At 66.1% G+C, this 41,308-nt stretch carries 42 protein-coding genes; 17 read left to right on the top strand and 25 right to left on the bottom strand.

Annotated features, from left to right (window positions below; translation table 11 throughout):
• From HWN72_RS07475 to HWN72_RS07460, 4 genes are all read right to left on the bottom strand, one after another.
• A partial coding sequence (locus HWN72_RS07475) for an FAD-dependent oxidoreductase (protein WP_211150000.1) occupies positions 1-470 on the bottom strand: 470 nt, incomplete at its 3' end.
• Positions 471-472: 2 nt separating this feature from the next.
• Entirely contained in the window at positions 473-853 is a 381-nt protein-coding gene (locus HWN72_RS07470; RefSeq protein WP_008832724.1) for an acyl-CoA thioesterase, read from the bottom strand.
• A gap of 1 nt (position 854) precedes the next feature.
• Positions 855-1,244, bottom strand: coding sequence for an acyl-CoA thioesterase (locus HWN72_RS07465; RefSeq protein ID WP_008832725.1), 390 nt, complete (start codon positions 1,242-1,244; stop codon positions 855-857).
• Between the two features lies 1 nt (position 1,245).
• Complete coding sequence (locus HWN72_RS07460) at positions 1,246-2,562, bottom strand: pyruvate dehydrogenase complex dihydrolipoamide acetyltransferase (RefSeq protein ID WP_008832726.1); 1,317 nt, start codon at positions 2,560-2,562, stop codon at positions 1,246-1,248.
• Positions 2,563-2,734: 172 nt separating this feature from the next.
• Here HWN72_RS07460 and HWN72_RS07455 point away from each other — a divergent pair, with 172 nt between their 5' ends.
• On the top strand, positions 2,735-3,190 hold the full coding sequence (locus HWN72_RS07455; RefSeq protein WP_008832727.1) for a universal stress protein: 456 nt from the start codon (positions 2,735-2,737) through the stop codon (positions 3,188-3,190).
• Positions 3,191-3,359: 169 nt separating this feature from the next.
• On the opposite strand, the gene rnr is transcribed toward HWN72_RS07455, so the two are convergent.
• The 9 genes from rnr to radA all read right to left on the bottom strand — a co-directional run bounded on the left by rnr (position 3,360) and on the right by radA (position 12,720).
• Positions 3,360-5,690, bottom strand: coding sequence for a ribonuclease R (gene rnr, locus HWN72_RS07450; protein WP_051586689.1), 2,331 nt, complete (start codon positions 5,688-5,690; stop codon positions 3,360-3,362).
• A 145-nt stretch (positions 5,691-5,835) separates the two neighbouring features.
• A complete protein-coding gene (locus tag HWN72_RS07445; protein WP_036523161.1) occupies positions 5,836-6,420 on the bottom strand; it encodes a DUF805 domain-containing protein in 585 nt (194 codons plus the stop codon).
• A 34-nt stretch (positions 6,421-6,454) separates the two neighbouring features.
• Positions 6,455-8,002: a proline--tRNA ligase gene (gene proS, locus HWN72_RS07440; protein WP_008832730.1), complete on the bottom strand. Its 1,548-nt coding sequence runs from the start codon at positions 8,000-8,002 to the stop codon at positions 6,455-6,457.
• Between the two features lie 155 nt (positions 8,003-8,157).
• Positions 8,158-8,595 carry an NUDIX hydrolase gene (locus HWN72_RS07435; protein WP_008832731.1) on the bottom strand — a complete coding sequence of 146 codons (438 nt, stop codon included), beginning with the start codon at positions 8,593-8,595 and terminating at the stop codon, positions 8,158-8,160.
• A 21-nt stretch (positions 8,596-8,616) separates the two neighbouring features.
• Complete coding sequence (gene phaR / locus HWN72_RS07430) at positions 8,617-9,177, bottom strand: polyhydroxyalkanoate synthesis repressor PhaR (RefSeq protein WP_008832732.1); 561 nt, start codon at positions 9,175-9,177, stop codon at positions 8,617-8,619.
• A 106-nt stretch (positions 9,178-9,283) separates the two neighbouring features.
• Entirely contained in the window at positions 9,284-10,333 is a 1,050-nt protein-coding gene (alr, locus tag HWN72_RS07425; protein WP_268957455.1) for an alanine racemase, read from the bottom strand.
• A gap of 52 nt (positions 10,334-10,385) precedes the next feature.
• Positions 10,386-10,805 (bottom strand): iron-sulfur cluster assembly scaffold protein, encoded by a 420-nt coding sequence (locus HWN72_RS07420; protein WP_069709142.1) that lies wholly within the window; start codon positions 10,803-10,805, stop codon positions 10,386-10,388.
• A gap of 7 nt (positions 10,806-10,812) precedes the next feature.
• Positions 10,813-11,340: a CvpA family protein gene (locus HWN72_RS07415; protein WP_008832735.1), complete on the bottom strand. Its 528-nt coding sequence runs from the start codon at positions 11,338-11,340 to the stop codon at positions 10,813-10,815.
• A gap of 12 nt (positions 11,341-11,352) precedes the next feature.
• Positions 11,353-12,720 (bottom strand): DNA repair protein RadA, encoded by a 1,368-nt coding sequence (gene radA, locus HWN72_RS07410; RefSeq protein ID WP_036523154.1) that lies wholly within the window; start codon positions 12,718-12,720, stop codon positions 11,353-11,355.
• Positions 12,721-12,790: 70 nt separating this feature from the next.
• Between radA and HWN72_RS07405 the strand changes: the two genes are divergently transcribed.
• The gene (locus HWN72_RS07405) at positions 12,791-15,115 is read left to right on the top strand and encodes a patatin-like protein (RefSeq protein ID WP_069707715.1); all 2,325 of its coding nucleotides are present in this window, start codon (positions 12,791-12,793) and stop codon (positions 15,113-15,115) included.
• 92 nt (positions 15,116-15,207) lie between these two features.
• On the opposite strand, the gene dnaJ is transcribed toward HWN72_RS07405, so the two are convergent.
• The gene (gene dnaJ, locus HWN72_RS07400; RefSeq protein WP_036523149.1) at positions 15,208-16,332 is read right to left on the bottom strand and encodes a molecular chaperone DnaJ; all 1,125 of its coding nucleotides are present in this window, start codon (positions 16,330-16,332) and stop codon (positions 15,208-15,210) included.
• Positions 16,333-16,413: 81 nt separating this feature from the next.
• Positions 16,414-18,318 (bottom strand): molecular chaperone DnaK, encoded by a 1,905-nt coding sequence (gene dnaK / locus HWN72_RS07395; RefSeq protein ID WP_036523147.1) that lies wholly within the window; start codon positions 18,316-18,318, stop codon positions 16,414-16,416.
• A gap of 188 nt (positions 18,319-18,506) precedes the next feature.
• Between dnaK and HWN72_RS07390 the strand changes: the two genes are divergently transcribed.
• Both HWN72_RS07390 and HWN72_RS07385 read left to right on the top strand, forming a co-directional pair.
• Positions 18,507-19,079, top strand: a complete 573-nt coding sequence (locus HWN72_RS07390; RefSeq protein ID WP_036523145.1) for a copper chaperone PCu(A)C — start codon at positions 18,507-18,509, stop codon at positions 19,077-19,079.
• 14 nt (positions 19,080-19,093) lie between these two features.
• Complete coding sequence (locus HWN72_RS07385) at positions 19,094-19,561, top strand: hypothetical protein (protein WP_036523142.1); 468 nt, start codon at positions 19,094-19,096, stop codon at positions 19,559-19,561.
• 58 nt (positions 19,562-19,619) lie between these two features.
• Here HWN72_RS07385 and HWN72_RS07380 read toward each other — a convergent pair whose 3' ends face one another.
• From HWN72_RS07380 to hrcA, 3 genes are all read right to left on the bottom strand, one after another.
• Positions 19,620-19,880: a hypothetical protein gene (locus HWN72_RS07380; protein WP_008832743.1), complete on the bottom strand. Its 261-nt coding sequence runs from the start codon at positions 19,878-19,880 to the stop codon at positions 19,620-19,622.
• 139 nt (positions 19,881-20,019) lie between these two features.
• Positions 20,020-20,586 carry a nucleotide exchange factor GrpE gene (grpE, locus tag HWN72_RS07375; RefSeq protein WP_036523140.1) on the bottom strand — a complete coding sequence of 189 codons (567 nt, stop codon included), beginning with the start codon at positions 20,584-20,586 and terminating at the stop codon, positions 20,020-20,022.
• Between the two features lie 17 nt (positions 20,587-20,603).
• Positions 20,604-21,647, bottom strand: a complete 1,044-nt coding sequence (gene hrcA / locus HWN72_RS07370) for a heat-inducible transcriptional repressor HrcA (RefSeq protein WP_036523137.1) — start codon at positions 21,645-21,647, stop codon at positions 20,604-20,606.
• 89 nt (positions 21,648-21,736) lie between these two features.
• Between hrcA and rph the strand changes: the two genes are divergently transcribed.
• Genes rph through HWN72_RS07345 form a run of 5 tightly spaced genes read left to right on the top strand, consistent with a single transcriptional unit; the run spans position 21,737 to position 26,668 of the window.
• Positions 21,737-22,453, top strand: coding sequence for a ribonuclease PH (gene rph / locus HWN72_RS07365; protein ID WP_008832746.1), 717 nt, complete (start codon positions 21,737-21,739; stop codon positions 22,451-22,453).
• A complete protein-coding gene (gene rdgB, locus HWN72_RS07360) occupies positions 22,453-23,094 on the top strand; it encodes an RdgB/HAM1 family non-canonical purine NTP pyrophosphatase (protein ID WP_008832747.1) in 642 nt (213 codons plus the stop codon). Before rph ends, rdgB begins: the two co-directional genes overlap by 1 nt.
• Positions 23,078-24,586, top strand: coding sequence for a sulfotransferase (locus HWN72_RS07355; protein WP_036523134.1), 1,509 nt, complete (start codon positions 23,078-23,080; stop codon positions 24,584-24,586). The genes rdgB and HWN72_RS07355 overlap by 17 nt, the downstream gene beginning before the upstream one ends.
• A gap of 31 nt (positions 24,587-24,617) precedes the next feature.
• Complete coding sequence (gene hemW / locus HWN72_RS07350) at positions 24,618-25,769, top strand: radical SAM family heme chaperone HemW (RefSeq protein ID WP_069707713.1); 1,152 nt, start codon at positions 24,618-24,620, stop codon at positions 25,767-25,769.
• Positions 25,769-26,668: a tyrosine recombinase XerC gene (locus tag HWN72_RS07345; RefSeq protein ID WP_036523129.1), complete on the top strand. Its 900-nt coding sequence runs from the start codon at positions 25,769-25,771 to the stop codon at positions 26,666-26,668. The genes hemW and HWN72_RS07345 overlap by 1 nt, the downstream gene beginning before the upstream one ends.
• On the opposite strand, the gene HWN72_RS07340 is transcribed toward HWN72_RS07345, so the two are convergent.
• From HWN72_RS07340 to rsmI, 4 genes are all read right to left on the bottom strand, one after another.
• Entirely contained in the window at positions 26,669-27,271 is a 603-nt protein-coding gene (locus HWN72_RS07340) for a DedA family protein (RefSeq protein WP_069709141.1), read from the bottom strand.
• Positions 27,272-27,421: 150 nt separating this feature from the next.
• Complete coding sequence (gshB, locus tag HWN72_RS07335; RefSeq protein ID WP_036523126.1) at positions 27,422-28,393, bottom strand: glutathione synthase; 972 nt, start codon at positions 28,391-28,393, stop codon at positions 27,422-27,424.
• A 100-nt stretch (positions 28,394-28,493) separates the two neighbouring features.
• Positions 28,494-28,856 (bottom strand): YraN family protein, encoded by a 363-nt coding sequence (locus HWN72_RS07330; protein ID WP_008833167.1) that lies wholly within the window; start codon positions 28,854-28,856, stop codon positions 28,494-28,496.
• Positions 28,853-29,680: a 16S rRNA (cytidine(1402)-2'-O)-methyltransferase gene (rsmI, locus tag HWN72_RS07325; protein ID WP_036523123.1), complete on the bottom strand. Its 828-nt coding sequence runs from the start codon at positions 29,678-29,680 to the stop codon at positions 28,853-28,855. The genes HWN72_RS07330 and rsmI overlap by 4 nt, the downstream gene beginning before the upstream one ends.
• Positions 29,681-29,721: 41 nt before the next feature.
• Here rsmI and HWN72_RS07320 point away from each other — a divergent pair, with 41 nt between their 5' ends.
• The 3 genes from HWN72_RS07320 to HWN72_RS07310 all read left to right on the top strand — a co-directional run bounded on the left by HWN72_RS07320 (position 29,722) and on the right by HWN72_RS07310 (position 34,495).
• Positions 29,722-30,909, top strand: coding sequence for a penicillin-binding protein activator (locus tag HWN72_RS07320; protein ID WP_051586688.1), 1,188 nt, complete (start codon positions 29,722-29,724; stop codon positions 30,907-30,909).
• Positions 30,910-31,116: 207 nt separating this feature from the next.
• Positions 31,117-33,126 carry a DNA topoisomerase IV subunit B gene (gene parE, locus HWN72_RS07315; RefSeq protein WP_036523120.1) on the top strand — a complete coding sequence of 670 codons (2,010 nt, stop codon included), beginning with the start codon at positions 31,117-31,119 and terminating at the stop codon, positions 33,124-33,126.
• Between the two features lie 82 nt (positions 33,127-33,208).
• Complete coding sequence (locus HWN72_RS07310) at positions 33,209-34,495, top strand: serine hydrolase (protein ID WP_051586687.1); 1,287 nt, start codon at positions 33,209-33,211, stop codon at positions 34,493-34,495.
• Here the strand turns inward: HWN72_RS07310 and HWN72_RS07305 are convergent.
• Positions 34,464-35,663: a glycosyltransferase family 87 protein gene (locus HWN72_RS07305; RefSeq protein WP_036523117.1), complete on the bottom strand. Its 1,200-nt coding sequence runs from the start codon at positions 35,661-35,663 to the stop codon at positions 34,464-34,466. The two genes, HWN72_RS07310 and HWN72_RS07305, sit on opposite strands and share 32 nt — an antisense overlap.
• Positions 35,664-35,789: 126 nt before the next feature.
• Between HWN72_RS07305 and HWN72_RS07300 the strand changes: the two genes are divergently transcribed.
• From HWN72_RS07300 to HWN72_RS07280, 5 genes are read left to right on the top strand one after another with little or no spacing between them, the layout of a single operon-like run.
• On the top strand, positions 35,790-36,635 hold the full coding sequence (locus HWN72_RS07300) for a MoxR family ATPase (RefSeq protein WP_008833173.1): 846 nt from the start codon (positions 35,790-35,792) through the stop codon (positions 36,633-36,635).
• Between the two features lies 1 nt (position 36,636).
• Positions 36,637-37,071, top strand: a complete 435-nt coding sequence (locus HWN72_RS07295) for a GFA family protein (RefSeq protein WP_036523115.1) — start codon at positions 36,637-36,639, stop codon at positions 37,069-37,071.
• Positions 37,072-37,087: 16 nt separating this feature from the next.
• Positions 37,088-37,966 carry a DUF817 domain-containing protein gene (locus tag HWN72_RS07290; RefSeq protein ID WP_008833175.1) on the top strand — a complete coding sequence of 293 codons (879 nt, stop codon included), beginning with the start codon at positions 37,088-37,090 and terminating at the stop codon, positions 37,964-37,966.
• Positions 37,957-39,138 (top strand): VWA domain-containing protein, encoded by a 1,182-nt coding sequence (locus tag HWN72_RS07285; RefSeq protein WP_069707712.1) that lies wholly within the window; start codon positions 37,957-37,959, stop codon positions 39,136-39,138. Before HWN72_RS07290 ends, HWN72_RS07285 begins: the two co-directional genes overlap by 10 nt.
• 46 nt (positions 39,139-39,184) lie before the next feature.
• Positions 39,185-39,457: a hypothetical protein gene (locus HWN72_RS07280; RefSeq protein WP_036523112.1), complete on the top strand. Its 273-nt coding sequence runs from the start codon at positions 39,185-39,187 to the stop codon at positions 39,455-39,457.
• On the opposite strand, the gene HWN72_RS07275 is transcribed toward HWN72_RS07280, so the two are convergent.
• Complete coding sequence (locus HWN72_RS07275; protein ID WP_211149999.1) at positions 39,451-40,650, bottom strand: exo-beta-N-acetylmuramidase NamZ domain-containing protein; 1,200 nt, start codon at positions 40,648-40,650, stop codon at positions 39,451-39,453. The genes HWN72_RS07280 and HWN72_RS07275 overlap by 7 nt on opposite strands.
• Complete coding sequence (locus tag HWN72_RS07270) at positions 40,647-41,183, bottom strand: DOMON-like domain-containing protein (RefSeq protein WP_036523106.1); 537 nt, start codon at positions 41,181-41,183, stop codon at positions 40,647-40,649. Before HWN72_RS07270 ends, HWN72_RS07275 begins: the two co-directional genes overlap by 4 nt.
• Positions 41,184-41,308: the final 125 nt, after the last annotated feature.

Below are 41,308 nucleotides of genomic sequence, written 5' to 3'. Positions count from 1 at the left end.
TTGCCGTCCGACTTGGCGCCGGGCAGTTCCCGCGCACGGGCGCCGGTGGCGATGATGATGTGCTTGGCCGAGAGGGTTTCCGAACCCTTCTCGCCGGTCACTTCCAGCTTGCCCGGAGCGACGAGCTTGCCGGTGCCCATGTGGACGGTGATCTTGTTCTTCTTCATCAGGTGCGTGACGCCCTGATTGAGCTGCTTGGCCACGCCGCGCGAACGCTTGACGATGGCGTCGAGGTCGGCGGTGATGTTCTCCGCCGCGAGGCCATAGTCCTTGGCGTGCTTCATGTGGTGCAGGATCTCGGCCGAGCGCAGCAGCGCCTTGGTCGGGATGCAGCCCCAGTTGAGGCAGATGCCGCCGAGCAGTTCGCGCTCGACGATGGCGGTCTTGAGGCCAAGCTGCGCGCTGCGGATCGCCGCGACATAGCCGCCGGGGCCGGAACCGAGAACGATGACGTCGTAAGAATCAGCCACTCTTAACTCTCCTGTTCGATCGCGCGGGGGCGGCCCGCGTCGTCGATTGCGACGAAGGTGAAGACCGCTTCGGTCACCTTCACCTGTTCTTCTTCATGCCGGTGGCGCCGCCAGGCCTCGATGCCGATGGTCATCGAGGAGCGGCCCACTTTCCTGAGTTCACCGTAGACGCTGACTTCGTCGCCCACCTTGACCGGCTTGTGGAACTGCATGCCGTCCATCGCGATGGTGACGGCGCGGCCATGCGAGTGGCGCGCGGCGATCAGCCCTGCGCCCATGTCCATCAGGCTCATCAGCCAGCCACCGAAGATGTCGCCATAAGCATTGGCATCGGCGGGCATCGCGGTGATGCGGATGACGGGTTCGCGATATTCTTCCGCCATTTCAGACGATCTCCGAAGTCGCGGCAATGGCCCTGGGGCGGTCGTTCTCGTCGAGCGTCACGAACGTGAACAGCCCGGTGGCGACTTCGACCTGATGCTCGCTCGCCCGCGCCCGGCCAAAGCCGCGCGTGGCGATCGTCATCGAAGTGCGCCCCGTCCGCTGCACGCTTGCATAGACGTTGAGTTCGTCGCCCACGAGCATGACGCCGGGAAAGGTGAAGTCGGTCGCTCCCACCACCACGGCCTTGTGGCCGGTGCGGCGGGTGACCAGCGAGGCGGCGCCAAGAGCAAGCTGGCTCATCAGCCAGCCCCCGAAAACGCCGCCATAGGGGTTGAGGTCGGTGGGCATCGCTGTGACGCGGATGACCAGCTCTCCGGCCTCGTGCTCCATATCAGGCGATCATGCTCAGCGGGTTCTCGACGAACTCGCGGAACGCGGCCATCAGGCGCGCGCCGTCGGCGCCATCGATGGCGCGGTGATCGAAGCTGCCAGTTGCCGTCATGATCGTTGCCACTCCCAGCGATCCGTCTGGCATCACCCACGGACGCTTGTCACCTGCACCAATGGCGAGGATGGTCGACTGCGGCGGGTTGATGACGGCAGTGAACTGCTTGATGCCCATCATGCCCATGTTGGAGATCGAAGCGGTGCCACCCTGATATTCCTCGGGCTTGAGCTTGCCTTCCTTGGCGCGGGTGGCAAGGTCCTTGCTCGCCTTGGCGATCGCCGAGAACGACTTCTCGTTGGCACCCTGGACGATCGGGGTGATGAGCCCGCCGGGGATCGAGACCGCCACCGAAACGTCGGCGCGCTCGTACTTGATCAGCTCGTTGCCGGCGAAAGTCACGTTGCATTCCGGCACCGCGATCAGTGCGGCGCCCAGCGCCTTGACCAGCATGTCGTTGACCGAAACCTTGACGCCCTGCTTTTCCAGCGTGGCGTTGATCTGCGAACGCAGCGCCATCAGCTTGTCGAGCTGCACGTCCACAGTCAGGTAGATGTGCGGCGCTTCCTGCATCGACTGCGTAAGGCGGCGCGCGATCGTCTTGCGCATGCCCGAAAGCTTCTCGACCGTATGCGGGACGCGGGCATCGAGCAGGGCGCGGGTCTCGTCGGCCATCTCGACCGAAGACGTCGCGGCGGCGGCGGGAGCAGCGGCCGGGGCCGGGGCCGCGGGTGCCGGAGCGGCCTTCTTGGCGGTGCCACCCTGCGCGGCCTCGACGTCGGCCTTGACGATGCGGCCGTTCGGGCCGGAGCCAGCGACGCCCGAGAGGTCCACGCCCTTGGCATCGGCGATGCGCTTGGCGAGCGGGGTGGCGACGACGCGATCACCCGAAGCTGCGGCCTTCGGGGCGGCTGCGGGAGCAGGCTTGGTTTCAGCCTTTGCTTCGGCCTTCGGAGCCTCTTCCTTGGCGGCGGCCTCCGGGGCTTCAGCCTTGGGCGCTTCGATCGCAGAGGCGTCCTCGCCCTCTTCGACCAGCACGGCGATGACGGTGCCGACCTTGACGCCTTCGGTGCCCTCGGCGACGCTGATCTTGCCGATCACGCCTTCATCGACGGCTTCGAATTCCATGGTCGCCTTGTCGGTCTCGATCTCGGCCATGATGTCGCCGGAGGAGACGGTGTCGCCTTCCTTGACCAGCCATTTGGCCAGTTTGCCCTCTTCCATGGTGGGGGACAGGGCGGGCATCTTGATCTCGATGGGCATGGAAACTGTACGTTCCTTATTGTCCGTAGGGAGGCCGCTTTCGGGCGCTGGCCCCCTCCTTGGACGGCTTGAGCGTTGCGTTCAAGAACCTTGCAGTTTCTTTTTTCGCAACAGTGGTGGCTTGTCTTGCAGGCTTCGCGTATCGATAAGCCGGTTGGAGAGGGAACCACCCATGCGCATCTACCTGGTGATCGTCGACGAGAGCGAGGAAGCGCTCGTCGCCCTGCAGTTCGCGGCCCGCCGCGCGGCCAAGACCGACGGTGCGCTGCACCTTCTGGCGCTCGTTCCGCCGCAGCCCTTCAACGCCTTCGCCGGGGTCCAGGCGACCATCGAGGAAGAGGCCCGCGCCCGCGCCGAGACGCTGGTGACGGCGGCGGCCGGAAACCTTTTGTCGCAAGGCGCAAAGATGCCGGTCATCTCCGTTCACATGGGAGAAGACATCAAGATTGTGCGGAAATATCTGGAGGAGCATCCCGAGGTTTCGGCGCTGGTGCTGGGCGCGGCGAAAGAAGGCGGCCCCGGCGCTCTGGTCGCGCACTTCACCGGGCCGGGCATGGCGCATATGACCTGTCCGGTGTTCGTGGTCCCCGGCGGGCTCGATGCCGAGGCGATCGAACGGTTGAGCTGAGCGGCACGGGGCGGCACCTAACGGCACTCAAGGGTGCCACAATCGGTCCATTGCCCCACATAACCTCGTCATTGCGAGCGTAGCGAAGCAATCCAGGGCGGTTTGCTCTGCCCTGGATTGCTTCGCTACGCTCGCAATGACGATAAGGGGGGGGATCGAGTGAGGGGCGTTACCGCTTGCCCCGCCCCTGATGCCGGATGTTCTTCGGCCGCCCGCGCTGGCCGACGAAGTGCTTGCCCTTGTGCTTGAGCGCCGGAGCATTCCCGCGCGGCTCGATCCGGCCGCCGCCGTCGGGAAGCTCGTACTTGAGAGCGCCGGTCAGCGCATTGGCCTCCGCCAGTCGCAGCTTGAGGATCTGGCCGATCGAGAAGACCGTGCCCGTCTCGTCGCCGACCAGCACTTTGGCTTTCTCATCGAACGTGAATCGCTCGTCCCCCAGCGTCGAGACCGGGACCAGACCGTCACCGCCGAGGCCGACGATGGTGGCGAAGAAGCCGAACTTCTGGACGCCGGTGATGCGCGTGTCGAACACTTCGCCCACACGGCTCGCCAGCCAGGCGGCGACGTAGCGGTCGATCGTCTCGCGCTCGGCCTCCATGGCGCGGCGCTCGGCCTGGCTGATCGCGTCGCTGACGCGGCCGAGGTCTTCGCGGTCACGCTCCGACAGGCCTGACAGCGCCGGAATGTCGGCTTTTGGCTTCGGCTGCTCCAGCCCATAGGCATCGACCAGCGCGCGGTGCACCAGAAGGTCCGCATAGCGCCGGATCGGCGAGGTGAAGTGCGCGTAGGACGCCAGCGCCAGCCCAAAGTGGCCGGCATTGGCGGGGCCGTAATAGGCCTGCGTCTGGCTGCGCAGGACCGCTTCCATGATGAGCGCTTTCTCGGTCTCGTCGGTCACGTCCTTGAGCATGCGGTTGAACAGGCTGGGCGTGATGACCTGTCCCATCGCCAACTTCTTGCCGAACGTCGCGAGATAGTCCTTGAGCGCCATCAGCTTCTCGCGGCTCGGCGTCTCGTGAATGCGGTAGACGACGGGCGCGGTCTTCGCCTCCAGCGCCTTGGCGGCGGCGACGTTGGCGGCGATCATAAAGTCCTCGACGACGCGGTGCGCGTCGAGCCGTTCGCGGATCGCGATCTCGGTGATGCGGCCCTTCTCGTCCAGCTTCACGCGGCGCTCGGGCAGTTCGAGTTCGAGCGGATCGCGATTGCTGCGCGCGGTAGCGAGCGCCTTCCACGCGGCCCAAAGATTAGTCAGATGATCCTGCGCGCGGCCCTCGTCGATGCGCGCCTGCGCTTCTTCATAGGCGATGACCTCGTCGATGCGCACGATCGCGCGGGTGAAGCGCCAGTCGGTGATCTTGCCCTCGGCGTCGATCTTCATGTGGCAGGCCATCGCCGCGCGGTCTTCTCCGGAGCGGAGCGAACACACGTCGGCGCTGAGCACTTCGGGCAGCATCGGCACGACGCGGTCGGGGAAATAGACCGAGTTGCCGCGCCGACGCGCCTCGCGGTCGATCTGGCCGCCGGGGCGGACGTAGAACGAGACGTCGGCGATGGCGACGAGCGCGTCGAAGCCGCCCTCCCCGTCCGGCGCCGCCCAGATCGCGTCGTCATGGTCGCGCGCGTCGGAGGGATCGATGGCGACGATCGGCAGGTGCCGCAGGTCTTCGCGGTGCTCGGCGCTGAGCGGCAGCTTGGCGGAAACCTGCGCCTCTTCCAGCACTTCCTCGATGAAGTGGTTGGGAATGCCGTGCTTGTGGATGGCGATCAGGCTGAACGACTTGGGCGCCAGCGGTTCGCCGAGCACTTCGGTCACCTTCACCGAAGGCCGCGCCGAACGGCCGATCGGCACGCCCAGCACCAGTTCGCCCGCTTTCGCCTCGCCAAGGTCCGAGATCGGCGAGGAATTGCGGATGCGCTTGTCAACCGGGGCCAGCCAGGGCTTGCCGCCGCCGTCGATCTCGACGACGCCGAGGATCTGGTCGGCGCGCAGTTCCAGCTTCTTCATCGGGAAGGCGCGCCAGCCGGTAGCGCTTTCCTCGGTGCGCGACAGCACGCGGTCGCCCTTGCGCAGCGCCGAGTTGCGCCCCTTCTCGATCAGGCGGATGCGCGGCGGCGGGGTGGCGTCATCGGGCTGCCAGGTATCGGGGACGGCGATCGCCTCTCCCTCGTCGATGTCGATCACGCGCAGGACGGTGACCTTAGGCAACCCGCCCATCTTGTGGAAGGCGGTGCGCTTGCCGTCGATCAGGCCCTCTTCGGCCATGTCCTTGAGCAGCGCCTTGAGCTGGATCTTCTCATTGCCCTTGAGGCCGAAGTGGCGCGAGATCTCGCGCTTGCCCGCAGGCTCCGTCGCGTTCTGGATGAAGTCGAGGATCTGCTTGCGGGTGGGCAATCCCGGAGCGGGGCGATCCTTCGCCGAACGATCCTTGACCGGACGGTTGACGGTGAGCCGATTGCCTGAGGTTCGGTTATTGGCGGGGCGGTTGTTTGCGGGCATCCCACGCAGATGCCCCCTGCAGCCGTGCAATGCAATCTCGCAGGCGCGAATTGCCCCCGGAAGCCAGGCCGCCTTGTGTGATCGCTCGTCTCATCCCCCTATTTCGTCATTGCTTCGCTTCGCTCGCAATGACGAAAAGTGGGCCTTAGATGTGATCGGGCTCCGCACCATAACGGTTGGCGCCGTCGCTTGAGGGCCAGACGCCGAACACGATGATGAGCAGCAGGGGCACATAGCCGAGCATGCCGTTCATCATCACGCTGGCCTGCGCCTCCTGCAGCTTCACCATGTCGCCGCTCTGGGCGATGATCATCATCTCGGCGACCTTGTCAACCGAAGCGACCGCCATGCCTAGCGCCGCGAACTGGATCAGCGCCGTCAGCCCGGCGATCCAGCCCGGCTTGTCGGAATCGTGCAGCCGCCGTGTGAACGAGGCAACCAGCAGACCGGTCAGTACGAGTGTGCTGGCGACGGAAGCCCAGACCGAAGTGCGCATCATCCCCGAAAGGCGGCTGAACATGCGCTTCTGCATCTCGGCTTCGCTCAGCCCCTGCTTCGCAGCCTCGAACACGTCTGCCATCATCGGTGCCGTCATCACCATCGAGATCACGATGGAAATCACGATCTGGATGATCGCCAGGAACAGGAAATAGAACCAGAAGGCCGAGCGACCCTCGCGTCCCTTGAAGTTGGTCAGGTTCGCGAGGTTGTATTTAATCGCTGCGATCATCCGGAGCCCCCGTGTGAAATCAGTAAGACCCCATTCAGTAGGATCGGGCGACGTATATCTTCTCCACGGCGCCACGTCCCGTGAAAATGCAGTTACCGGTCGCGGGTTCGGCGCCCAGCGGCGTATTGCGCATGGTGAGCTTAAGGCCCTTGAGCTTCTGCACCACCGCTTCGAGTTCATCACCGGTCGGGCGCGCCCACTCGACTTCGACCCAGCCCGGATAGCGCTTGTCCTCGGCGAAGAACGCCGCGAGTTCCTCGAAGCTGGATGCCTTCGAGATGTTCGCGTCGCGCCTGGCCTTGGCTTCGGCGTGGAGCGAGGCCTGGATGTCCTCGATCTCGGCCGAAGCGCGGGCCAAGAATTCGTCCTTGGCGAGGCCGACGAAGTTCGCCTTGCCCGCCTCGGTCCACAGCTTGTCGCGGCGCAGCATCGAGACCTGACCGCCCGCCGCATCGCGCCCACCGATCTCGAGGATCAGCGGCACGCCCTTCTTGACCCAGGCCCAGCGCTTCTGCGTGGCCTTGCCGGGGCGCTTGTCGAGCAGCACGCGCACGCTTTCGCCAAGGGCCGACTGGCCGACGAGGGCCTTGCGCAGTTCCTCGCAGTAGGCGAGCAGCGCGTCGTCCTCGGGCGTGTCGCGCAGCATCGGCAGGATGACGATCTGGTGCGGCGCCACGGCGGGCGGCACGCGCAGGCCGTCGTCGTCGCCGTGCGTCATGATGAGGCCGCCGATCATGCGGGTCGAGGTGCCCCAACTGGTCGTGTGGGCATACTGCTGCGTGCCCTCGCGATCCTGGAAGGTGATCCCCGCCGCATGGGCGAAGCCGGTGCCGAGGTAGTGCGAAGTGCCCGCCTGCAGCGCCTTGCCGTCCTGCATCATCGCCTCGATCGAATAGGTGGCGACGGCGCCAGGGAAGCGCTCGTTCTCTGGCTTTTCACCGGCGATGACGGGCATCGCCAGCTCGGTCTCGGCGAAGTCGCGGTACATTTCGAGCGCGCGCAGCGTCTCGGCCATCGCATCGTCCCGGTCGGCGTGAGCGGTGTGGCCTTCCTGCCAGAGGAATTCGCTGGTGCGCAGGAACATGCGGGTGCGCATTTCCCAGCGCACCACGTTGGCCCACTGGTTGACCATCAGCGGCAGGTCGCGCCACGACTGCACCCAGCGCGCCATCGCCTGGCCGATCACGGTTTCGGAGGTGGGGCGCACGATCAGCGGCTCTTCCAGCTTCGCCTCGGGATCGGGCACGAGGCCGCCCTTGCCGTCACCGACGAGGCGGTGATGGGTGACGACCGCCATCTCCTTGGCGAAGCCCTCGACGTGCTCGGCTTCCTTGGCGAAGTAGGAGAGCGGGATGAACAGCGGGAAGTAGCAGTTCTGCACGCCCGCCGCCTTGATGCGGTCGTCCATCAGGCGCTGGATGCGTTCCCACACGCCGTAGCCCCATGGCTTGATGACCATGCAGCCGCGCACGCCCGATTCCTCGGCCATTTCGGCTTCGGAGATGACTTCCTGATACCACTGGGCGAAATCATCTTCGCGCTTGGTGGAGAGGGCGTGGCGGATCGCGGTCTTCTGATTCATGGCGCGCCTGTTAGCGAGACTTGGCGCAAGGTTCAAATGAATGGCGACGCGCTCTGCACGACCCTTCGACAAGGTCAGGGTGAGCGGGGGGTAGTGCAAACCTCCCAAACCCGCTCAGGCTGAGCTTGTCGAAGCCCCCGAAAGCCCGCGCGACCTTAGAACATCTCGGCCAGATCTTCCGGAAAATACGGTTCCTCCAGCGCGGCCAATGCCGCGCGGTCGAACCAGCGCCAACTGCGCATCACCGAGCGTTCCAGTTCGGTGTGGCCGCCGGTGTCGATCGCCTCGGGATCGGTGCCCGCAGGAGTGCGTATGCGGAAATAGCGCTCGTCGGCCGTCACCGGCACGCCTTCGATGGTGATGAAATCGGCGATCCGCTGCGCCATTTGCGGTCCCGGCTCGGCAACGAAGCCGGTTTCCTCCAGCAGTTCGCGCCTTGCCGCGTCCTCGTAGCTTTCGCCGGGATCGACCGCCCCGCCCGGCGTACACCAGAACGGCGGACGGTCGGGCGGGTCGAACCGGAACAGCAGTACGCGCTCAGCCGGATCGAGCAGAATGATGCGCGCGGCAGGGCGAGCGACGCGGGAGGTCATCACTTCGCCCCTTCGGCTTGCTTACTTGCCCAGCGCGTCGAGGCGCTTCTGGATTTCAGCCATCTGGTCGCGCAACGCGGAGAGATCGCCTGCGTCCTCGGCGGGCGGCGCCTTGGTTTCGGGCTGCTTTTCCGCACCGGGCATGAAGGCGGAGGACGCAGCGCGGAACATCGCCATGTTTTGCTCGGCCAGCTTGGCGAGCGGGTTGTTGCCCAGGCTGTCCTCGAACGCCTTGGCGAGCTTCGCCTGGTTGGCGCGAAAGTTCTCCATCGAGGCTTCCAGGTAGTGCGGAATCAGCGACTGCATCTGGTTGCCGTACATGCTGATGAGTTCGCGCAGGAAGTTGACGGGAAGCATCTGCTCACCGTTCGATTCCTCTTCCATGATGATCTGGGTGAGGATCGTGTGGGTGATGTCGGCGCCGGTCTTGGCGTCGAGAACCTTGTAGTCCACCCCTTCGCGCGTCATCTTCGAGAGATGATCGAGCGTGATGTAGCTTGACGAACGGGTATTGTAGAGCCGCCGGTTAGCGTACTTTTTGATGATTACGGTGTTGTCTTCGCCAGACGCCGTTTCAGTCATTTCCAGTCCCCATTTGCCGGATAGTTAAGTTACCATTCCGGGATATCGCATTGCAACACAAATTGCTGCGCAGCAAAAGAGGAAATCGGCGGAAATTCCGCGATTTTCAGCGCCCGAACCGCCTGCCGAGCAACGTCAGCAGCTCATATTGCGACAGCCCCGTGGTTACCGCAGCCTGAGGCAGCGCATAGTCCGCCGTGATCCAGTCGCCCTCCGCAACGTCGGGAGCGTGGGTGAGGTCGACGACGGTGAGGTCCATGCTCACCCGGCCGAGTACCGGCAGAATCGTTCCTGCGGCGCAAAAGCGTCCCTTGCCAGACCAGCACCGCAAATAGCCGTCGGCATAGCCGAGGGCGATCGTCCCTACCCGCATTGCGGCAGGCGCGGTGAACGTCGCGTTGTAGCCGATGGTCTCGCCCGCTTCGACATGACGGACCTGCAGGATCGCGGTCTGCGGGCGAACGACCTGGCGCAGCATGGGCGCCATCTCCGGCCGGGGCACTCCGCCGTAAAGGGCAATGCCGGGGCGGGTCAGATCGCCGTGATAGGCCTCGCCCAGCGCGATGCCGCCGCTGTTGGCGAGGCTTGCCCGCTTGTGGCGAACCCGCGTGCGGGCATCGTTCCAGCGTTCGCACTGGATGACGTTGAGTGGCGTATCTTCCTCGGCGGCCACGAGATGCGAGAGCAGGACGTCGATCTCGAGCTGTGCCAGCATCGGCTCGCCCAGTTGGTCCAGCGTCACGCCCAGACGGTTCATCCCGGTATCGACCATCAGGTCGCAGCGCCCGCCTCCGGCGTCGATCCAGCGCCGCGCCTGTTCGAGCGAGTTGATGACCGGCTTCACGTCCGTCGCCTGCGCATAAGCGGCGTCCGGCGGCGTCAGCGGTCCGTGGAGAACAGACAGCGAGCCGGGGCTCGCCACTTCAAGCACCGCACGGACTTCCGACCAGTGCGCCACGAAGAAATCGTCACATCCAGCAGCTTGCAGCACAGGTACGACCTTGTGCACGCCGAGGCCGTAGGCATCCGCCTTGACCGCTGCCCCTGCCCGCGCGCCGCCGGACATGCGGTCGAGCGCGCGCCAGTTGGATTGCAGCGCGTCTTGGTCGAGATCCAGGCGGAGCGCCGGAGCGGGCAGGTCGGAATACGAAGTCACGTGATGGCCCATAGACCCAGCTGTCGTGCCGGGGCAACTCGGCTGCAGTCGCTCAGATGTGGGAGATCGCCTCGACCGCCGCATTCCATGGCAGCAGGACCGCACCGTGCCGCGCAGGATAGTCCCGCGCGGCGGAGATCGCGGCGAATCCGGGCCATTGCGGCAATGCGCCCTCGCCTGCCAGCCACGCTACCACGGCGGCGCGCGTCGCAAGGATGTCCTTGACGGACGCGCCCGGTGCATTGCGGGCGAAGATAGCGGCGGAGGCCTGCCCGATCGCGCAGGCGTGGCTGCGCAGCCCGACGCGCGCGATCGCACCGGCATCGTCGAAGGCGAGGCCCAGCGCTATCGTGCTGCCGCAACTGCGCGAACGGGCTTCGCCGCGCAGGGGCAAGTCGTCGGTCAGCGGATGACGGGCCAGTTCGATCGCGAGTGCGAGAACGTCCGGCGTATAAAGTACGGCCGTGGACACGCCGGTCTTACTGCGCTTCGTGCGCTGCTTCGGCCGCACGGGCCTCGGCACGGCGTTCGGCGATGAGCTGGACCAGCGCTTCGCTGCTGGCGTTGATGAAGGGGTAGGTACGGGCCTGCGTGATCCATTCGGGACGGCCGCCGATGCCCCAGATCGTATCGTAGCCCAAGACCAGCACCGAGAAGCCCAGCACGATCACGATGACGCCCTTCACCGCGCCGAACCCGAAGCCCAGCACCCGGTCGATCGGGCCGAGCACGGAGGCGCGGCTCTTGGCACCGGCCCACTTGGCGACCAGCTTGACCGCCAGAAACGGAATGCCCAGCAGCAGCGCGAAGGCCAGCACCGCCGCCCCCGAATCCGAACTGATGTAATCGCCCAGTGCCGCTGTCAGCGGCGTATGGAACAGCCGGATGGCGAAAATGGCGAAAATCCACGCGGCAAGTGCAAGGATTTCCTGCACGAAGCCGCGAATGAAGCCGGTAATGGCGCCAATTCCCACGAAGAGGAGGACGGCGATGTCGAAGCCAGTCATAGACTCGCTGAATTAGGCATCGGACAGGATGCGGTCAACGAGGTTGGGCAGCATCGTCAGCCCGGAAAACGTCAGGCCCTTTTCCGGCACCGGACCGTTCGCAGGACCGAACGCTTTCGAGAACCCCAGCTTGGCCGATTCGCGCTGCCGGATCGAGGCATGGGCCACCGGCCTGATCTCTCCGGCCAGCGAGACTTCGCCGAACCATACGGCATCCGTGGACAAGGGCTTGTCGCCGAGCGCCGAGACCAGCGCCGCCGCCACGGCAAGGTCTGCGGCCGGATCACCTAGCCGGTATCCGCCCGCAACGTTGAGGTAGACTTCGGCATTCGAGAAACTGAGCCCGCAGCGCGCCTCCAGCACCGCCAGCAGCATCGCCATGCGGCCCGAATCCCAGCCCACCACCGCGCGGCGCGGCGTGGCGCCGCTCTGCAGCCGGACGATAAGCGCCTGGATTTCCACCAGTACGGGGCGGGTGCCTTCCATCGCCGGGAACACGGCGCTGCCCGCCATCGGTTCCTCACGACCCGAGAGGAAAAGCATCGAGGGATTGCCGACTTCAGCCAGCCCCGAGCCTTCCATCGAGAACACGCCGATTTCGTCCACCGGGCCGAAACGGTTCTTGATCGAACGCAGGATGCGGTACTGGTGGCTGCGCTCTCCCTCGAAGCTCATCACCACGTCGACCATGTGTTCCAGCACGCGGGGACCGGCGATGCTGCCGTCCTTGGTGACGTGGCCGACGAGGACAAGGGTGACGCCGTTTTCCTTGGCATAGCGGATCAGTTCGAAGGCACAGCCGCGCACCTGACTGACCGTGCCCGGCGCGCCTTCGATCTGGTCGGAATGCATCGTCTGGATCGAATCGATCACCAGCAACGATGGCTTGTCCATCATCCCCAGCGTGGTGAGAATATCCCGTACCGACGTTGCCGCCGCGAGCTGGATCGGCGCCCTGGACAGCCCGAGGCGCTCGGCCCGAAGGCGCACTTGCCCTGCCGCTTCCTCACCGCTGACGTAGACCGACAGCCCTCCTGCTTGGGCGACGTTGGCGGAAACCTGCAGCAGCAGCGTGGACTTGCCGATACCGGGATCGCCGCCCATCAGAATGGCGGAGCCGGGCACGAGCCCTCCTCCGAGCGCGCGGTCGAATTCCGATATGCCGCTCGTCTGCCGCCTGGGCACTTCGCCAGGCTGGTCGAGCGGGGTAAACTGGATCGGACGTCCGCCCGAGGACAAATCATGCTTCGCCGAGAACACCGTCTGCGGCGCGTCCTCCGCAAGCGTGTTCCACTCCCCGCAATCCGGGCATTGGCCCTGCCATCGGGTGGAGACGCCCCCGCAGGCCTGGCAGACATATCGACGTTTGGGTTTCGCCATGCCGCCCGCGTAAACGGAACGGAATGAGAACGCAATTGCCAATCCTGTAACCCTGCGTAAGATAACCCGCATGCAGCAAAAAGAACTGCGGATCGCTCTGGTCTGTTATGGGGGTGTCAGCCTCGCCGTTTACATGCATGGCGTCACCAAGGAGCTGTGGAAGGCCCTGCAGGCGAGCCGCGCCGCGTGGGCGAACGCGGCTGACGAGGAGGCGCCGCAAGGCAGCGCTGCGGTTTATCTCGACCTGCTCAGACGGCTCGAGACTGCCGGCAACTTGCGCCTCCGGATACTCACCGACATCGTCGCGGGAGCGAGCGCGGGCGGAATCAACTCCATCTTCCTGGCGCAGGCGATCAATTCCGGCCAGTCGCTGGAGCCGCTGACCGACTTGTGGCTCGATACCGCCGACGTGGACGTACTGCTCGATCCCGAGGCGAAGCCCTGGTCGAAAGCCGCGAAGTTCTGGGCGACCCCGCTCGTCACTTATCTGCTGCACCGCCCGGGCAACGCCGTCAGCGAAAGCGTAGCACCCGAGACACGGGCGGAAGTGCGCGAGAAGCTGTCACGCCTCGTGCGCTCGCGCTGGTTCGAGCCGCCGTTCGGAGGGATCGGCTTTTCGCGGCTCCTGCACCGTGCACTGACGGCGATGAGCAAGGTTCCGGCAGGCCGGCCTTTGCTGCCGGCCGGGCACCCGCTGGACCTCTTCGTGACGGCGACCGACTTCAAGGGCCATCTGGAGACGCTGCGCCTCCATTCCCCTCAGATGGTACTGGAAAGCGAACATCGCCTGACCTTCAGCTTCCGCGCGAAAGTCGGCACGCAAGGTGCTGCGCTGGCGCCGATTCCCGAGCTGGTGATGGCGGCGCGCGCCTCGGCGAGCTTCCCGGGCGCCTTCCCGCCTCTGCAGATCAGCGAGATCGATCGCCTTGTCGACGAACAGGGCGAGGCCTGGCCGACGCGCGATGCGTTCCTCGCCCGGATCATGCCCGAGCATGCCCGGCGCGGCGATCTCGGCTGCGTTTCGCTCATCGACGGCTCGGTGCTGGTGAACGCGCCGTTCGCCGATGCCATGGAAGCCCTGCGCGACCGTCCCGCCGCGCGGGAAGTGGACCGGCGCTTCGTCTACATCGACCCCACTCCCGACCATCTCGGGGCGGAGATGCGCCGGGACGATCAGTTGCCGGGGTTCTTCCCGGTGATCTTCGGTTCGCTTTCCGCCATCCCGCGCGAGCAACCGATCCGCGACAACCTCGAGGCGCTGGAGCAACGCTCGCGCGAGATGGCGGCGCTGCGCGAGATCGTGGTGGCGCTGCGCCCGGAGATCGAGGAGACGGTGGAGAAGCTGTTCGGGGGAACCTTCTTCCTCGACCGACCGACACCGAAGCGCCTTTCGGCATGGCGCACCAAGGCGCAGTTCGCGGCGTTCGAGCAGGCGGGCTTCGCCTATCACGGCTATGCGCAAGTCAAGTTCAGCGGCATCACCGCGATGCTGGCGCGCATGGTCTTCGAAGCGGCGCCCGAGTTCGAACTGCATTCACCCGAGCCGGTGCGTGACCGGCTGATCGCGCATCTTGCCGCGAACGGCCTCGACCGGGCGCAAGGGCTGCGAGATGCACATTCGCCGGCGATGATCGAATTCTTCCGTACGCACGACCTGCCCTTCCGGGTGCGGCGTCTGCGGTTGCTCGCCCGCCGCGTGACGCAGGAGTGGGAGGCCGAACCCGGCGTTACCGATCAGGACCGCGACGCAGCCCGCACGGCCATCTATCGTGCGCTGGCGCTTTACATCGACCGGGAACCGCTGGTTGCGCTTGGCGAGGATTTTCCGGCGCTGGCGCGCATGTTCTTCGAAGATCCTCAGTCCGTCGTCGATCACATGGCGCAGGCAAGGAGCCTGCTGGAAACCGACGCCGCAGTGGACGAACTGCTGGCCGAGGCACTGTCCGCCATGCCGCAGGCGCTGCGGCGGCGAGTGCTGCTGGCCTACCTGGGCTTCCCGTTCTACGACACCGTCACTCTTCCTCTGCTGCGCGGCGAGGGGCTGACCGAGTTCGATCCCGTGCTGGTCGATCGCATCTCGCCGGAGGACTGCCACGCGATCCGCGACGGACTTCGCGAGGAAACGCTGCGCGGCAAGGAGTTCTTCAACTTCGGCGCGTTCTTCAGCCGCAGCTACCGGGAGAACGACTATCTCTGGGGACGGCTCCACGGCGCCGAGCGGATGATGGACCTCATGGCCTCGACGCTGTCGGCGGAGCATGCGATTTCCGCGCCGGAACTGCTGGGGTTCAAACGACGCGCCTTCCTGGCGATTCTCGACGAGGAGAAGCAGCGACTGCGCGCCGACCCGGGGCTGGTGCAGCGGATCAGGCGCGAGGTCCTGGCAGGGAAATAGGAAGCCGCAGTTCGTCATTGCGAGCGTAGCGAAGCAATGCGAGGTTGGAATGGGAAGCGGGTGAGCCAAAATCGGCTCTACCCGCTCGCCACTTACTCCGTCAGGTCGGTCCAGGCGTCCTTGATGCGGTCGAAGAAGCCCTTCGACTGCGGGCATTCATCGCCGGTCTCGGTCGACTGCAGCTCGCGCAGGATTTCCTTCTGGCGCGCCGACAGCTTGGTCGGGGTTTCCACCGCGATCTCGATCACGAGGTCGCCGCGGCCCCGGCCCTGCAGCACCGGCATGCCTTCACCGCGCTTGCGCAGTTGCTTGCCGGACTGGATGCCTGCCGGAATGTCGAGCTGGATCGCCTCGCCATCGATGCCGGGGATCTCGATCGAGCCGCCCAGCGCCGCCGTGGTGAAGGTGATCGGCACCTTGGTCACCAGCGTCGTCCCGTCACGCTCGAACACGCGGTGGCGCTTGACGTGGAGGAAGATGTAGAGATCGCCCGGAGGCGAGCCGAACGGCCCGGCCTCGCCCTTGCCGGAGAGGCGGATGCGGGTGCCCGAATCGACGCCCGGCGGAATGTCCACCTGCAGCGTCTGTGGCTTGTCCACCCGGCCCTCGCCGCCGCACGAACGGCAGGGCTTCTCGATCACCTCGCCCCGGCCATGGCAGGTGGGGCAGGTGCGCTCGACCACGAAGAAACCCTGCTGCGCCCGGACCTTGCCGTGGCCGCCGCACATCGAGCAGCCTCGCTTGCCGGTGCCGGGCTGTGCGCCCGAACCGTTGCAGGGTTCGCACGATTGCGAGACTTCGATGGTGATCTCGGTGCTCTTGCCCCGGAACGCTTCGTCGAGGCTGACTTCCATGTCGTAGCGCAAGTCGGCGCCGCGCCGCTGCTGCTGACGAGCACCGCCACCGAAAGCGCTGCCGAAGATGGATTCGAAGATGTCGCCGATATCGCCGAAGTCTCCGCTGGCCTGACCGCCGCCTGCGCCCTGCTGGAACGCGGCATGGCCATAGCGATCGTAGGCCGCGCGCTTCTGCGGGTCCTTGAGGCAGTCGTAAGCCTCGCTGATCTGCTTGAAGCGTGCCTCGGAATCGGCGCAGCCCGGGTTCTTGTCCGGGTGGAAGCGCATGGCGAGCTTGCGGTAGGCCGACTTGAGGACCTTGTCGTCCGCAGTGCGCTCTACCTCGAGCAATTCGTAATAGTCGATTTCAGTCGCTGACACGTGATATTTCCCCGTCGGAATACCTTAACCGCCACCGGCGCGGTTTGCACAGGTGGCGGCCAGGGTTTTCATCAGGACTTGTCAGCCCTTGTTTTCGTCGACTTCCGAGAACTCGGCGTCGACCACGTCGTCGTCAGCCTTGGCGGCTTCCGGCGAAGCAGCGGAAGCCTGCTCCTTCTCGTAGATGGCCTGACCGACCTTCATCGCCACCTGGGTCAGTTCCTGAGCCTTAGCGTTGATTTCGGTCGCATCGTTGCCTTCCAGAGCGGTCTTGGTCGCGGCGATCGCGGCCTCGACTTCAGCCTTGAGCGAAGCGTCGATCTTGTCGGCGTGCTCGGTCAGCTGCTGCTCGGTCGCGTGGACGAGGCTGTCGGCCTGGTTGCGGGCCTCGGCCGATTCGCGGCGCTTCTTGTCCTCTTCGGCGAACTTCTCGGCGTCACGGACCATCTGGTCGATGTCGCTGTCCGAAAGGCCGCCTGAGGCCTGGATGCGGATCTGCTGTTCCTTGCCGGTGCCCTTGTCCTTGGCGGACACGTTGACGAGGCCGTTGGCGTCGATGTCGAAGGTCACCTCGATCTGCGGGACGCCGCGACGCGCGGCCGGGATGCCGACGAGGTCGAACTGGCCGAGCAGCTTGTTGTCCTGCGCCATCTCGCGCTCGCCCTGGAACACGCGGATCGTCACCGCCTGCTGGTTGTCCTCGGCGGTCGAGTAGACTTGGCTCTTCTTAGTCGGGATCGTCGTGTTGCGGTCGATCATCTTGGTCATGATACCGCCCAGCGTCTCGATGCCCAGCGACAGCGGGGTCACGTCGAGAAGCAGCACGTCCTTGACGTCGCCCTGCAGAACGCCCGCCTGGATCGCCGCGCCCATGGCGACGACTTCGTCCGGGTTCACGCCGGTGTGCGGTTCCTTGCCGAAGAAGTCCTTCACGACTTCACGCACCTTGGGCATGCGGGTCATGCCGCCCACGAGCACGACTTCGTCGATGTCCTTGGCCGAAAGGCCGGCATCGGCGATGGCCTTGCGGCAGGGTTCCAGCGTGCGCTGGATCAGGTCGGCAACCATGCGCTCCAGGTCGGAACGGGTGATCGTCTCGACGAGGTGCAGCGGAGTGGTGGCGCCGCCTTCCATGCGTGCGGTGATGAAGGGCAGGTTCACTTCGGTCGTCGCGGTGGACGACAGTTCGATCTTCGCCTTTTCAGCCGCTTCCTTCAGGCGCTGCAGAGCCAGCTTGTCGGTCTTGAGATCGAGGCCTTCCTTGGCCTTGAACTTGTCCGCCAGCCATTCCACGACCTTCGAGTCGAAGTCTTCACCGCCGAGGAAGGTATCACCGTTGGTCGACTTCACCTCGAACACGCCGTCGCCGATTTCCAGAACCGAGACGTCGAAGGTGCCGCCGCCGAGGTCGTAGACCGCGATCGTCTTGCCGTCCTGCTTGTCGAGGCCGTAGGCCAGCGCCGCAGCGGTCGGCTCGTTGATGATGCGCAGGACTTCGAGACCGGCGATCTGGCCGGCATCCTTGGTCGCCTGGCGCTGGGCGTCGTTGAAGTACGCAGGCACGGTGATGACCGCCTGCGTGACCGTCTCGCCTAGATACGATTCGGCGGTTTCCTTCATCTTCTGGAGCGTGAAGGCGCTGATCTGCGAGGGCGAGTAATCCTCGCCACCGGCCTGGACCCATGCATCGCCGTTCTTGCCCTTGACGATGTGGTACGGAACCAGCTCGGTGTCCTTCTTGGTCACCGGGTCGTCGAAGCGGCGGCCGATGAGGCGCTTCACCGCGAAGATCGTATTGTTGCCGTTGGTCACGGCCTGGCGCTTTGCAGGCTGCCCGATCAGGCGCTCACCATCCTTGGTGAAAGCGACGATCGAGGGCGTGGTGCGCGCGCCTTCTGAATTCTCGATGACCTTGGGCTTGCCGCCGTCCATGACGGCGACGCAGCTGTTGGTGGTGCCAAGGTCGATACCAATTACTTTAGCCATTATCCCCATTCCTCACGTCAGTGGGTGACACCGTGCGGATCGCCTCCCTTACACAAGGCAAGGCAGCTTGCACGGCTCGGTGACGTTCCAAGTCGTCGAGGCCGGATATAGGTGACGTTTCGCTTGGAACAAGCCTGTGTGAATGGCATTAGGCGCAACGATTCAGAAACGGGGCATAACAAAGGGAAATGCCTGTGACCAAACGTAACCTGCCCCCCCGTGCCTCGCTGGCCCTGATCTGCTCCGTGGCGCTGATTTCCATGGTCGCCGGTTGCGGCAAGACGCCCGACAGCCCGACCGAATCGAATGAGGCCACCCTTTCCGGCCCCGACGCCAAGCCCGGCATGGTGGCGAGCGACGGCAAGCTGGTGCTTCCGATCGTGGCTGGACGCCCGGGCGCAGTCTACTTTACGGTGCGCAACGACGGCGCCGAGCCGGTTACGCTGGCAGGTGTCCATGTCTCCGGCGCGGCTAAGGCGGAGATGCACCAGAGCAACGGCGGCAGCATGGCCAAGGTCGACAGCCTGCCGATCGACCCGGGCGCCTCGATGGTCTTCGCGCCGGGCGGGCTGCACGTGATGGTCTTCGACGTCTCGCCCGGCCTCAAGCCCGGCGGCAAGGCGGAGCTGACCCTGACGTTCTCGGACGGCGACAAGTTGTCGATGCCGCTGCAGGTCGAGGCCCTGGGGAGCGATACGGGGGGCGGTGGCATGAGCCATGAGGGTATGGATCACGGCAGCATGGAAGGAATGCAGCACTGATCGTCGGTGCGGCTGTGGATCAAGGGAACGAGCGGGCGCTGACGGCGGGCGAGGTCGATCTCGTCCGCTCGATCTTCGGGAATGCGGTGGACTGCGCGCCGGTGCGTGTCCGTCGCCGCCGATGGTTCCCATTCCAGCCCGTCAACACGGTCATGGCGCCTTGCGGGCACCTGCACTTCCATCCCCGTAGCGATCTCTATCTGGATGATTTCTCGCGCGCTGCGCCGGGACTGCAGGGGTTGTTCATCCACGAGATGACCCATGTGTGGCAAACCCAGCGCAAGGGACGCTGGTATCTGCCCCTGATGCGTCATCCGCTATGCCGTTACGACTACGTGCTGAGACCAGGCTGGACACTCGATCGCTATGGCATCGAGCAGCAGGCGGAGATCGTGCGGCACGTCTTTCTGCTGCGTGAGGGGCTGCACTTTCCCGGAGCGCCGGAACTGGCAGCCTATCGCGGGATTCTGCCGTTCCGCTGAAAGAAAGGAGCGAACACCGCCGTGTCCGCGCCTTTCTTAGTTCTATTCCCTGAGAGGATCAGCAATCGCGATCCCAGTAACGGTCGCCGCGACGATCGTAACGATAGCAGCCACGGTCGTTCTTCTTGGCCTGCGAACCCGCCACCGCGCCCGCTGCAGCGCCGATCGCCGCGCCCGTGCCGACGTCACCGCCAGCGATCGCGCCGACGCCCGCGCCGAGCGCGCCGCCTGCAAGGGCGCCCTCGCCCGCATAGTTACTCGCGCAGCCACCGATGCTCAGCGCACCGGCGGCCAGAATAGGAAGGATGAGCTTGCGCATCGATGTTCTCCGAAATTCTGTAGCCTATACACGAGTGAACGGAGGCGCGCGCGTGAGGTTCCCCGGCAACAATACGATACGGCCCACCTCCGGTATTTGCGGAGGCGGGCCGAATGTTCAGCTTAATAGAGAAACCCGATCAGTCCGGCTTCTTGGCTACGGCAACCATGGCCGGACGCAGGAGGCGGTCCTTGATCATGTAACCGGCCTGCATTTCCTGCAGGACCGTACCCGGCTCGGCGTCCGCCGAGGGAAGCTCGATCATCGCCTGGTGCTGATTGGGGTCGAGCGGCAGGCCCATCGCGGCGATGCGGGTGATGCCGTGGCTGGCGAAGACCTTGTCGATCTCACGACCGGTGGCCTCGATACCTGCAACGAGGCCCTTGAGCTTGTCGTCTTCGCGCAGTTCCGCGGGGATCGCGGTCAAGGCGCGGGCGAGGTTGTCGGACACCGAGAGAATATCGCGCGCGAAACCGGTCGCCGCATAAGCGCGGGTGTCAGCGATGTCCTTTTCGAGGCGGCGGCGCACGTTCTGCGTTTCGGCGCGTGCGTAAAGCACGTCCTGCTCGGCCGTAGCCAGCTTCTCGCGCAGCTTCGCGATTTCCTCGTTCTCGCCCTTGGTGTCCACGAAGTCCTCCGGCACGCCCTGAAGTTCCTCTGCCACTGCGGGATCTATGGCGGGCGACTGCGTCTTGTCGTCGGTCATTTGTTCTTTGGTTCCAGCTATCCGATGAGCTTGCCCAGGCTCTGGGCAGTGAAGTCCACCATGGGGACGACGCGCGCATAATTCAACCGAGTCGGGCCGATTACCCCCACCACGCCGACCACCCTGCCCTCGCGGTCACGATAGGGTGAAGCGATGACCGAGGACCCGGAAAGCGCGAAAAGCCGGTTCTCCGAACCGATGAATATGCGCGTCGACTGCGCTTCGCGCGCGGTGTCGAGCAGGTCGGCGACCGACTGCTTGTTCTCAAGGTCGTCGAGCAGCGAGCGGACGCGTTCGAGGTCGGTCAGCGCCGCCTCGTCGAGCAGGTTGGCCTGCCCCCGCACGATCAGCACCGGCCTTGCAGTGGCATCCTCGCTCCACACGGCGAGACCACGCTCCACGAGATCGCTGCTCGCGGCATCGAGGGCGGACTTGCCCGAAGCGATTTCGGCGCGCATCGCTCGCGCAGCCTGCGCCAGCGTGCGACCGCCCAGATGCGCGGAGATGTAGTTGGAGGCTTCCTCCAGCGCGCCGGAGGGAAGGCCCATTGGCAGTTCCAGCACGCGGTTCTCGATCCCGCCATCTTCGCCCACCAGCACCGCCAGCGCCCGGCCCGGTGCCAGCGGCACGAGTTGCAGGTGCATGAGTCGCGGCTCCCGGCGCGGCACCATGACCACGCCTGCACCCGACGAGAGGTTCGAAAGCAGGGCGCTGGTAGCCTCCAGCGCCGCTTCGATCGGCCCGGGCGCGGCGATGCGGCGCTCGATGGCCTGCCGTTCCTCGGCTGTGGGTTCGGCCACCTGCATGATGCCGTCCACGAACAGGCGAAGCCCCGCCTCGGTCGGCAGGCGCCCCGCGCTGGTATGCGGTGCGGCGAGCAGCCCCAGCCCTTCGAGGTCTGCCAGCACCGACCGGATCGAGGCAGACGACAGGCTCACCCCGCCCGGCCCGGCGAGCGTCTTCGAGCCCACCGGCACGCCGGTCGCCAGATACCCCTCCACTACAAGGCGGAAGATGTCGCGGGCGCGGGTGGTCAGTTCGGTGATCGGGGGCGTGGGCATATCGCGTGTCAATTTAGCCATCGCTCTTGAACCCTCAAGCCCAATGCGCCTAGGGCGAGCGGGTATTTTCACGACGAGGATTCCCAAGAATGCGCCCTTCCGGCCGTGCACCTGACGAAATGCGTGCCATCGACATCCAGACCGGCTTTACCAAGCACGCGGAAGGCTCTGTCCTGATCTCCTTCGGCGACACCCGCGTGCTGGTCACCGCCTCGGTCGAGGAGAAGGTGCCGCCGTTCCTGCGCGGCAAGGGCGAAGGCTGGGTGACGGCGGAATACTCGATGCTGCCCCGCGCCACGCATACCCGTGGCAGCCGTGAAGCCGCCAAGGGCAAGCAGTCGGGCCGCACGCAGGAAATCCAGCGCCTTATCGGCCGCTCGCTTCGCGCCGTGGTCGACATGAAGAAGCTCGGCGAACGCCAGATCGTGCTCGACTGCGACGTGCTGCAGGCCGATGGTGGCACCCGCACCGCCTCGATCTCGGGCGCCTGGGTGGCGCTGCGCCTTGCCGTCGACAAGCTGATGGCCGACGGCAAGATCAAGGAAGACCCGATCACCGCGCGCGTCGCCGCGATCTCCTGCGGCATCCACCAGGGCACCCCGGTGCTCGACCTCGACTACATCGAGGACAGCGGCGCCGATGCCGACGCCAACTTCGTGCTGATCGAAGGCGGCCTGATCGCCGAAGCACAGGCCACCGCCGAAGGCGCGACGTACGACGAGGAAGGCCTGCTGCGCCTCCTGCGCCTCGCCCGCATCGGCTGCGAGGGCATCTTCGCGGCGCAGGCCAAGGCGGTCGGCCGCTGATGACGCGCAAGCTCGATGGATCGAAGCTGGTCATCGCCACGCACAACGCGGGCAAGCTGCGCGAGATTTCCGCGCTGCTCGCCCCGTTCGGGGTGGACTGCGTCTCGGCGGGCGAGCTTGGCCTGCCCGAGCCGGAGGAGACCGGCACCACGTTCGTCGAGAATGCACTGCTCAAGGCCCATGCCGCCGCGAAGGCGGCAGGGCTGCCCGCACTGGCAGATGACAGCGGCTTGTCGGTGACGGCGCTCGGTGGACGGCCGGGCGTCTACACCGCCGACTGGGCGGAGCGACAGTGGTTCGAGGGTGAGCCCGGGCGCGACTGGTACATGGCGATGGGCAAGGTCGAGGGCCTGCTCAGCGAGCAGGGACCGGATGTGGACCGCTCCTGCTGGTTCACCAGCGTCCTTGCCATCGCCTGGCCCGAGGGCGACGAGGCGATCTACGAAGGCCGCGTCGATGGCACGTTCTCCTGGCCACCGCGCGGCACGATGGGATTCGGCTATGATCCCGTCTTCGTGCCTCAGGGTCAGAACGTCAGCTTTGCGCAGCTCACCGTCGCGGAAAAGCAGGCGATGAGCCACCGCGCCGACGCTTTCGAGAAGCTGGTGGCCGATCAGTTCGGCGATGCCGCTCACGGCTGACGATGCCCGCCTTGGCCGGGAGGCGGCCGCGAAGGGGAAACTCGGCGCGGCCATCCGGCATTTTCGCGCGGCGCTGGAGCAGGTGCCGGGCGATCCGGCGATCACTCTATGGCTTGGACAAGCGCTCTGCGCGTCCGGGCAGCTCTACGAAGGCGTGCCGTGCCTGCGCGACGCGGGCCTGGCGAGACTGTCCGGAAGCGCGGCGCCGGCAGACCTGATACCGGTCGCGCAGCTGCTGCAGAAAGTCGGCGATCCGGCGGCCTCGCTGGCGCTCTTGCAAGACATCGCCGCAAGCGGCCTCGACGAGTTTGGTTTGTGGCATGCAACAGCCACCGCCGCCGCGCAGTTGTCGCGCCACGAACTGGCGCTCGACGCCTGCGAGCGCGCCTCGCGGCACGCCCCCGACGCGACCGCCCTTTCAGTCCTGACCGCAAGCATAGAGATCGATGCCGGAAAGGCGCATGATGCAGCGGCCCGGCTCGACGCCGTTCTTGCCCGCGAGGCTCCCGTCCGCGACAGAATGCGCGCCTATCGGGAACGCGCCCGTGCGCTGGACGGACTAGGCCGCTGGCCGGAGGTCTTTCCCGACATTGAGGCCGGAGCCGCGCTCGCCGCTCAGGTCCCAGAGTATACAGCACAGGATGCGGGGCTGGTCGGCCGCATTCTGGGCCGGGACGCCGCCGACTTCGACGCCGCCATCATCCGACGCTGGCGCACCGAGGCACCGGCCGACGACCATCCCGCCCCGATATTCCTGATCGGCTACCTTCGCTCCGGCACCACGCTGATGCAGGAGGTTCTTGCCTGCGCGCCCGGCGTCACGGTCGCCGACGAGGCGCCGCTGCTGTCCGGCACGCAAGCCGCTATGCGGCCCGGACCGTCTCGCCTGAGTGCCCTCGACTCGCTCGATCGCGCCGCCGTCGCCGCGCTGCGGGCTCGCTACCGGGCGCTTGCGGCCATGCGCCTGGGACCGAGAGCTGCCACCGGCCGCCTCATCGACAAGTTCGCGCTCAACGTGATCGACCTGCCGGTGATCCTGCGCCTGTTCCCGGAAGCGCCGATCCTGTTCATGGTCCGAAGCCCACGCGATGCCTGTCTGTCAAGCGTCCTGCAGATGATGCCGCCCTCGCCTTCGACTGTGAACCTGCTGCGCTGGGATGACGCGGTGCGCTTCCACGCGCTCGTCACCGGCGCATGGCGGAGCTGGCGCGATGCGCTGGGGCTACATGCCTGCGAAGTGCGCTACGAGGCGCTTGTCGACGACCTCGAAGGTACGATGCGCGCCATCCTGCCATCCCTTGGTCTCGCGTGGACCGAAGGCATGCGCGATTTCCACAAGAGCGCCGCCACGCACGCCATCAACACCCCCAGCCGCAGCCAGGTGACGCGCCCGCTCAATCGCGCCTCGGTGGAGCGCTGGCGCCATTACGAGGCCGAGTTCACGGCGGTAGAACACCTGCTCGTCCCCGCCCTCGACGATTGGGGCTATTGACTTCGCGCGCCTATCCGCGCCTGAGAGAACGATGGCCCGCGCCCTCTACATCCATTGGCCGTTCTGTCTCGCCAAGTGCCCTTACTGCGACTTCAACAGCCATGTCCGCGACCGTGTCGATCACGCGCACTGGCAGGAGGCGCTGCTTGCCGACATGCGCCACGAACACGCGCTCGCAGGCGGAGAACCGCTGGAGTCGATCTTCTTTGGCGGTGGCACGCCCTCGCTGATGCCGCCCGCGCTGGTCGCGCGTCTGCTGCAGGAGGCCGAGGCGCTGTGGGGCTTCGCGCCCGGCATCGAGATCACGCTGGAGGGCAACCCCTCCTCGGTCGAGGCGGCCAACTATGCGGCGCTGGCGGACGTCGGCGTCAACCGCGTGTCGCTGGGCCTGCAGGCGCTGGATGACGCGACGCTGCGCTTCCTCGGCCGCTTGCACGATGCGTCGGAAGGCCTGAAAGCGCTGGAAGTGGCGCAGCGGCATTTCCAGCGCGTCAGCTTCGATCTCATCTACGCGCGTCCCGGCCAGTCGCTGAACGACTGGCGCGCCGAACTGGACCGCGCGTTGGCCTACGGCACCGGACACCTCTCGCTCTACCAGCTGACCATCGAGCCCGGCACGCGCTTCGAGACGATGGTGCGCAAAGGTGACTTCACCCCGCTCGACGAGGACGCCTGCGCCGACATGTTCGCGCTCACCCGCGAGGTCACTGCCGCCGCAGGGCTCCCGGCCTACGAGATCAGCAACCACGCCCGTCCCGGCGAGGAGAGCCGTCACAACCTCACCTACTGGCGCTATCAGGACTATTGCGGCATCGGCCCCGGCGCGCATGGACGGCGCGGCGGTCTGGCCACGGTGCGCCACCGCAAGCCGGAGAACTGGCTCGCCGCGATGGCGAAATCCGCGCAGGGCATCGTTGAGGAACGCCCGCTCGGCATCCCCGAACAGGCGAGCGAGGCAATGCTGATGGGCTTGCGCCTGCGCGAAGGGGTCGACCTCGCCGCGATGGCGGCAAGGTTCGGCATGGCCGAGGATCAGCTTTGCGATCCGGCCAAGACACGGTTCTACGAAGGACAGGCCCTCGTCTGGCGCGACGGCGCGCGGGTCGGCGTTACCGAAACGGGCATGGTCCTGCTCGATGGACTGCTCAGCGAACTGGTGCCCGCACAACTGGTCGAGGGCTGATGGCGCAGAAGGCCGACCTGCTCGAAGCCTGGGGCACCCATCTGGCGCAAGGACGGCGGCGCAGTCCGCATACGGTGCGGGCTTACGTTGCGACGGCAGGACGGTTGCTCGACAGTCTGGGCGAGGCCGACTGGCACAGGCTGGCCGTACTCGATGCGGCGGGACTGCGCGCGCATCTGGCGGCGCGGCGGCAGGACGGCATCGGCAATGTCTCGGCCGCGCGCGAGCTTTCGGCGCTCAAGGCGTTCCTGATCTTCGCACGGGAAAAGGCCGGGATCGCTCAGGCATCGGCGCCGCGCGTTAAGGGGCCGCGCGTCAAGAAAGGCCTGCCGCGCCCCGTCACCCCGGACGAAGCGGTGGGCCTTGCGGAAGGGGTCCGGGACGACGCTTCGGAGCCCTGGATCGGCGCGCGGGACCGCGCGGTGCTGATGCTGCTCTATGGCTCCGGCCTGCGTATCGCCGAGGCGCTGTCGCTGACGGGCGCCGCGCTGCCGCTGGGTGAGACGCTGACGGTCACCGGCAAGGGCGGGAAGCCTCGGATGGTGCCGCTGCTACTTGCGGTGCGTAATGCGGTGACGGAGTATCTTACCCTGTCGCCGTGGCCGGTCGAGCGTGACAAGGCGCTGTTCCGGGGCGCCAAGGGTGGGCCATTGTCGCAGGGGATGGTGCAGAAGGCAGTGGCGCGGGCACGGGTATGGCTGGGTCTGCCGGCGAGCGCGACCCCGCATGCGCTGCGGCACAGCTTCGCCACGCACCTGCTCGGTGCGGGGGCGGACTTGCGCTCATTGCAGGAACTGCTGGGCCATGCCTCGCTGGGATCGACGCAGATCTATACCAAGGTCGATGCGGCGACGCTGCTCGACGTCTATCGCAATGCCCACCCGCGCGAACGCGACTGACTATTCCGACCGCGGCTTCCAGCGCAGCACCCGCCAGACGTAGAACACTACGGTCACCACAGCGACCGCTAGTGTCGCCCAGCCGAGCCACTGCTCCGCCTGCGCCAGCGTCTGGCCGAGCCACTTGCCGCCGAGAATCAATGCCACGTTCCAGATCGCCGCTCCGACGAAGGTGAAGGCGAAGAACTTGACGTGCCCCATGTGCGCCAGCCCGGCCGGGATCGAGATCACCGAACGGAACATCGGCATGAAGCGGAACACGAAGACCACCCAGTGCCCGTGCCTGCGCAGGAAGCGTCCGGCCACTTCGACATCGTGCCATTCCAGCGTCAGCCAGCGGCCCCAGCGGTCGATGAACGGCCGCAGCCGCTCGTAGCCGAGACGATCGGCTATGAGGAACAGCACGTAGTTGCCAAGGGCCGATCCCAAGGTTCCCCAGAACAGCAGCGGCCAGAAATGCATGTCACCGCGCGCAACGGCGATCCCTCCAAGGCCCATGATGACCTCGGAGGGGATCGGCGGGATGATGTTCTCCAGCGCCATGAGGAACATGATGCCGAGGTATCCGCCCTGCCGGACGATTTCGTAGATCCATTCACCCACGATGAGCGACACCCGGTTGTCCTTGCCCTGTCAGGGGGAAGGATAGCGCAGCTTGGAAGGGGAGCTTGAGCACCAGCCCCACCCAACTTCGGCTAGGCCGCTGAGCGGCCAAGCCTGCGTATCCCGCCCCTGAAGGGGCAGGAGAAAAGATCACATCGCGGCATGCCGCCTTTCGATCGCATCCCAAATGCGCGCGGCCGTATCTGTGCCGTTGAACCGGTCGATCGCCACGATGCCGGTGGGCGAAGTCACGTTGATTTCCGTCAGCCATTTTCCGCCAATCACGTCGATACCGACGAAAACCAGCCCCCGCGCCTTGAGTTCCGGCCCAAGCGCCGCGCAGATTTCCTCTTCCGCCGAAGTGAGCGTGCTGGCCTCGGCCGAGCCGCCCACCGCGAGGTTCGAGCGGAACTCGCCCTCGCCCGGCTTGCGGTTGATGGCGCCCGCGAACTCGCCGTCGACGAGGACGATGCGCTTGTCGCCTTCCGACACGTCGGGGAGGAAGGGCTGGACCATGAACGGCTCGACCCAGGCGTTCTCGAACATTTCGATCAGCGCGCCGAGGTTCGATCCGTCGGCGGGTACGCGGAACACCGCCTTGCCGCCGTTGCCGTGAAGCGGCTTGATCACGAGGTCGCCGGGATGGCGCAGGTTGAACGCCTTCACGTCCTCGATCCGGCGGGCGATGAAGGTTGGCGGCATGAACCGCGCGTAGTCGAGCACGAAGACCTTCTCCGGCGCATTGCGCACAGAAGCAGGGTCGTTGACCACCAGCGTCTTTCCTGCGAGCCGCTCCAGCAGGTGCGTCGCAGTGATGTAACCCAGGTCGAAGGGCGGGTCCTGGCGCATCAGCACCACGTCGATGTCTTCGCCAAGGTCAATCAGGCGATACTCGCCGCGCGTGAAGTGATTGCCCTCGACGCGCTGGACGGTGACGGGCGCGCCCCAGCAGGTCAGGCGGCCGCCAGCGCCGTGCGCGGTGTCGTAGGCCAGCGTGCGCACGTCGTAGTGATAGAGGGTGTGCCCCCTCGCCTGCGCGGCGAGCATCAGGGCGAAGCTCGAATCGCCCGCGATCTTGATCGTTTCGAGCGGGTCCATCTGGACGGCGACGCGCAAAGTCATGGCGGATTCGGGCCTTTCGGAGTCGGGGGTACTTTGGTCGGCGGCGGTCTAGCCGCGTTCGCGCCTAGGTGCGACCTCAATCGCGAGTTTCAAGTCCGCGTCAGCCTCCTGGCTGCCAGGCATTGACGATTCGGCGGGGCCAAACCCAAGGCGCGATCAGGATCACGTCGATGCGCTGGTCGTCGCCGGGACGTGCATAGCGGCTCGCTATCAATTGCGCGGCATCGGCCACGCGCCTGAGCCGCCGCTCATCGATGGCCATGGCGAGTTCCGCCTGCGTCGCCCGCCACTTCACCTCGACGAAACAGACCGTGCGGCCGCGCCGCGCGACGATATCCACCTCGCCCTTGCGGGTCTTCACCCGCCGCCCGACGACACGCCAGCCGGTGAGCCAGAGGTAGAGCGCGGCGATCCACTCCCCGCGCCGCCCATGCCGCTCGGCCCGCTTGCGCCGCTCGCTCATTTGAGTTCGAGTGCCCGGGCATAGAGCGTCTTGCGGTCGAGCCCGGTCGCCTTCGCCACCGCCGCTGCCGCCTGCGAGGCCTTGGCCGTGGCCAGCGCCTCGCGCAGCAGGGCATCGACGTCCACTTCTCCCAACGGTTCCTCTCCGGGCGGTGCGATCAGCAGCACGATCTCACCCTTGGGCGGGTGCGCGGCGTAGTATTCCGACAGTTCCTGTGGAGAACCGCTGCGGCATTCCTCGAATTTCTTGGTCAGTTCCCGCCCCACGGCAACCTCTCGCCCCGGCAGCACCGAGGCGATCGCGGCCAGCGACGCGTCAAGGCGCGGCGCCGTATCGTAGAAGATCAGCGTGGCGGGAACCTTACCCAGTTCGGCCAGCATGTCCTCGCGCGCCTTGGCCTTGTTCGGCAGGAAACCGGCGAACAGGAAGCGGTCGTTCGGCAGGCCCGAAAGCGTCATCGCCACTACCGCCGCATTCGGCCCCGGCAGGCTGGTTACCGCGATTCCCCGCTCCCTTGCGGTACGCACGAGGCGATAGCCCGGGTCCGAGATCAGCGGCGTCCCCGCATCGCTGACCAGTGCGACCGGCTCTGCTTCCATCAGCGCCAGCAGCCGTTCGCGATCGCCCTCCCCAGCGTGGTCGTCGTAGCGTACCAGCTTCTTCTTCAAACCGAGGTGATGCAACAGCTTGCCCGTCACGCGAGTGTCCTCGCAGGCGACTGCGGAGACGCCGCGCAGGGTCTCGATTGCCCTGAGGGTAATGTCCCCTAGGTTGCCAATCGGGGTTGCGACTATGTAAAGGCCCGGCAAGAGTGTGTTTTCCATCGGCCAGACTCATGGCCCAGATACCGAGGGAGCGGCAAGCTATGTTCGACCTTAAAGGGAACGGGCGCCTCAATCGTCGCAGTCTTCTCGCCGCGGCCGCCATGGCTCTGGTCGCCGGTTGTACCGTGGTGCCCAAGGCGCCTCAGCCCGGCCCGCCGCCCGCGCCCACGCCTCCTCCCTCGCAGAGCGAACTGCCGGTGGACAAGGACCGTCACAGCATCGCGCTGCTGGTGCCGATGACCGGCGCCAACGCGGGCGTCGGCCAGGCGATCGCCAATGCCGCCAACATGGCCCTGCTCGACACCGCCGCGAAGAACCTGCGCGTGACGACGTACGATACCAGCGCCAATCCGGCCGAAGCTGCCCGCCGCGCGGTGACGGACGGCAACCAGCTGATCCTCGGCCCGCTGCTCGCCGACGACATCCCGGCCGTCTCGGGCATCGCCAAGGCGGCCAAGGTTCCCGTCATCTCGTTCTCCAATGACGAGCAGGCGGCGAACCGCGATGTCCTCATCATGGGCAACCTGCCCGGGCAGTCGGTGACCCGCACGGTGCAGTATGCCCGTTCGCAGGGCATCTCCACGTTCGGCGCGCTGGTTCCGCGCGGCGACTACGGCGACCGTACCAGCGCCGCGCTGCTGCAGGCGGTACGCGCCAGTGGCGGCTCGGTGATCGCTCTGGAGCCCTACGAGCGCAGCGCCGTATCGATCGCTTCGGCCGCGCAGCGCGTGAAGGCCAAGGGCGGTTTCGACGCCCTGCTGATCGCCGACAGCGGATCGCTCTCGGTTCGTGCCGCCACGGCCTTCAAGGGCGCGGCGAAGACGCCCGGCGTGAAGATCCTCGGCACCGAACTGTGGAGCGGCGAGCGTGACGTCAACGCCTCGGCAGCACTGGCAGGCGCCTGGTATTCGACCGTGTCCGACCAGCGCTTCGCACAGTTCTCCAAGAGCTACCGCGCGCGCTTCGGTAGCCAGCCGTTCCGTATCGCCACGCTCGGCTATGATGCGGTGCTCCTGACCCTTCGCGTCGCGCGCGACTGGAAGCCGGGCACCCGCTTCCCGGTCGATACCCTGCGCGACACCAAGGCGTTTCCCGGTGGCTTCCTTGGCGTGGACGGCGCGTTCCGCTTCACCAAGGGCGGCCTGATCGAGCGCGCGCTGGAAGTGCGTGAGGTCGGCGCGGGCACGGTGAAGGTCGTCAGCCCGGCGCCGGTGAAGTTCGGGGAGTAAGGCTCTGCCCACCCCGTCCGGCTAGGCAGCCAGCTGCCAAGCCTTCCGGCCCTCCCGCAAGCGAGAGGGCAAAAACGACATGAACTCCCCTCCCGCTTGCGGGAGGGGTTGGGGGTGGGCCGGTTCCAACACCTCCCTTCAAGCCCTGCGGATAAAGCGCAAACCCCTGCTTGCCCCCACGATTCCGCGCGCCCTATAGTGGCCGCCATGTCCGACGACCTCTTCGACAAGCTCCCCGCCGCCACCGGCGAGTCCTATGACGGTTCCGCGATCGAGGTGCTGGAGGGGCTCGAACCCGTCCGCCGCCGTCCGGGCATGTACATCGGCGGCACGGATGAGCGCGCGCTGCACCACCTTGCGGCCGAAGTCCTCGACAACGCGATGGACGAGGCCGTCGCCGGTCACGCCAACCGCATCGAGGTGACGCTGGAGGACGAACCCGGCACCGCCGGCCGCATCACCATCACCGACAACGGCCGCGGCATCCCGGTGGACGAGCATCCCAAATTCCCGGGCAAGTCGGCGCTGGAGGTCATCCTTTCCACCCTGCACTCGGGCGGCAAGTTCTCCGGCAAGGCCTACGCCACTTCGGGCGGCCTGCACGGCGTCGGCATCTCGGTGGTCAACGCGCTGTCGGTAAAGACGCGCGTGGAAGTGGCACGCAACAAGGAACTCTACGCGCAGGAATTCTCTCGCGGCGTGACGCTCGGTCCGATCCAGCGTGTCGGCGCAGCGCCGAACCGGCGCGGCACGGCCGTCACCTTCACGCCCGACACCGAAATCTTCGGCGACCAGAAGTTCAAGCCCGCGCGTCTGTTCAAGCTGGTGCGCTCCAAGGCGTACCTATTCGCAGGCGTCGAAATCCGCTGGAAGTGCGCGCCTGCACTCGCGGTGGACGGGGTTCCGGCGGAGGCGACCTTCCAGTTCCCCGGCGGCCTTGCCGATCACCTTGCCGAGCAGATCGGCACTCGCGAATGCGTGACCACGCAGTTCTTCTCCGGATCACAGGACTTCCCCAAGGGCGAGGACGGCTCCGAACAAGGCCGCGTCGAATGGGCGATCGCCTGGCCGCTCTACTCCGACGGCTCGTACTCGTGGTACTGCAACACCATCCCGACGCCCGACGGCGGCACCCATGAGCAGGGCCTGCGCGGCGCGCTGACCAAGGGCATTCGTGCTTTCGCCGATCTCGTCGGCCAGGCCAAGAAGGCCAAGGACATCACGCCGGACGACGTGGTGACCGGCAGTGAGGTGATGCTCTCGGTCTTCATCCGCGACCCGCAGTTCCAGAGCCAGACCAAGGACCGCCTGACCTCGCCCGAGGCCGCACGCATGGTCGAGGCGGCGGTGCGCGACCACTTCGACCACTTCCTCACCGACAACCTCGATCGCGGCAAGGCGCTGCTGGGCTCCGTCATGGAGCGCATGGACGAACGCCTGCGCCGCAAGGCGGAGCGCGAGGTCAAGCGCAAGACCGCCACCAACGCCCGCAAGCTGCGCCTTCCCGGCAAGCTGACCGACTGCTCGGGCGAAGGTCACGGCGAAACCGAACTGTTCATCGTCGAGGGCGATTCGGCAGGCGGCTCGGCCAAGCAGGCGCGCGATCGCAAGACGCAGGCGATCCTGCCGATCCGCGGTAAGATCCTCAACGTCGCATCGGCCACGGCCGACAAGATCCGCGCCAACCAGGAAATCGCCGACCTCGGCCTCGCGCTCGGCTGCGGCACGCGCAAGGACTGCAACGCCGACAACTTGCGCTATGACCGCATCGTCATCATGACCGACGCCGACGTCGACGGCGCCCACATCGCCACGCTGCTGATGACGTTCTTCTTCCAGGAGATGCCGGACATCGTTCGGCGCGGCCACCTCTACCTCGCGCAGCCGCCGCTCTACCGCCTGACTTCGGGCGCGACTTCCGCCTACGCCCGCGACGATGCCCACCGTGCCGAACTGGAAGCGACCAAGTTCAAGGGCAAGAAGGTCGAAGTCGGCCGCTTCAAGGGCCTTGGCGAGATGAACCCCGGCCAGCTGCGCGAGACGACGATGAGCCCGGACACCCGCTCCCTGATCCGCATCACCCTGCCGCAGGAGAGCGAGGGCCGATTCGCAGTGAAGGATCTCGTCGACCGCCTGATGGGCCGCAATCCCGAACATCGCTTCCACTTCATCCAGAACCGCGCCGGCGACCTCGACCGCGAACTGATCGACGCCTGACGGATACCGCCCGATGAACACCCGTTGACCTTCATCCCGCCTGCCGTCAGCCTGCCCGCGATGGTCAGGCCGGGGGCAGGCAATGAGCGGATGGCGGGGTTTTCTCAGTTTCGTGCTGGCACTCGTTCTGGGTAGCGGCGCGGCACATGCGCAGGACGATACCGAGGCTTTGCTCAAGCAGCGTGTCGCGGAGGTCGTCGCGGTCATGCAGGGCAAGCGCGATGCCGCAGAGACTTTCGACGCCCGCTTCCTGAGCGAAGTTCCGGCCGAGCGCCTTCGTGCCCTCACCTCGCAGATCGCGGCGCAGGGCGGTGCGGTGGAAGGATATGCGGACTTCAAGCGCGAACAGCAACGTTCGGCCACCTTCACCCTGAAACTCGCCAATGCCACCGCGCCCGCCCGGATCGAACTGGGACCGGGCGACAAGCCCCTGGTGGCGGGCTTTCGCATCTTCGCGGTGACGCCTGCAGGCGACAGCCTCGACAAGCTGGATGCGGATTTTGCAGCCCTGCCGGGAAAGGCCGGGTTCGCGGTCTATCGCCTCGGTGATGACGCGCCGGTGCTCGCCAAAGGCCGCGAGGTGACGACACCGTTCGCAGTGGGCTCCTCGTTCAAGCTCTACGTCCTCGCGGCGCTGGCGCGGCAGGTGAAGGAAGGCAAGCGGCGCTGGAGCGACGTCGTGCTCGTATCGGGCAAGTCCTTCCCGAGCGGCACCGTGCACACCCTCCCCGACGGTGCGCCGGTGACGGTGCATACCCTCGCCAGCCTGATGATCTCCATCAGCGACAATACCGCGACCGACATGCTGGTGCGCCTTGCCGGGCAGGAGGCATTGGCACGCGAAGTCCGCCTCGCCCGGCACGCAAGGCCCGAGGCGATGGCGCCGATAATGACGACCGCGCAGCTCTTCGCCCTCAAGCGCGGCGGTGATGCGGTCACGGAGCGGTATGCCAGCGCCTCGCCGGAGGAACGTCAGCGCCAGCTCGATGCGCTGGACCTCTCGCGGGTCGCCGAGGCCGATCCCGGCGAAGTCTTCGGTCATGGCCCGGTGGCGATCGACCGGATCGAATGGTTCTCCTCCCCTGCAGACCTTGCAGGGGTGATGGACGACTTGCGCCGCCTCGACAGCCGCGAGGCGTTCGACATCCTCGCCATCAACCCGGCGATGGATAGCGCCACGGCCCGCACGCGGGCCTACGTGGGCTACAAAGGCGGCTCGGAGGACGGCGTGATGAGCATGACCTGGCTGCTGCGCGACAAAGTCGAGACATGGTCGGTGGTGACGGGAAGCTGGAACGATCCGAAGGCGCCGATCGACAACAAACGCTTCGAAGTGCTCATGCTGCGACTGGCGAAGCTGGCCGGCTGACCCGTCGCCACAGCACTGCAAACAACAGGCCCAGCACCAGCGGCATCACCGGCAGAGCAAGGTTCATCGCCAAAGGCCGCGCGAAGGCTGGCGCGGCGAAGGCGAGGAGGATCGCCAGCTTCTCCCACCCGGCGAAGCCGCGGCGCAGCCCCTGCCCCACCAGCCAGAGTAGCGGGAACGCCAGCAGCACCATGTCGTAGTCGAGTACGAAGGGCGTCACCAGCGGCGCTCCGGCGAGGGCGAGGACGGCCAGACCATCGGACCAGCCCCTTCGCCATGCTGCCCGCGCCAATAGGCCCGCTATCACCAGCGCCACCACCGCCTGCACCGCATAGGCAACCGATGTCGCGGCGCCCAGCAGCTTGAGCGCCGCGAAGGGGCTCATCATCTTGGCGTAGCCGACCGCGCCTGCCGCCATGGCCTCCTCGGCGCGGGCACTGGCGGAGAGCCAGCCTGACCAGACCTCGCCACCGAACAGCAGCGCCGAGGCGGCGGCAAGCAGTCCGGCGGTGAGGGCGGCTGCGAGGATCGTTCGCCATTGACCGGTGAGCAGCAGCACGATCGGCAGCAGCAGCCCGAACTGCGGCTTGATCGTCGCCAGCCCCAGCAGCACGCCCGCCAGCACCGGCCGCGTGGGCACGAGCCACAGTCCAGCCCCGAGCAATCCCGCGACGAGGAACGCCGTCTGGCCGTGCGTCACCACGATCGGCACCGCCGGGAACGCGAGGAGCAGCAGCCACAAAGGAACCGGCACCAAAAACCGGTGCCACCACGCCCGCACGCTCGCGACATAGACCGCCCCCGTCGTGACCAGCCACGCGGCGAGCGCCGGGAAATAGCCCAGCCCGCCGAGCGGCCAGCAGAACGGCAGGAATGAGGGCGGGTAGAAGAAGGCGGTGTAACCGCCCTCGGATGCAAAGAAGGCCCTTTGCGCGGCGATATGCGCGGCGCCATCGTACACGTCCGCGCCTGCCCGGAGCATGTGCCCGACCGTCCAGAAGCTGATGAAATCGCTCCCCAGCAGGAAGCCGTTGCGATCGACACCGCCATGCGAACTCGCCACCAGCCAAGCCAGCATCGCGACATTGAGCAGCGCGAGAATCCGCAAGTAAGCGCCGCAACGCGCCGCGCCCAGCCAGTCCATCTTTCGCAGGAAATCGAGCCCCATGCGCTCTGCTCTGCAACGCTCGCGCGGGGAAGTCCATCGCCCGCCCGTCGTATCCGGATCGATATTGCCTTGCAGCATCGCACCCCATAAGGCTTAATCAAACGGTTAAAGTCACAGGATGAGCCGATGCAGCGTTTCGAAGGCACCAGCAACTACGTCGCCACCGAGGACCTCAAGGTCGCCGTCAATGCCGCCGTGCTGCTGCGCCGCCCGCTGCTGGTGAAGGGCGAGCCCGGCACCGGCAAGACCGTGCTGGCCGAACAGATCGCCGAGGCTCTCGATGCCCCGCTCATCACCTGGAACGTCAAGTCCACCACCAAGGCGCATCAGGGCCTGTATGAATACGACGCCGTCGCCCGCCTGCGCGACGGCCAGCTCGGCGATGCGCGGGTGCACGACATCGGCAATTACATCCGCAAGGGCAAGCTGTGGGAGGCGTTCACCTCGCCGCGCCTGCCGGTCCTGCTGATCGACGAGATCGACAAGGCCGACATCGAGTTTCCCAACGATCTCCTCGCCGAACTCGATCGCATGGCCTTCGACGTCTACGAGACCGGCGAGCACGTCGCCGCCGTCGAGCGCCCGATCGTGGTGATCACCTCGAACAACGAGAAGGACCTGCCCGACGCCTTCCTGCGCCGCTGCTTCTTCCACTATATCCGCTTCCCGGACCGCGAGACGATGGAGGCGATCGTCGACGTTCACTTCCCCGGCATCCAGAAGGTGCTGGTGCGCAAGGCCATGGAGATCTTCTACGAACTGCGCGAAGTGCCCGGCCTCAAGAAGAAGCCCTCGACCAGCGAACTGCTCGACTGGCTCAAGCTGCTGATGAACGAGGACATGCCGCTCGACGTGCTGCAGAACAGGGACTCCGCCAAGGCCATCCCGCCGCTGCACGGGGCCTTGCTCAAGAACGAGCAGGACGTGATGATGTTTGAAAGGCTGGCCTTCATGGCCCGGGGAAACCGCTGAGATGACCGCATCCTATTCAGGGCGCTGCAACTGCGGTGCCGTTACCGTCGAAATCACCGCAGAGCCGGTCGCCACCCGTCAGTGCTGGTGCCGCCAGTGCCAGAAGACCGCCGGTGGCGGCCCGACCAACAACGCGATGTTCCCGACCGACGCGGTGACGCTGACCGGGGATCGCGGCGAATTCGTCTACGTCGCGGCCAGCGGCAATACGCTGACGCAGGAGTTCTGCGTGGCCTGCGGCAGTCCGGTCCTTGGCCGATCGAGCGCGCGCCCGCAGTTCCGCACCATTCGCATCGGCCTGCTCGAAGGCGACCATGGCGTGAGGCCCGCGATGGCGATCTGGACCGACGACGCACCGGACTGGGCGGTGATCGATCCGGCGCTGGAACGCTGGCCGCAGCAGCCCCCTGCCCCGGCTCCCACGCCGCAGGACTGATCGGCGGCACCGGGTCATGACCGCAGGGCCGAGCACGCACACCCGTTTCGCCGCGATCCGCGCGCGGCTCGAGGGCTTCACGCCGCGTCCGGGCTGGCGCGCGTGGGTCTACGAGTTCCTGCTGTTCGGCTTCAAACAGGGCTGGGCCTGCCTGTTTGGCGGGCTGCTGCTCGCGCTGCTCCTCGGCACGCACTTGTTCTATCCCGACGATGCGCCGCTCGCCCGATACGATTTCCTGACCATCAGTGCGTTCGCCATCCAGTTGGCGATGCTCGCGCTGCGGCTGGAGACGTTGGACGAAGCCAAGGTCATCCTTGCCTTTCACGTCGTCGGCACCGTGATGGAGCTTTTCAAGACCGCCGTTGGATCGTGGGAGTATCCCGAAACCGCGATGTTGCGTGTGGGCGCGGTGCCGCTGTTCTCGGGATTCATGTATGCGGCCGTCGGCAGCTACATCGCCCGCGTCTGGCGTATCTTCGACTTCCGCTTCACCGGCTACCCGCGCGAGGGGCTTTCAGTGGTGCTGGCTTTGGCGATCTACGTCAATTTCTTCGCGCATCACTGGCTGCCCGACTTGCGGCTCGCGCTATTCGCCATGCTGGCCCTGTGCTTCGCCCGCACCCGCATCTGGTTCCGTGTCTGGCGGGAGGATCGGTGGATGCCGCTGCTGCTCGGCTGGTTCCTCGTCGCGCTGTTCATCTGGTTCGCGGAGAACCTCGCGACCTTCTCGCACGCGTGGATCTACCCGAGCCAGCGCAGCGGCTGGGCGATGGTCCACTTCGGCAAGCTGGGTGCGTGGTATCTGTTGATGTATATTTCCTTCGTGCTGGTCGCGGCCGTGCATAGGCCGAAGATGCGCGCTCAAGGCCGCAGGGAAGGCGCCCCATGTTCCTGAACTTCATCGACGAACTGCGCAGCGCAGGCATTCCGGCCTCGCTCAAGGAGCACCTCGTGCTGCTGGAAGCGCTCGACAAGGACGTGATCGAGCAGACGCCCGAGGCGTTCTACTACCTCAGCCGCGCCACCTTTGTGAAGGACGAGGGCCTGCTGGACCGCTTCGACCAGGTATTCCGCAAGGTCTTCGAAGGCGTGTTCAGCGACTACGGCCAACAGCCCGTCGATATCCCCGAAGACTGGCTCAAGAAGCTCGCCGAACGCTACTTCTCGGCCGAGGAGATGGAGGCGGTGAAGGCGCTCGGGTCCTGGGACGAGATCATGGAGACGCTGAAGAAGCGTCTGGAGGAGCAGGAAAAGCGCCATCAGGGCGGCAACAAGTGGATCGGCACCAACGGCACCTCGCCGTTCGGGCACTCGGGCTACAACCCCGAAGGCGTGCGGATCGGCGGGGAAGGCAAGCAGGGCCGCGCGATCAAGGTCTGGGAAAAGCGCGAGTTCGCCAACCTCGACAACACCCGTGAACTCGGCACCCGCAACATCAAGGTGGCGCTGCGCCGCCTGCGCCGCTTCGCCCGCGAAGGCGCGGCGGAGGAGCTTGATCTGGACGCCACCATCGCCGGGACCGCCAAGCAGGGCTGGCTCGACGTCGTCATGCGGCCCGAGCGGCACAATGCGGTGAAGGTCCTGCTGTTCCTCGACGTCGGCGGCTCGATGGACCCGTTCGTCAGGCTGATCGAGGAACTGTTCAGCGCCGCCACGGCGGAGTTCAAGAACATGGAGTTCTTCTACTTCCACAACTGCCTCTACGAAGGCGTATGGAAGGACAACCGCCGCCGCTGGTCGCAGCGCACGCCGACTTGGGACGTGCTCCACAAGTACGGTCACGACTACAAGGTGATCTTCGTCGGCGACGCCGCGATGAGCCCCTACGAGATCAGCCATCCCGGCGGCTCGGTGGAGCACATGAACGAGGAAGCAGGCACGGTCTGGCTGAACCGCGTGGTGCAGACTTATCCGGCGACGGTGTGGCTGAACCCCAGCCCCGAACGACAGTGGGGCTATTCGGGTTCGACTCGCATGATCCGCGAGATCATGGGCGGAGCGATGTACCCGCTGACGCTGGACGGGCTGGACTCGGCGATGCGCGAACTCACGCGCAAGAAGGGGTGACCGTCGCCGTCGGCGTGATAGGATCGATACACCAAGGAGATGACCGATGATGACGTTTCTGCTGATGCTCGCTGCCGGCGTGGCAGTTCAGGGTGAAGCCAGCGCTGCCAAAACTCGTCAGTGCGAATTCAAGGTCGAGCAGGTTTCCGCCAGCACCGGCACGGTAAAGTTCGAGCCCGGCAGGGACGCGCCGATGCTGCTCAGCGCGGTGGAGAAGCGAGTCAACGGCTGCTCCGTGCTCACCGAGGCGGGCACGGGCCGGACCATCGAGCCCCCTGCCGTAACCAACGACCCCGCCAAAGTGAAGCCGGCTCAGTAAAGCAGCAGGTCCGCGACTCCGGCGCGCCAGGCGGCCTCGTCGCGGGCGGCGATCGCATCGAGATCGGCGGGCGTGGAAGCCGGGTCATCGACCCATTCGCGCAAGGCCGGGCCACCGTTGATGACGTCGATGGCAAGGCGCTCGAATTCATACTCGTACGGGAAGTCGCGCCAGAGCGGATAGTGCGGATAAAGGCGCCTGATCGCCTTGAACGCCAGTGCCTGCAACCGCCACGGACGGAATGCCTGGTGATCATAGAACGCGCCTTCCGCGTGGATCATCAAACCGTTGCACAAGGTCTTGGCGTGCTTGTGGAAGGTCGGCTCGAACCAGCACTCGCGGATCGCGCAGCCCTCCAGCCATTCGGGCGCGAAGGCGCGCATCTCGGCGAGTACCGCCTTGGCATCGATGTCGGGGGCTCCGAACAGGATTTCGAGCGGGCGGGTGGTCCCGCGCCCTTCGGAGACGGTCGCGCCCTCGATCATGACCGTCCCGGCATAGGCGCGGGCCATGTTGAGGTTGGCGGCATTGGGGCTCGGGTTGATCCAGATGCGGTCCTGCGGCCAGCCGAAACCGGGCGCGGACTCGGGCTCCCAGCCCTCCATGGCGATCACGCGGTAATCCACGTTCAGGCCGAAATGGCGGATGAACCAGTGGCCCATCTCGCCAAGTGTCAGCCCGTGGCGCATCGGCATCGGCCCGGCACCGACGAAGCTCTCTTGCCCCGGCAGCAGCGTCGTGCCCTCGACCGGACGTCCGGCGGGGTTGGGGCGATCGAGCACCCAGACGCTCTTGCCCTGCGCGGCGGCCTCTTCGCACAGGTAGAGCAGCGTAGTGACGAAAGTATAGATGCGGCAGCCGAGGTCCTGTAGGTCGAACAGGAACACATCGGCGGTCGACATCATCTGCCCGGTCGGGCGGCGCACCTCGCCGTAGAGACTGAACACCGGGATGCCGTAAACCGGATCGGTCTCGTCGAACGTCTCGACCATGTTGTCCTGCTTGTCGCCCTTGAGACCGTGCTGCGGGCCGAAGGCGCTGGTCACGTTGACCCCGGCCGCGATCAGGGCGTCCAGCGAATGGACCAGTTCCTCGGTCACCGAGGCCGGATGGGCGATGAGCGAAACGCGCTTGCCTTCGAGCGGGGCGCGCAGGGCGGGGTCCGCCAGCAGGCGGTCGATACCGAATTTCATGGCGCGGTGGGTGCCGCAATGGTCGCCGTGAAGCAAGCCGGATCGTGGAAGTCGGGAGCGTCACTGCAATGGGCCAGTGCCCAGTAACTCTTGTGGCCGCCTTGTTCCTCTATCACCGCCGTGAAACCGCACCGCCACGGCGCAAGCGGCAGCCCGGCGGCGGGGATCGCGGCATCGAAGATCGCCATGTCGGTGCCCTGCCGGATGGTGCACTCGGGTTCGCGCGGCATCGGCCTTTCGGCCATGCCTTCGCGCCGGGCGGTGAAGTCGTAGACGTTCCAGCGCTCGGAGGGAGAAAGGTTGATCTCGGTATAGCCCGGTCCATCGCCGTGCTGGAGAAACAGCTCGAAGCAGGTGGTCTGCCACAAGCCATCCGCCCTGCCCTTGCCCGCGAAAGGCGGCACGACCAGTTTTCCCGCCCCCATGATCTTCCAGCGCGCGCGCAGCCACTGCGCGTCATGCCCGATGATCCGCGCCTCCACACTGCGGACGGCGAGTGGAGGGTGGGCGGGGTGGGAGACGAGTTCGGTCATTGTCCTTCGCTATGCGCTGAAATGGCTCCATGGCAATGCGGTTCTGGCGAAACGAAGGAATGCACGCGACAAACACCACCACCCACCCGCCCGACCGACCGACGGACGGGACGGCGGACGACGAC

This window comes from Novosphingobium sp. HR1a (genome assembly GCF_015594425.1).
Classification (GTDB): domain Bacteria; phylum Pseudomonadota; class Alphaproteobacteria; order Sphingomonadales; family Sphingomonadaceae; genus Novosphingobium; species Novosphingobium resinovorum_A.
This window is presented reverse-complemented; position numbering and strand designations above follow the sequence as displayed.

What these genes read in the sequence shown, in the direction of transcription:
- HWN72_RS07270 (WP_036523106.1), bottom strand. Translation starts at nt 41,183, where the DNA reads ATGACCGAACTCGTCTCCCACCCCGCCCACCCTCCACTCGCCGTCCGC.
- HWN72_RS07310 (WP_051586687.1), top strand. Translation starts at nt 33,209, where the DNA reads ATGAGCGGATGGCGGGGTTTTCTCAGTTTCGTGCTGGCACTCGTTCTG.
- HWN72_RS07345 (WP_036523129.1), top strand. Translation starts at nt 25,769, where the DNA reads ATGGCGCAGAAGGCCGACCTGCTCGAAGCCTGGGGCACCCATCTGGCG.
- proS (WP_008832730.1), bottom strand. Translation starts at nt 8,002, where the DNA reads ATGAATCAGAAGACCGCGATCCGCCACGCCCTCTCCACCAAGCGCGAA.
- rnr (WP_051586689.1), bottom strand. Translation starts at nt 5,690, where the DNA reads ATGCCCGCAAACAACCGCCCCGCCAATAACCGAACCTCAGGCAATCGG.
- parE (WP_036523120.1), top strand. Translation starts at nt 31,117, where the DNA reads ATGTCCGACGACCTCTTCGACAAGCTCCCCGCCGCCACCGGCGAGTCC.
- HWN72_RS07465 (WP_008832725.1), bottom strand. Translation starts at nt 1,244, where the DNA reads ATGGAGCACGAGGCCGGAGAGCTGGTCATCCGCGTCACAGCGATGCCC.
- hrcA (WP_036523137.1), bottom strand. Translation starts at nt 21,647, where the DNA reads ATGCCCACGCCCCCGATCACCGAACTGACCACCCGCGCCCGCGACATC.
- rsmI (WP_036523123.1), bottom strand. Translation starts at nt 29,680, where the DNA reads ATGGAAAACACACTCTTGCCGGGCCTTTACATAGTCGCAACCCCGATT.
- grpE (WP_036523140.1), bottom strand. Translation starts at nt 20,586, where the DNA reads ATGACCGACGACAAGACGCAGTCGCCCGCCATAGATCCCGCAGTGGCA.
- HWN72_RS07470 (WP_008832724.1), bottom strand. Translation starts at nt 853, where the DNA reads ATGGCGGAAGAATATCGCGAACCCGTCATCCGCATCACCGCGATGCCC.
- HWN72_RS07275 (WP_211149999.1), bottom strand. Translation starts at nt 40,650, where the DNA reads ATGAAATTCGGTATCGACCGCCTGCTGGCGGACCCCGCCCTGCGCGCC.
- dnaK (WP_036523147.1), bottom strand. Translation starts at nt 18,318, where the DNA reads ATGGCTAAAGTAATTGGTATCGACCTTGGCACCACCAACAGCTGCGTC.
- rdgB (WP_008832747.1), top strand. Translation starts at nt 22,453, where the DNA reads ATGACGCGCAAGCTCGATGGATCGAAGCTGGTCATCGCCACGCACAAC.
- phaR (WP_008832732.1), bottom strand. Translation starts at nt 9,177, where the DNA reads ATGACTGAAACGGCGTCTGGCGAAGACAACACCGTAATCATCAAAAAG.
- HWN72_RS07435 (WP_008832731.1), bottom strand. Translation starts at nt 8,595, where the DNA reads ATGACCTCCCGCGTCGCTCGCCCTGCCGCGCGCATCATTCTGCTCGAT.
- radA (WP_036523154.1), bottom strand. Translation starts at nt 12,720, where the DNA reads ATGGCGAAACCCAAACGTCGATATGTCTGCCAGGCCTGCGGGGGCGTC.
- gshB (WP_036523126.1), bottom strand. Translation starts at nt 28,393, where the DNA reads ATGACTTTGCGCGTCGCCGTCCAGATGGACCCGCTCGAAACGATCAAG.
- HWN72_RS07280 (WP_036523112.1), top strand. Translation starts at nt 39,185, where the DNA reads ATGATGACGTTTCTGCTGATGCTCGCTGCCGGCGTGGCAGTTCAGGGT.
- HWN72_RS07330 (WP_008833167.1), bottom strand. Translation starts at nt 28,856, where the DNA reads ATGAGCGAGCGGCGCAAGCGGGCCGAGCGGCATGGGCGGCGCGGGGAG.
- HWN72_RS07300 (WP_008833173.1), top strand. Translation starts at nt 35,790, where the DNA reads ATGCAGCGTTTCGAAGGCACCAGCAACTACGTCGCCACCGAGGACCTC.
- rph (WP_008832746.1), top strand. Translation starts at nt 21,737, where the DNA reads ATGCGCCCTTCCGGCCGTGCACCTGACGAAATGCGTGCCATCGACATC.
- HWN72_RS07290 (WP_008833175.1), top strand. Translation starts at nt 37,088, where the DNA reads ATGACCGCAGGGCCGAGCACGCACACCCGTTTCGCCGCGATCCGCGCG.
- HWN72_RS07355 (WP_036523134.1), top strand. Translation starts at nt 23,078, where the DNA reads ATGCCGCTCACGGCTGACGATGCCCGCCTTGGCCGGGAGGCGGCCGCG.
- HWN72_RS07455 (WP_008832727.1), top strand. Translation starts at nt 2,735, where the DNA reads ATGCGCATCTACCTGGTGATCGTCGACGAGAGCGAGGAAGCGCTCGTC.
- HWN72_RS07405 (WP_069707715.1), top strand. Translation starts at nt 12,791, where the DNA reads ATGCAGCAAAAAGAACTGCGGATCGCTCTGGTCTGTTATGGGGGTGTC.
- HWN72_RS07380 (WP_008832743.1), bottom strand. Translation starts at nt 19,880, where the DNA reads ATGCGCAAGCTCATCCTTCCTATTCTGGCCGCCGGTGCGCTGAGCATC.
- HWN72_RS07390 (WP_036523145.1), top strand. Translation starts at nt 18,507, where the DNA reads ATGCCTGTGACCAAACGTAACCTGCCCCCCCGTGCCTCGCTGGCCCTG.
- HWN72_RS07285 (WP_069707712.1), top strand. Translation starts at nt 37,957, where the DNA reads ATGTTCCTGAACTTCATCGACGAACTGCGCAGCGCAGGCATTCCGGCC.
- hemW (WP_069707713.1), top strand. Translation starts at nt 24,618, where the DNA reads ATGGCCCGCGCCCTCTACATCCATTGGCCGTTCTGTCTCGCCAAGTGC.
- HWN72_RS07295 (WP_036523115.1), top strand. Translation starts at nt 36,637, where the DNA reads ATGACCGCATCCTATTCAGGGCGCTGCAACTGCGGTGCCGTTACCGTC.
- HWN72_RS07320 (WP_051586688.1), top strand. Translation starts at nt 29,722, where the DNA reads ATGTTCGACCTTAAAGGGAACGGGCGCCTCAATCGTCGCAGTCTTCTC.
- HWN72_RS07305 (WP_036523117.1), bottom strand. Translation starts at nt 35,663, where the DNA reads ATGGGGCTCGATTTCCTGCGAAAGATGGACTGGCTGGGCGCGGCGCGT.
- HWN72_RS07445 (WP_036523161.1), bottom strand. Translation starts at nt 6,420, where the DNA reads ATGATCGCAGCGATTAAATACAACCTCGCGAACCTGACCAACTTCAAG.
- HWN72_RS07460 (WP_008832726.1), bottom strand. Translation starts at nt 2,562, where the DNA reads ATGCCCATCGAGATCAAGATGCCCGCCCTGTCCCCCACCATGGAAGAG.
- HWN72_RS07415 (WP_008832735.1), bottom strand. Translation starts at nt 11,340, where the DNA reads ATGACTGGCTTCGACATCGCCGTCCTCCTCTTCGTGGGAATTGGCGCC.